This window comes from Spongiactinospora sp. 9N601, assembly GCF_044326295.1.
GTDB lineage: Bacteria > Actinomycetota > Actinomycetes > Streptosporangiales > Streptosporangiaceae > Spongiactinospora > Spongiactinospora gelatinilytica.
Window position 1 is genome coordinate 1 of sequence record NZ_JBIRBB010000012.1, and the last position, 57,671, is coordinate 57,671.

Consider the following 57,671-nt stretch of genomic DNA (forward strand, 5'->3'; position numbering starts at 1 on the left):
CCAGCCCGATGGGCGGGGTGACGGGGTCATACATGTTGTACATGCACTGGCTTTTAGCACACTGTTGAGTTCTCAAGAAACGGGCGCGTACACCGTCGAACCAGACCAGCCGAACCGATCCAGCCCTTCGGGGCTTGAAGACCATTTCTTTTTGCTTGCTTCAATCTTATGCGTTTTCCGATCAGCGTCAAATCCGCCGGACTCGCACAGGATTTTGCAAACGCCCCGACCCACAGGGCGACGCCCGCCTAGCTTGATCAGGTGGGGTGCCCCGAGGACCCTCGGGCTCCGTGAAGATTACGTGTGCCGCCACAGCGCGTCAAATCGACGCCAGGGCCGCGCGGATCCGGCTCTCCCAGTTCGGCAGACCGGCCCTGGTGCAGCGGTCGAGGGCGTCCCTGAGGAAGACGCGAGCCTCGTTGTCACGGCGGCATAGGAGGGCGAGCCGGCCCAGGTGGTAGCCGACCGGTCCGGCGGGGAGGAGGCCATGGCCGGTGGCGAGGCGGTCGGCGTACGGCACGAGGGTGGTCAAGGTGAGCGTGGCGGCCTCGGCGTCACCTGCGGCGACGTGGGACTGCGCTTCCAGGCAGGTCAGGCTCAGCCACGCCCAGCCGGTGGGGCGTGTGGAGGCGGGCGGCGGTTCAGGGTGATCGGCGAGGGCGTCGGCGAGTGGGGGCGCCTGCGGGAGTATCCGGCGGCGGATGCTCGCGAGCGCGGGATCGCTCCGGCCGTCGCGATGGTAGGCGGCGAGGTCCGCGTGCGCGCCTTCCAAATCGCCGAACACATCGCCGATCGTGTCGCCGATCGTGTCGCGATAGAGGTCACCACGAGGCTGGACCTCCCAGCCGTGGGTGCGACTATTCACGCTGCCCACCACGTCGGCGAGCACGTCGCCCACGGCGTACGCCCCACCCTCACGGCCCGCGCTGGGAGTCGGCGCGGGCCCAGCGGGTCGCCCGGACGTCGGTAGTGTGCGGTCTGCCAGGGCGCTGCCTGTGCGTGCCCGGCCGCCCTCATCCACCGGACGGCCCGCCAGCATCGCCCGGGTGGAGTGCCACAGCGCGTGGAGGCGGCCCGCGCCCGGGAGGGTGACCCGGGTGAGCAGCGCCTCGCATTCGGCGGCCACGCGATCGGCCTCGGCGAGTTCGTAGCGCTCGGCGAGCAGCGGTACGACCGCGAGGCGGGCGGCCAGGCCGTAGCCGAGCAGGCGCCCGGCGTCGGCGAGGCCGATCAGCTCGTGCGCCAGCCGTTCCGCCGTCACCGCGTCGCCGCTCTGGGCGGCCGAGTGCAGCCGGTCCTGGAGCACCGAGGCCGTCAGGCGGGGCCTGCCGATCCGGCGGGCCATCTCGGCCGCCTCGTGGGCGAGCGATTCGCAGCGGTCCGGCCGGGCCACGCCGTGCAGTTCCCTGGCCAGGCCGGAGTACATCCGGCAGCGGATCGGCGAGTCCCCGTACGGCAGCGCCGCCAGCGTCTGTTCCAGCCGGTTCACCAGCCTGGGCTCGACCTCCCGGTACGGCAGGCGCGTCCACACCGCCGGCGCGTCCAGCGCGGTGAGCAGCCGGGCCTTCAGCAGCGGATCGTCTCGCACCGAGGGGTCGCGTTCGATCCGGTCAAGCGCGTCGGCGCGGGTACGGCGGGCCCCTTCGACGTCGCCCGCGTCGAGCCGGGCCGCGATCTGGCCCAGCCACAGTCCGGTCAGCTCGCGCACCGGTCCGCGGTACGCGTCGGCGGCCCGCGACCACCAGCGCACCGCGTCATCGGACGCCAGCCGCGCCGAGGACTCCCTGGCCGCCGCAACCGCCCAGCGGACCGCCGCCGAGCGCGCGCCGGAGTCCACCACCGTGACGAACCGCCGGGAGTGCCTGGTGGTGCTCTCCAGCGCGGCGAACGCGTGCTGGGCCGCCACGGCCGAGCAGGTGCCGGGGCGGGCTGCCAGGGTGTTCAGGGCGCAGCGGTGCAGCCGGGCGCGTTCGGTGTCGGTGAGGCCGGCCCGCAGGACGTCGCGGACGATCTCGTGGGCGAACCGCAGCCCGAGGTCGGGCCCGCGGGTGAGTACGCCGAGCACGAAGGCGAGGTCCAGCGCCTCGTCCACCTGCTCCTGGGACCGGCCGCCGACCTCGGCGACCAGCCCGGGGTCGAGGTCGGCGCCGATGACCGCGGCGGCGGCCAGGGTGTCGCGGACCGGGGCGGGCAGGCGGGCCAGGCCGTGCCGTACCACTCCGGCCGTCCCGCCCTCCAGGGCGGCCCGCGCCGCCTCGGCCTCGTCCGGCGCGTACGCGGCGCAGCGCAGGACCTCCCTGGCGAAGTAGGGATTGCCGCCGGTGCCCTTGGCGATCTCTTTGACGGTCTCCCTGGCGACGGGGAGGCCGATGGCCAGGGCCATGGCCTCGATCTCGGCGGCGTCGAGGCCGTCGGGGGCGATCTGGGTCGTCCCGAACGCGCGGGAGGTCGAGGCGGCGGCCAGCACCACGGTGTGCGCGGGGCGCGCGGCGGGCAGCGCCGCGGCGACGTACGCGAGCAGGTCGAGGGTGGTCTGGTCGGCGTGCTGGAGGTCGTCGATGGCCAGCAGCAGCGGGCGTTCCTCGGCCAGGCCCGCGACGTGTTCGGTGACGGCGGCGAACATCGCGTGCCGCGCGTCGTCACATGGCCGGCCCGGTTCGGTGTCGGCCCCATCCCAGGGACCGGCCCCATCCCAGAGGCCGATGCCGTCCCAGGGGCCGGGCACGCCGCCGGGCGGCGGGGGTTCGGAGCCGTCCGCCGGGTACGGCGGCGCGGGGTGGGCCGCGGTGCCGGTGGTCATCGGGGTCGCGCCGTCGGCGAACAGCCGGCGGACGGCCTCGGGGAGCCGATCCGGCGTGTCGCGGGACAGGATCTGCCGCCAGGCGTGCAGCGCCGCGGTGCCGGGCGTGCAAGAGGTCTCCGCCACCGACCAGCCGCGCCGTCCGAGGGCGTCGCCGAACGCGCCGAGCAGGCGGGTCTTCCCGATGCCCGGCTCCCCCACGATCACCACGGGCCCCACGACGGCGGGCCCGGCGTCCGGTTCGGCAAGGCGCAGCAGGGCGGACAGGTGGCGTTCGCGTCCGATCAGCGGGTCGCGGGGTTCGGGCGCGCGGATGGTGGGGGTGAGTTCCATGCGCATCGCCGACTCGTCGATGCGCGGGGCGTCGATGCCGAGTTCGGCCTCCAGCCGGCGCAGTTCGTGGCCCGGTTCGACGCCGAGTTCGTCGCTGATGACGTCGCAGGCCAGCCGTACCGCGAACAGCGCGTCGGCGGAGCGCCCGGCGCGGTGCAGGGCGATGGCCAGCAGGCACCACAGGGACTCACGGTAGGGGTGGGCGGCGGTCAGCTCGCGAAGCTCGGTGACCGCCTCGGTGGCCGCGCCGTGCCCGAGGAGCAGGCCGAGCCGCTGTTCACGGGCCCGCAGGCGGAGTTCGGTGAGCCGGGCGATCTCGGCCGCCGCCCATGGCCGCGCGGCCAGGTCGGCGTACGGCGAGCCGCGCCAGAGCGCGAGCGCCCGGTCGAAGTCCGGTACCGCGCACGCGGTGCGGACCAGCCGCTCGAACTCCTCCGCGTCCACCGTCGCGGCGCGCAGCGCGTAGCCGGGCGGGAGACTGGCCAGCGTGTTGGGCTCAAGGACGCGGCGCAGCGCGGTGACGCACGACTGGAGCGCGGCCAGCGCGTCGCCCGCGGGCTCGCCGGGGAAGACGTCGGAGATCAGGAGCTGGGCGGGCACCACGGCGCCGCGTGCCGCGAGCAGGCGTGCCAGCACTTCGCGCTGGCGGGGATCATCGAATCGGAAAGGGCCGTTCTCTCCCCGGACCTCGATGGGGCCAAGGACTCCGAACTCCCACATAGGTGGGATTTCACTCGCTCCAGAGCCGCCCCGCAAGCGCCTCGACGAACTGCGGTGAATTATTCCTGAGGGGTAGTACTGCGGTGTGGCCGATCGAGCGGAAACCGGTGGGCGGGACGCACCGCTCACGCGCCCGCGTGCGCTGGTGGTGCTCGGCTGCGCCGCGGGGGCGGTGATCACGCTCGCCGGGATCAAGGCGGTGTCCTCCATCGCCGGGCCGGTATTGCTCGCGCTGGTGCTGGTGATCGCGGTGGCCCCGGTACGCGGGCGGCTGGCCGCCTGGGGCGCGCCGACGTGGGTGCAGGTGGCCGTGCCGCTGCTGGTGGTGCTGCTGGTCCTGCTCGGCATGCTGGCCGTGCTCACGGTGTCGGTGGCCCAGCTCGCGACCCTCATCCCGCAGTACTCCGACGAGTTCACCTCCCTCACCGAGGAGCTGAGACGCCTGGCGGCCCGGTTCGGGTACGGCAACCAGCAGCTCAACCAGGCCGTCCAGTCCTTCGATCCGAGCCAGGTGCTCGGGCTGGTGCAGGGGTTGTTCGCCGGGTTGGTCGGGGTGACGTCGAGCCTGTTCCTGATCGTGGTGCTGGTGCTGACCATGTGCCTGGACGCGGTGGCGTTCGCCCGGATCATGTCCACCGGCAGCGACCGGCTGCCCGGCCTGGCCAGGGCCCTTGCCACGTTCGCCCGCAGGACCCGGCGATATCTGGTGGTCTCCACGGTGTTCGGGCTGTTCAACGCGACGCTCAACGTGATCGCGCTCTCCCTGCTGGAGGTGCCGCTGCCGCTGCTGTGGGGCGTGCTGTCGCTCATCACGATCTACATTCCGAACATCGGGTTCGTCATCGGGCTGGTGCCTCCCGCCTTGCTCGCGCTGCTGGACGGCGGGGTGCGGACGATGCTGGGGGTGATCGTCACCTATGGGGCGATCAACGTGGTCACCCAGTCGTTCATCCTGCCGAAGTTCCTCGGCGACGCGGTGGAACTGTCCACCACGATGACGTTCCTTTCGCTGATCCTTTGGACGTTCGTGCTCGGCCCGCTGGGGGCGATCCTGGCGATTCCGCTGAGCCTGCTGGCCCGCGCGCTGCTGGTGGACAGCGACCCTTCGGCGACCTGGGCCGCCGCGTTCCTCTCCGGCCGGTCACCACCGGACCTCAGGACCAGGGACCCGGCATAACCTGGTGGGATGTACGAGGAACGGCCCCCGCACCCGGCGCTGGCCGGCCGGGTGGCCTGCCTGTGGTCGCGGGTGGCGACCGAGGAGGCGACCCAGCCGGTGGTGCCGGACGGCTGCGTCGACCTGATGTGGGGTCCTTCCGGCCCGCAGGTCGCCGGGCCGGACACGGGGCCGCATCCGGTACGGCTGACGCGCGGCGACGTCTACCACGGGCTGCGGTTCCTGCCCGGCGCGGTGGGCGAGGTGCTGGGCGTGCCCGTCGCCGAGCTGTGCGACCTGCGGGTGTCGCTCGCCGAGCTGCCCGATCTCGGCGTTCGCGGGCCCGGCGACCTGGTGCGGGCCACCGCGGTACGGCTGCGCGCCACGCCCCCGCCCGACCGCGCGGCGCGCCCGATCGCGCGGGCCCTGGCCGATGGCGGGCGCATCGGCGACGTGGCCCGCGAGCTGGGCCTGAGCGAGCGCCAGCTCCACCGGCGCACCCGCTCGGCGTTCGGCTACGGGCCGAAGACGCTCCAGCGCGTGGTGCGCTTCCAGCGCGCGCTGCGGATGGCCAGGGACGGCCGCGCCCTGGCGGAGGTGGCCGCCGCGAGCGGTTACGCCGACCAGGCGCACCTGTCCAACGAGGTGCGCCGGCTGGCCGGGATGCCGCTGGGTCAGTTGCTCAGCCGCCCGTAGGCGCGCAGGGTGGCCAGCCGGGCGACGGTGATGAAGCCGTTCCATTCGGGGCCGACCGCGGGTGTCCACTCCGGCCAGTTGAAGCCCCAGCCGCCGTCGGGCCGCTGCGCGTCGATGAGCGCGTCCAGGTGGCGGTCCAGCACGGCGTCGTCGAACAGCGGGAGCCGGCCGGGCCGGGGCGCGAAGTCGTACGGGAAGTGGACGTCGCCCTGGGCGTCGGGGTCGTAGGTGACGGTGGCCGAGATGGCCTCCCGCAGCCTGGCGAACTCGCGGTCGGCGCGCTCGCGGTCCGTGGCCCGCTCCAGGAAGGCGACGATGGCCCTGGCCTCGTAGGGGGTGGTCTCCGTCACCGCCGCCAGACGCTCCCAGCAGAACGCCGTGGCCGGGCCGAGCCAGGGGTGCTCGACGCCGTGCGCGGCCAGGACGCCCGCGATCGAGGCGGTCGGCACCAGTGAGCCCGGCGGGTCGTCGGGGGTCTGCCACCAGGGGGCGTGCGGCGTGTCGCGGACGCTGGGCAGCACGAACGGCACGCCGCCGTCCGGGGTGGTGACGCTGCTCAGGTAGTCGCAGGCGGCGGGCACCATCGGGTCGTCGAAGGCGTCCAGTTCGTCGAGCGTCCAGAAGGCGACCTCGACCGGCTCGGGCTGGCTGCCGGCGCCGCGCAGGTCGGGTTCGAGGGCGTTGCCGAAGCCTCCGTCGGGGTTTTGGTACAGGCGCAGCGCGGCGAGCACCGGCCCGGCCGTACCGTCACCGAACAGCGCGGCGAAGCGGAGCCGGTCGATGAGCCGCGCGTTGATCATGATGTGGCGCTCGGCCCGTGCGAACGCCTCCTTGGTCAGTACCTTCATACGGCCGACGTTAGCCTGTGCCCCTCCCCGCTCGTCTTGCAAGAATCGGACGCGTGGAACGCCGACGGTGGGACGCCGCCCGCCTAGGGTGTCGCGGCGGCCGACGTGTGCGGGCCTTCCGTCGCGCCGGCGGCCCGCCTGCGCCATGCGTGGCGGCGGGCCCAGGGCATCGCGGCGGCCAGGATCGGCAGCAGCACGATGGAGCTCATCGCCCACGGCGAGTGGCGCAGCGACCATTCGGCGGCGGTCCACTGGGTGAGCCAGGCATAGCCGATGGCCGCCCACAGCGACGCGCCGATGATCGCCGGCCACGCGAACCTCGTGGGCCGGGCGACCAGGAACGGCATGAACCACAGCAGGTACTGGGCGCCGAGCCGGGGGGTGACGACCATGAACGCCAGCAGGATCGCGGTGGTCAGGTCGACCGGGTCGGCCCTGCGCCACAGCAGGCAGACCAGCACCACGGTGACGTAGATCAGATACGTGCCGAACTTGGCGAGCGGCGGGTCGAGGGTCCAGAACCCCTCGTGGATGATCGCGCTGTAGCCCCATTCGCCGACGATCGGCCGGATGTCCTGGATGACGCGGATGACCTCGGGCAGTTGGCTCAGCGAGGTGCCCGCGAAGATCGGCAGAGTGACCAGGAAGAACAACGGCGGGATGCCGGTGCAGATCAGCGCGACGATGCGGGCGCGGACGCCGGGCAGGAGCAGCAGCATGCCGGGGATCAGCCAGATGGGCCAGCTCTTGGCGCACAGCGCCAGGCCCATCAGCAGGCCGGCGTAGACGGCCCTGCGGTTCGCGCCCGGATGCGGGGTCAGCACGATCCGGAGCGAGCCGCCGAGGCCCTTTTCGGCCAGCATGGCCCGGCCGCGGTGGTAGAAGTCGGTGAAGCTCGCGCTCAGGCCCTCGCGGTCGGGGTCGCCCGGCCCGCGGGCGACGACGAACGCGGCCACGCCGAACACCAGCGCGACCGGCTCCACCTGGCCGTGTACCGAGGCGACCAGGATGCCCAGCGGGTTACAGGCGTACTGGAACGCGCGCAGCGACGCCTTCTCCCCGCCCGCCAGCTTGCCCACCAGCGGGATCAGCACGATGTCGGCCACCACGGTGACCAGCCGCCCGGCGAACTCCCACGGGATGCCCAGCCACAGCAGCAGCCCGTAGACGTAGGGGATGGTGGGCAGGAAGTGCCAGCCACCGTTGCTGCCGAGCACCGGGTCCTGGCGGTTGAGCACGGCCTCGCCCGCCGGTTTGAAGCTGTTGACGAAGTCGACCGGCTGCCAGGTGTCGATGGCCGACGTCGCCATGATCAGCACGCGGAAGCCGATGCCGATGGCGAGCACGACGAGCAGCGAGGGCCGCCACTTGCGCCACTGGGCGACGATCGCGAGCACGACCCCGGTGACGAGGACCGCCCCCGTGAGAATTGCGTAGTCCATGACCCTCCATAGCCTGCCGGACCTGACCCCCTGGCAGCCACTTGAGTCGCGAAACAGCGTGGATCGGCGCCGAATTCACAGCCGATGAGCAGGTTCGCGGGTATGGAAGGCCACCCATGTATACGCGAGGGCGACCAGGGCCGTGATCGCCAGCAGCAGGTATCCGATGGTATACGCCCCGGTGGCCGCGAACACCGCTCCCATCACGATCGGCGGAAAGTATCCGCCGAGCCCGCCCGCCGCGCCGACCAGGCCGGTGACGGTGCCGACCTGGCCTGCTCGACGACCTTGGCGACGAGCGCGAAAACGCCGCCGGCGCCGAGCCCGAGGAAGAGCGCCATCAGCACGAAGCTCAGCCCCGCCGGGAACTCCGCGGGCGGCCGGAGGGCCAGCACCAGGGCGAGCACGACGACCCCGGCGAACGCGACGCCGAGCACCTTGACCGGCCCGATCCGGTCCGACAGCATGCCACCGGCCGGGCGGGCGAGCACCGCCGCGACGGAGAAGCCCGCCGTACGCAGTCCCGCGTCGGTCTGCGCGAAGTGGTAGGCGTTCTCCAGCAGCGTCGGCAGATAGGTGGAGAACGCCACGAAGCCGCCGAAGGCCACCGCGTACAGGGCGGCGCACTTCCAGGTCTCCTTGAGCCGGACGGCCTCGCGCAGCGCGGGCATCGCGGGGCCGCTGGACGGGTGCCAGGCCGGTGAGTCGCGGCTTGCGGCCAGCATCACCAGGCCCATCGCGGCCAGCGCGACGGCCATCAGCATGTGCGTCCAGCCGCGGCCGATCCACTCGGTCAGCCGCGGCGTGAGGAAGGCCGACAGCGCGGTGCCGCCCATGCCCGCGCCGAACACGCCGGTGGCGAAGCCGCGGCGCTCCGGGTGGTACCAGGCGTTGACGAAGGGGATGCCGACGGCGAACGACGTGCCGGCCACGCCGAGCAGGAACCCCCACACCAGCAGGGCCGGGAAGGACGCGGACCAGCCGACGAACAGCACGGGCACGATCGAGACGAAGCAGATGGCGGCGAACATCAGCCGCCCGCCGTACCTGTCGGTGAGCACCCCGGCAGGGATGCGGCCGAGCGAGCCGACCAGCACGGGGATGGCGACGAGCGCGGAGAGCTGGGTCGGGCTCAGGCCGAGCCGCCGGCCGTACCCGGCCGACAGCGGGCCGATGAGGTTCCATGCCCAGAAGGTCAGCGCGAAGGCCGCGGTGGCCAGCGCGAGGTTGCGCGCGGCGCCGCGCCGATCCGGCCGCTGCTGCATGGCGATCCCCCCGAAAGGCCCACAAAAGGCCCCTGGAAAGGGGCACTGAAAAGGCCACTGATGTTGCGACATGCCGTCACCCATTACAGCAGATCGTAACGCTATGTGATGAACTGATCGCGCAACGGGGCTATGGGAGGCATGTGTGGCGGATGTCGAGGGAGACCCGAAGGCCGGCCCGATCGAGGAGCTGCTGGTGCGTACCGGGCGGTTCTTCACCAGGGCCACGACGAGCCCCGACCTGCACACCGTCTTCAAGGCCGGCGGGCGGGAGGGCGATGCCTTCTACCGCGACCGGTGGAGCCACGACAAGGTGGTGCGTTCCACCCATGGGGTGAACTGCACCGGTTCGTGCTCGTGGAAGGTCTACGTCAAGGACGGCATCATCACCTGGGAGACCCAGGAGACCGACTATCCGAGCGTCGGCCCGGACCGGCCGGAGTACGAACCGCGCGGCTGCCCGCGCGGCGCGGCCTTCTCCTGGTACACCTACTCCCCCACGCGGGTCCGCTACCCCTACGCCAGGGGCGTGCTGGTGGAGATGTACCGCGAGGCCAAGGCCCGGCTGGGCGACCCCGTGGCGGCCTGGGCGGAGATCACCACAGATCCTGACAAACGCGCCCGATACCAGCGGGCCAGGGGCAAGGGCGGGCTGATCCGCGTCACCTGGGACGAGGCCGTCGAGATCATCGCCGCCGCGCACGTCCACACGATCGCCGCCTACGGCCCCGACCGGATCGCCGGGTTCTCCCCCATCCCCGCGATGTCCATGGTCTCCCAGGCGGTGGGCGCCCGGTTCGTCTCCCTGCTGGGCGGGGCGATGCTGTCCTTCTACGACTGGTACGCCGACCTGCCGGTGGCCTCCCCGCAGGTGTTCGGCGACCAGACCGACGTACCGGAGTCGGCCGACTGGTTCGACGCGGCCTATCTGATGCTGTGGGGCTCCAACGTCCCGGTCACCCGCACCCCCGACGCGCACTTCATGGCCGAGGCCCGCTACCGCGGCCAGAAGGTCGTGGTGATCAGCCCGGACTACTCCGACGCCGTCAAGTTCGCCGACGAGTGGCTGCCCGCGCGCCCGGGCACCGACGGGGCGCTGGGCATGGCGATGGGGCACGTGGTGCTGCGGGAGTTCTTCGTGGACCGGCCGACGCCGCGGTTCGTCGATTACGTCAAGCGGTTCACCGACCTGCCGTTCCTGGTCACGCTGCGCCGGGAGAGCGACGGCTACGTGCCCGGCCGGTTCCTCACCGCGGCCGATCTGGGCGACGGCGGGGAGGGCGCGGCGTGCAAGACGGTGCTGCTGGGCCGGGGCGGGCGGCCGGTGGTGCCGGGCGGCTCGGCCGGTTTCCGCTGGACCGAGTCCGGCAAGGGCCGCTGGAACCTCGACCTGCCCACCGATCCCGTCCTTTCCCTGTACGGCGAGCACGCCCGCACCGCCGAGGTGCTGCTGCCCCGCTTCGACGGCGAGCCCACCGCGCTGCGCCGCGGGATTCCGGTGACCCAGGTCGGCGCGCACACCGTCACCACGGTCTTCGACCTGCTCCTCGCGCAGTACGGCGTGTCCAGGCCGGGGCTTCCGGGGGTGTGGCCGGCGGGGTACGACGACCCCGGCCAGCCCTGCACCCCCGCGTGGCAGGAGGCGATCACCGGGGTGCCGGCCGCGCGGGCCGCGCGGATCGCCAGGGAGTTCGCCGAGACGGCCGAGCGGACCGGCGGTCGCTGCATGATCATTCTGGGCGCGGGGACGTGCCAGTGGTTCCACGGCGACACGATGTACCGGGCGTTCCTGGCGCTGACCATGCTCACCGGCTGCCAGGGCGTCAACGGCGGCGGCTGGGCGCACTACGTGGGGCAGGAGAAGTGCCGGCCGTTCGCGGGGTGGTCGCTGCTGGCGGGCGCACTGGACTGGGGCAGGCCGCCCCGGCAGATCCCCGCCACTCCCTACTTCTACCTGCACACCGACCAGTGGCGCTATGACCTGTTCGACGCCGGGCGGCTCGCCTCGCCGCTGGCGCGCGGGCTGTTCGCCGGGCGGCACACCGCCGAGCTGGTCGGGCGGGCGGTGCGCCGGTCGTGGATGCCGATGGCGCCGATGTTCGACCGCAACCCGCTCGACCTGGGGGCGGCCGACGATCCGGTGGGGTACACCCTGGCGGAGCTGGCCGCCGGGCGGCTGCGCTACGCGTGCGACGACCCCGACGACCCGCGCAACTGGCCGAGGGTGCTCACCGTGTGGCGGGCCAACGTGCTCGGCTCCTCGGGCAAGGGCAACGAGTACTTCCTTGAGCACCTGCTGGGGGCGGGCTCCGGCCTGCCCGAGCCCGACGAGACCGCGCCGCGCGGCAAGCTGGACCTGCTGCTGTCGCTGGACTTCCGGATGACCTCGACGACGCTCTACTCCGACGTCGTGCTGCCCGCCGCCACCTGGTACGAGAAGCACGACCTGTCCTCCACCGACATGCATCCGTTCGTGCACGCGTTCAATCCGGCGATCAGCCCGCCCTGGCAGGCGCGCACCGACTTCGCCGCCTTCCACGCCATCGCGGCGGCGTTCAGTGAGCTGGCCGCCGACCGGCTCGGGGTGCGCAGGGACGTGGTGGCGGTGCCGTACCAGCACGACACGCCCAGCGAACTGGGGGCCTTCAGCGACGGGGAGGAGGGCCGCGGGCGCGGCGGGTTCGCCATCGTGGAGCGCGACTACGGGGCGGTCGCGGCCAAGCTCGCCGCGCTCGGGCCGCTCACCGAGGGGGCCGGGATCCCGGTGAAGGGGGTGACGTTCCAGCCCGGTGAGGAGGTCGCCTGGCTGGGCCGCCGCAACGGGGTCGCGGCCGAGGGGGCGGCGCGCGGGCGTCCGCTGCTCGACACCGAAGCCGCGGCCTGCGAGACGATCCTCGCGCTGTCCGGCACCACCAACGGGCGGCTGGCCGCGCAGGGCTTCGCCCAGCTCAGCGAGCGCACCGGGGCCGACCTGCGCGGGCTGGCCTCCGGCGAGACGCGGGTGACCTTCGCCGACACGCAGGCGCGTCCCGCGCCCGTCGGGGCCAGCCCGGAGTGGTCGGGCAAGGAGGCGCACGACCGGCGGTACGCGCCGTTCACCGTCAACGTCGAGAACGGCAAGCCGTGGCACACGCTCACCGGCCGGATGCACTTCTTCCTCGACCACGAGTGGATGCGGGAGTACGGCGAGGCGCTGCCGGTCTACCGTCCGCCGCTCGACCTGGCCGCGCTCGGCGAGGCGGGCTCGGGCGACGGGCTGCTGGTGCGCTACCTGACCCCGCACTCCAAGTGGTCGATCCACTCCGAATACCAGGACAACCTGCTGATGCTCACGCTGTCCCGGGGCGGGCCGACGATCTGGATGTCACCGGGGGACGCGGCGGCGATCGGGGTGACCGACAACGAGTGGGTGGAGGCGGTCAACCGCAACGGCGTGGTGGTGGCCAGGGCGGTGGTGTCGCTGAAGATGCCGCGCGGCACGGTCTACATGTACCACGTGCAGGAACGCGTGGTGGACGTGCCGCTCAGCGAGACCAACGGCCGGCGCGGCGGCATCCACAACTCCCTGACCAGGCTGCTGGTCAAGCCCACCCACCTGATCGGCGGCCACGCCCAGCTCAGCTTCGGCTTCAACTACTTCGGCCCGACCGGCAACCAGCGCGACGAGATCACCCTGATCCGCCGCCGCTCACAGGAGGTGCGGTACCGATGAGGGTGATGGCGCAGGTCGCCATGGTGATGAACCTCGACAAGTGCATCGGTTGTCACACCTGTTCCGTCACCTGCAAACAGACCTGGACCAACCGGCCGGGGGTCGAGTACGTCTGGTTCAACAACGTGGAGACCCGCCCGGGGCAGGGCTACCCCCGGCGGTATGAGGACCAGCGGCGCTGGCGCGGGGGCTGGGAGCTGGACGCCAAGGGCCGGCTGCGGCCGAAGGCGGGCGGGCGGCTGCGCCGGATGCTGGGCATCTTCGCCAACCCGCTGATGCCCTCCATCCACGACTACTACGAGCCCTGGACCTACGATTACGAGACGCTGACCACCGCGCCGCTGTCGGAGCACAGCCCGGTGGCCGCCCCGCGCTCGCTGCTCACCGGCGAACCGACGCAGGTGCGGTGGGGCGCCAACTGGGACGACAGCCTGGGCGGCGACCCCTCGCCCGATCCGGTGCTCGCCGAGGTGTCGGACCAGGTCCGGCTCTCGTTCGAGCAGGCGTTCATGTTCTTCCTGCCGCGGATCTGCGAGCACTGCCTCAACCCGTCGTGCGTGGCCTCCTGCCCCTCGGGGGCGCTGTACAAGCGGTCGGAGGACGGGATCGTGCTGGTGGACCAGGACCGCTGCCGGGGGTGGCGGATGTGCGTGACCGGCTGCCCGTACAAAAAGATCTATTTCAACCACAAGACCGGCAAGGCGGAGAAGTGCACGTTCTGCTTCCCGCGGGTCGAGGTGGGGCTGCCGACCGTGTGCTCAGAGACGTGCGTGGGGCGGCTGCGCTACCTCGGGGTGCTGCTCTACGACGCCGACCGGGTGGCCGCGGCGGCTGCCGCGCCGCGCGAGCGCGACCTGTACCGGGCGCAGCTCTCGCTGTTCCTGGACCCTTCGGATCCGGAGGTCGCCGCGGCGGCGCGGGAGGCGGGCATCCCGGAGGCGTGGCTGGAGGCGGCGCGGCGGTCGCCGGTCCGCGAGCTGATCGTGCGCTGGAGACTGGCGCTGCCACTGCATCCGGAGTACCGGACGATGCCGATGGTCTGGTACATCCCGCCGCTTTCGCCCGTGGTGGACGCCGTGGCGGGCAGCGGGCACGACGGCGAGGACGGCGGCAACCTGTTCGGCGCGATCGAGGCCCTGCGCATCCCGGTCTCCTACCTGGCGGAGCTGTTCACGGCGGGCGATCCGGAGCCGGTACGGCTGGCGCTGCGCAGGCTGGCCGCGCTGCGCTCGCACATGCGGGCGGTCAACCTGGGCGAGGAGCCCGATCCGTCGATCGCCGCGGAGTGCGGGCTGACGGCGGGTGACATCGAGGGGATGTACCGGCTGCTGGCCCTGGCCCGCTACGACGAGCGTTACGTGATCCCGACCACCTACGAGGCGCGCGGGCCGGTGGAGGAGGCCGGGTGCAGCCTGGACTACGACGGCGGTCCGGGCATGGGGGCCGGGGCGTTCGGGGAGGCGTCCGGGCGGCCGGTGCCGGTCTCCATCGAGAGCTTCCACGGCCTGCGCCGCCGCCAGACCAGCGAGACCATCGGGCCCGACCCGCTCAACTGGGACGGCAAGGGGGCGGGGTGAGAGGCGAGGTGAACGCCCGGCTGGTGTGGCAGGCGTCGTCGGTGCTGCTCGGCTACCCCGGCGAGGGGTTCGCCGAGCGGGTGCGGGCGCTGCCGCCGCTGTGCCGCCCGCTGCGGCGCTTCGCCCGCCACGCCGCCGGACAACCGCCGCTGGCCCTGGCCGCGCACTACGTGGACACCTTCGACCTGCGCCGCCGCTGCTGCCTGTACCTGACCTACTACGCCGACGGCGACACCCGGCGGCGGGGGGCGTCGCTGGCCCGGCTGAAGGTCCGCTACCGCTCGCGCGGGTGGGAGCTGACCGGCGGCGAGCCGCCCGACTTCCTGCCGGTGGTGCTGGAGTTCGCGGCGCTGGATCCGGCGGGCGGCGAGCCGGTGCTGCGCGAGCACCGGGCGGGCCTGGAACTGCTGCGCACGGCGCTGCGGGACCGCGGCTCGCCGTACGCGTGGGTGGTGGACGCGGTGTGCGCGACCCTGCCGCAGATGACGAAACGCGAGCGGGAGCGGGCCGCGGAGCTGCGCGCGAGCGGCCCGCCCGCCGAGCGGGTGGGGGTGACGTCGTGAGCGGCTGGGCCGAGACGGCGCTGTGGATCGTGACGCCGTACTTGACGCTGCTGATCTTCGCGCTCGGGCTGGTGTGGCGGTTCCGCTATGACCGGTTCGGCTGGACCACGCGCTCGTCGCAGTTGTACGAGCACCAGTTGCTGCGCATCGCCAGCCCCGTGTTCCACTTCGGGCTGCTGTTCGTGATCGTGGGGCACGTGGTGGGGCTGCTGATCCCCGAGCACTGGACGCGCGCGATGGGGATCACCGAGTCGACGTACCACATGTCGGCCCTGGTGATCGGCGCGATCGCGGGCATCTGCACGCTGGCGGGCATCGCGCTGCTGATCTACCGCAGGCGGACGACCGGGCCGGTGTTCATGGCCACCACCGCCAACGACAAGGCGATGTACGTCGTGCTCACCGCCGCCATCCTGGCCGGGCTGCTCACCACGCTGCTGACCAGCGCATTCGGTGAGCACGACTATCGGCACACGGTCTCTCCGTGGTTTCGCGGGATCTTCGTGTTCCAGCCGGACGCGGCGGCGATCACGGCCGCGCCGTGGCCGTACCGGCTGCACACGGCGATCGGCATGCTGCTGTTCGCGATCTTCCCGTTCACCCGGCTGGTACACGCGTTCGCCGCGCCGCTGACCTATCCGTTCCGGCCCTACATCGTCTACCGCTCGCGTTCGGCGACGACGGCCGGGCCGCCGCTGACCCGGCGCGCGCCGCGCGGGTGGTAGCGCTCACGCGGCACCGGGCCGGGGCGGCCGGTGGTGCACCGACCGCGCGGCGGCCCGCTGGCCGGCGGCCTTGACCAGGCCGAAGATCGCCCCCTGGACGGCGGCGGCGATCATCACCTCGCGCCACCGCCGGTCCAGGTCGGCGGCCACCGGGGCGTCGGACTCACCGGCGGTCAGCTTCCACACCTGCTTGAACAGCAGGCCCGAGACCAGGCCGCCGGCCATTCCGGCGAGCGCGGAAAGCAGTCTGCCCATCATGGCGGTGGCCTTTCAGCCGACGGCGGGCGGCCGGCTCCACGGGCCGGTCGTCTGCTGTTCCGGTATCCGGCCGTGCCGGTGCCTGCGGCGGTGGCGTGCGGCGCGGTGCTCGTAGGCCGTCTCCTCGATCGCCGGACCGGCGTCGTACGCGTGACGGCGGCGGCGCAGGCGGCCGATGACGAGCAGCGCGAGCAGGGTCCCGGTGACCGCGGCCGGGAAGCCTCCCCCGCCGCTGCCGGCCCGCTTGCGGGCTTTCCGCCCGAAGGGCCCGGTTCTCCGGGTCCGCCCGAACGGGCTGGTACGGGCGGTCCGCCGCCTGGTCCTGGCCAGGTACCCCGCGCCTCTGGCACGTCCCTTGGCCCCGGCGCCCCTGACCCGTGACATGGTCCCGGTTCCCATCGCCCCCGCCTCCTTCGCGCGTTCCCAGGCGTCGATCCTCCGCGCCCGGCCTGCCTCTCCGGTCCCCTTCATCCGTCCGGTCATACCGGCGCCCTTGGCCTGCCCGACGGCCACGGCCTCCTGCGCGCGGTCCAGCATCCCCTCGCCTCGGGCACGGCCGACGGCGGCGGCCTCCTTGCCACGGCCGATCAGCCTGGCACCACGGGCACGGCCGATGGCGGCGGCCTCCTTGGCCCGGTCCGGCATTCCGGCGCCCCGGGCCCGCCCGAGCGCGCCCATGCCGGTCGCCCCGCCGATCATCGCGGCCTCTCTGGCCCGCCCCGGCATTCCGGTGCCGCGGGCGCGCCCGATGGCCGTGGCCTCCTTGGCGCGGTTCAGCATGCCGGTGCCTCGGGCGCGGCCGATCCCCGTGGCCTCCTTGGCGCGGGAGGCGAGGGTGTGCTTTCGCCCCGCCGTACGGCTCGCGGTGGCGGAAAGGCGGCGGAAGCCGGACAGGGCCCCGCCGCTCTGGCGGCCACGCCACCCGGACGCGCCGGACCCGCGGCGGCGGGCCCACACGATGGCGGCGGCCACCGCCGCGCCCGCCGTGAACGCCAGGATGGGCGTGGCCCGCCGCAGGGGCGTACGCGTGTCGTACGTGCCCGCGACCGGCTCGGTGAGCCCCGTGCCCGCGCCCTCCGACACCGTGTCCTCCGTGGGACGGATGTCCTCTGCGATCTGATCGGCCCGCTGCCGCGTCTTACCGCCCGTCTCCTCCGCGCGGTCCCTGGTGGCGTGCAGCACCCGCTGGGCCTTGGCCGCGGCTCCGGCCTTCACGCGTCCGGCCTTGTCCTTGGCCCTGGACTTGACGTCGGCCTTGGCGGCCAGCGCCGCCACGGTCTCTCCCAGGTTCTCCCGGGCGCGTGCGATCTCGGCGCGCAACTGTTCGGGCGTCTCCGTCCCGCGTGCGCGGTGCGACTTGTCTGAGGTCATCGGTGTGCCCTCGCTTTGATCTCCGCGACATCCTGCCTGGTGGTCCGCATCGCCTGGCTGGGCAGCGGCGGCGACGCCCGGTTCACCCGGTTTCGGCCGAGCAGTCCGAGCACGCCCGCGACGACGAACAGCACCACCGCCACGATCAGCGCCGCGACCCACACCGGCATCACCAGCGCGAGCGCGGCGATCACCGCGGCCAGCAGTGCCGCCCCGCCGTACAGGGCGGCCACGCCCGCGCCGCTGAGCAGCCCGGCGCCGATCCCGGCGCTGCGGCCCTTGTCCTTGATCTCGGCGACCGCCAGCCGCAGCTCCGCGCGCATCAGGTCGGAGACCTGCTGGGCGGCCTGCTTGACCAGCTCGCCGGTCGGCTGCTGCTGCTGCACCGTCGTCATGGCCGATCAACTCCCTGCCGATCCTCACCGGTGGCCCGGACGCCTGGTAACTGCCCGTTCCCCCAGCGTGCGGGCTAAACCCCGGCCCGCCCGCCGGGGGCTTCCTGCGGGCGGGGAGACGGCGGAGAGCCCGGCGAAAAGAAGCCCGCAAAACGAAGAACGCCGGCCCCGCGCCGGGAAGGGAGGCGGCGCGGGGACACGGCGGGACTTCGGCGGCGCGGTTCCACCGGGCCGTGCAGCCGTGGAAGCGCGCCAGGCAGGCCCTACGGGAGGGAGTCGAGGTGCCTGCGGTGGTTCTTGGAGAACTCGAAGTTGTTGTACTTGTCCCAGTTGATCGACCAGGTCATCAGGCCGCGCAGCCCGGGGTACACCCCGCGCGGGCGGTAGGGGCCGCAGTTGGTGCCGCGGGCCAGGCAGTCCACGGCCTTCTGCACCTCGGCGACGGTCGTGTAGCCGTTGCCCGCGTACTGCGCGGCGGGCAGGCCGAAGGCGACCTGGTCCTGACGCAGCGCCGGGAACGTGCCGCCACCACCGGCCACCGGGAACCCGGCGAGCAGCATGTCGGTCATCGCCACGTGGAAGTCGTGGGTGCCCATGGTGTGGTACTGGTTGTCCAGGCCCGTGATCGGCCCGGAGTTGTAGTCCTGGACGTGCAGCAGCGTGAGGGCGTCGCGCATGGCGTAGATGACCGGCAGGTACGACCCGGCCCGGTTGTCGGCGCCGGTCTGGCCGCCGCCGTAGAACTGGTAGCCGAGCTGCACGAAGAACGTCTCGGGGGCCATGGTGAGCACGAACTTCGCGCCGTAGCGGGCCTTGAGGGTCTTCAGCGCCGAGATCAGGTTGACGATCACCGGGGTGGTGGGGTTCTTGAAGTCGGTGTCGCCCCGGTTGAAGTAGAGGGAGTGGCCCTCGAAGTCGATGTCGAGCCCGTCCAGGCCGTACTTGTCGATGATGGCCGAGACCGACTCCACGAACTTGTCGCGGGCGGCGGCGCTGGTGAGCTGGACCTGCCCATTCTGGCCGCCGATGGAGATCAGCACCTTCTTGCCCGCGGCCTGCTTCTCGCGGATTCCCGCGATGAACTCCGCCTCGGGCTCGACGTTGGCGCACTCGGCGACGGGACACTGCCGGAAGCGGATGTCACCGGAGGTCACCGAGGTCGGCTCGCCGAAGGCGAGGTTGATGATGTCCCATTCGGCGGGGACGTCGCGCATGCGCAGGTATCCCGAGCCGTTGGCGAACGACGCGTGCAGGTAGCCGACCAGCACCCGCTTGGGGAGCTGCCCGTCGTTGCCGCCGCCCTCCTTGGTGGTGCCGCTCACCGAGGAGCCGTAGGCCGAGCAGTTGCCCGCGGCGTCGCAGGCACGCACGCGGAAGCCGTAGCTGGTCTTGGCGGCCAGGCCGGTCGCGGTGTAGGAGGTGCCCGCGCCCGCGTCGGCCGGGGCGCCGTTGTCCCGCGACACCTCGTAGCGGGCGACGGAGCCGGAGTTGTCGGTGGAGGCGGTCCAGCTCAGCGCCAGCGAACTCGCGGTCGCGCCGCCGACGCTCAGGCCGCCGGGAACGGTCGGGGGCTCGGTGTCCACCGGGCCGCCGTCGCCGGGCGGGCCGTCGAGCACGATGTCGTCGGCCTGGTAGGCGCCCTGGCCGTACCAGCTGTTGAGGTGGACGGTGACGGAGGTGGTCGAGGCGCCGGTGGTGAAGGTGCGGCTGAGCTGGGTGTAGGCCGAGGACGAGGAGGCCCAGGTGCTCACGTCCGTGGTGCCGGTACCGGTCGCGCCGAGGAAGACGTAACCGCCGCGCACCCATGCCGACAGCGTGTAGGACGAGGACGGCTTGACGCTGATCTTCTGCTCACAGCGGGCCAGGTCGGCTCCGGCGGCGGTGGCCTGAAGCGCCGCCGCGCCGCCGTGGACCGGGGAGGAGACGGCCTGGGCGCCCGAGCCGGCCGAGCAGGTCCAGCCCGCCAGCCCTGACTCGAAGCCGGGGTTGAAGACGATGTTGGCGGCGGCCTGGGCCTGGGCGGGGACGGACGCCACGCCGGCGCCGGCGGCCAGTACGGCGAGCGCGGCCAGGAGACGGGGGAAGCGGAGTCTCGGACTCGACCTCATCGGGAACCTCTTCGCGGGGGGAATGGGTACGGCCCGCGCCCGTTGGGGGGACCGGGCGCGAGCCGTACCGGCTTACGGAGGGCGGCGGAGGGCTACCGCCGCCGGTCGGGCAAGGTCAGACACGCCTCCACAGCGCGGGCACGTTCGGCGGCTCGAAGCCCGGCCACGCCGTGTGCTCCACCACGCACTCATATTCGACACCGCCGTAGACGATCCTGCAGAACGGCGGCTTGTAGTGCTTTCCGGGCGTCCATTCCTCGTAGGAGGCGTGGACCGCCGCGCCCGCGGGGGCGGCGGTCGCGACGTACGCGCCGCCCGCGAGGGCGAGACCCGTGAGCAACGAGATCGCCGTGTGCCGGATCTTCATGGGATGTCTCCTCTATCCCTAGGGCAGGGTTGCGAGGTGCGGCTTTACGGTCTTGGAGAAGTTCCAGTTGTGCGAGGCGTCCCAGTTGATGGACCAGGTCATCGCGCCGCGGATGCCCGGGTACGTGCGCGGCGGCACGAAGCTGCCGCAGTTGGTGCCGCGGGCCAGGCAGGTCAGGGCCTGGTTGACCATCGACGGCGGGACGACCCCGCCGCCGGCCGCGCCCGCGCCCGCCGGCAGGCCGAGGGCGACCTGGTCGGGCCGCAGGCCGTTCTCGAGCTGGATGCAGGCCAGCGCGGTCATGAAGTTGACGGTGCCCTGGCTGTAGGCCGCGTTCTTGTCGCAGCCGAGCATCGAGCCGGAGTTGTAGTACTGCATGTTGACGACCGTGAGGATGTCCTTGATGGACAGCGCGAGCTGGAAGTAGCCCATGCCGGTCGACTGCATGTCGATGGTCTGCGGGGCCATCGTGATGATCAGGTCGCTGCCCGCCTTGGCGTGGAGCTGGCGCAGGGCCTGGGCCATGTAGGTGGCGTTGAGGCCGTTCTCCAGGTCGATGTCCACGCCGTCGAAGCCGTACTCCTGCATCAGGGCGTACGCGCTGTCGGCGAACGCGGTGGCCGCCTGGCCGCTGCCGACCTGGACCCGGCCCAGTTCGCCGCCGACGGACAAGATGACCTTCTTGCCCCTGGCGTGCAGGGCCGCGATGTCGGACTTGAACTCGGCCTCGGTGTAGCCGCCGACCGCGGTGGCGAGCGCGGGGTCGAGCTTGAAGTCGAGCCGTCCCGGGGTCGAGGTCGCCTCGGCGAAGGCCACCGCGATCAGGTCGTACTCGTTGGGCGTGGCCCCGAGCTTCATCTCCACGGCCGGGTTGACGAAGTTGTGCCAGTAGCCGGTGAGGAAGTGCTTGGGCAGCGGGCCGGTGTCGCATCCGCCGGTGACCACGGAGGCGGGGTCGCTGGCCGGGCCTTCACCGCTGTCGTTGTAGGCCCTGACGGTGAAGGAGTGGGTGGCGCAGGCGGTGAGGCCGCTGACGGTGGCGGTGGTGGTGTTGACGGTGGCCTTGAGCGTGCCGCCCTGGTAGACGCGGTACCCGGTGACCGTGCCCGAGGCGGCGGGCCACTTCAGGGTCGCGCTGGTGGAGGTGACGTCGCTCGCGGTGACCGCGCCGACCTTGCCGGGCACGCCGCCGGTGCAGCCGGCGGTGGAGCCGGTGACCGGCTCGCTGGCCGGGGACTCGCCCGCGGAGTTGTACGCCTTGACGGTGTAGGTGTGCGTCTCGCAGGAGCCGAGCGAGCCGATGGTGGCGGTGGTGCCGCTGCCCGTCGCCCTGACCGCCGTGCCCTCATAGACGCGGTAGCCGGTCACGGTCCCGGAGGACGCGCTCCAGGAGAGGGAGATGGAGTCGCCGGTCACACCGCTCACCGTGGGCGCGCCGGGCTTGCCCGGCACGGGCACCTGGGCGTCGCCGCAGGGGTTGCCGTTGAGCGTGCAGTTGGACGGCTCGGCCGAGCCCGGTGTGCCGATGAAGCCGAAGTTGACCGTGGCGCCGGGGGCGAGGTTGCCGTTCCATCCGACGTTCTTGAACACGTACCGCTGCCCGTTCTTGGACATCAGCGTGTCCCAGGAGGAGCTGATCGCGGCGCCCGAGGGCATGTCCAGGGCGATCTCCCACCCGTTGAGGGGGGTGGTACCGCCGTTGGTGATCGTGAACCGGCCCTCGAACCCGGAGCCCCAGCTCGCCGCCTTGGTGAACGTGGCCGTGGCGGCAGCCGCCGCGGCGGCACCCGGCGTGAGCAGCAGGGAGGTCGCGGCCATGAGCACCGCGATGGCGACCGAAATGAGAGTGCGCGTGTTTCGCATGGAGCCTCAGCGTGTGTGTGGAGCGTGCTTGGGGGATGAAGGCAGCATGGTGGGGGGTGCGTGAATGCGCGTGGTGCGCGGAAGCGGGTCGCGTCGAACGGCTCTGTTCTCGCCGACTTCACTGGTCACGGGCTATCTTTTAGGAAAGTTTCCTAAGAGTTAGAGGGATCGTAGCTCTGACTCCCCCGCCTTACAAGGCCCAAAACGGAGCGGAACGCGCGGTGAGACCAGAGGTTACGGACAGTTGGCGCGGTCCACAGAAGCCGTAAATGCCGCGAAGGGTTTACCCTAATCTGGTGTTTCTCGGCATCACCGACATCTGGACCTACGTCGTCGGCGCGTTCCTGATCATCCTGCTTCCCGGCCCCAACTCGGTGTTCGTGCTCACCACCGCCGCCCAGCGCGGCGTGCGGGCCGGCTACCGGGCGGCGTTCGGGGTGTTCCTCGGTGACACGGTGCTGATGGTGCTGGCCGCGGCGGGGGTCGCCTCGCTGCTGAGGTCCAATCCGGTGCTGTTCGCGATCGTGAAGTACGCCGGGGCCGGCTACCTCGCGTGGATCGGGTTCGCGATGGTGCGCGCGGCGTGGGGCGCCTGGCGCGGCCGGCAGGACGACACGGCCTCGGAGCGGCCCGGCCGCGAACCGGCCCACCGGCCGTTCGCCAAGGCGTTCGCGATCAGCCTGCTCAACCCGAAGGCGATCTTGTTCTTCGTGTCGTTCTTCATCCAGTTCGTGGACCCGTCCTACGGCACACCCGCGCTGTCGTTCCTGGTCCTCGGCGCGATCTGCCAGTTCTTCAGCGCGCTCTACCTGTCCACGCTGATCTTCAGCGGGACCTTCCTGTCGGCGCAGTTCCGGCGCAGGCGCAGGCTGGCGGCCGGGCTCACGGCCGGGGTGGGCGCGGTGTTCGTCGCATTCGGCGCACGGCTCGCCACTTCGAGCCTCGGCTAGCCGCCGCGGGGCTCTTGAGCGTGGCCTTGAGCGCCACGCTGACCAGCGCCAGGAACAACTCCGCGTCGGTGCGGTTGGCGATGCGCACGGTGATCCAGCCGTCCCGCTCCCCGGTGCTCACCTGCTCGCATTCGGTGAGCACGGACTCCCAGCGGTCGATCACGGGGGCGGTCAGCCGTAACTCGGCGGTGCGGCCCTTGCTCATCCTGACGATCCGCCTGCCGTTCACCCGGAATTCGAGACCGCGCCAGGTGCGCTTCGGGGTGAGATCGGACCATGCGGTGAGCCGCGCGGCCACCAAGGCCGCGTACTCGGGCGGGGTGCCTTCGGCACGGGCGAGCACGGCCATGAACCGAATGTTCCCGGACTTGCGGCCATCCGGATAGCACCTGTTTCCGAACCGTTATACGGCCGGCGGCCCGGTGCTCTCCACGGACCCATGCGGGTTCGCCGGGACCGGGGGTGCGGCCGGTTCCGGTCAGGTACGGTTGGCCACCGGTGCACTTTTCGCGCAATAACGTTATCCTGCCGTAACCCCGGCGAGATCTTCCGGGGCGCCTGACCGCGGGCTCTCCGGGTAGTCCCCGGGCCCATGCCGCCGCCGCGCATGCCGACCTACGGAGCGACCCTTGACCCACCCCCACGTCACCCTGCCCCGCCTGACCTCCCTGGCGCGGCAGGCCGCGCCCCGGCTCCTGGAAGGCGTCGTCGCCCCGCTGGCCGTCTTCTACGCGGCGCTGGCGCTGCTGGGGTTCACCGGCGCGCTGGCCGCCGCCACGGCGTGGGTGTACGCGGGGGTGGTGTGGCGGCTGATCCGCCGCCGCCGGGTGCCCGCCACGATGATCGTGGCCGCCATCGCGATCACCGGCAGGGCGCTGCTCGCACTGTGGACCGGCAGCCCGGTCGTCTACTTCCTGCAACCCGAGGTCGGCACGATCTGCGTCAGCATGGTCTTCCTGGCCTCGGTCCGCCTGCGCAGGCCGCTGGTGCAGAAGCTCACGCTCGACTACATCCACCTGCCCTCCGCCGTGCTCAGGCACGAGCGGGTCAGGCGGTTCTTCGCCCGGATCACCCTGCTGTGGGCCTTCGTGCTGCTGGCCAACTCCGCCGTGAGCATCTGGCTGCTGGTCAGGGAGCAGTTGCCCGAGCATTCGGTGGCCGACTATCTGCTGGTGCGCACGGCCATCGTCGCGGCGATCAGCGGCACCGCCGTCTGGGTCTCGGTACACGCCTTCCGCCGCCTGCTGCGCCGGCTGCACCACGAGACGCCCGCCAAGGCCGCGATCACCGCCTGACGGGCCAGTTCCGCCACATCATCCAAAAGTCTTAGAGAAGCACGGAAAGCCGCAGACGAAGGGGCGATGCGCGGGCGGGCACGGTTACGTAGCGTCTTCATCGGGGATTCCCTGACCCGATGTCGGGGATGCGGCCCTGGCATTAGGGGGGCGATCCCTGATGCCCCCGGGCACCCCGCCGCGAGAAGGTTCTAGTGGCGCTCGATCCGCCCACGATCCGGAGACCTGCTGACCATGACTGATGCCATCCTCAACTTCCTCCACCAGGTGATGACCTCACCGTGGGTCTATGTCGCCCTGTTCGCCGTGGCGATGATCGACGGCTTCTTCCCCGTGGTGCCGAGTGAGACGGCGATCATCACCGCGGGCGTCTTCGCCGTCTCCGGGGAGCCCAACGTCTTCGGGGTGGCGGTGGCGGCCATGCTGGGCGCGTTCGCCGGAGACCACGTGTCCTACCTGATCGGACGTACCGGGGGCGTACGGCTACGGGCCCGGCTACGGCCGGGGACCGGGCGGGCCAAGGCGTTCGACTGGGCGGAACGGGCCCTGGCCGAGCGGGGCGGGCTGGTGCTCGTGGTGGCCCGCTACATCCCCGGCGGGCGTACCGCGACCACGATCAGCATGGGCACCGTCGGCTACCCGCTGCGCTCGTTCTCCTTCTTCGACACGCTGGCGGCCGGCTCCTGGGCGATCTACTCCGTGCTGATCGGCTACCTGGGCGGCATGGCCTTCGAGAACGACCCCTTCAAGGGCCTGCTGCTCGGCCTGGGGATCGCGCTCACCATCACCGTCGTGGTCGAGGTCACCCGTTACGTCCGCAAGCGCAAGAACTCCGGCAAGGACCTGAAGGGCGAGCCCGAGGCCGAGTTGACGAGGCGGCAGGGCTGATCGCTCCCCCGGCCGCCCGAGATCACCCCTGGGCGGCCCTCAGGGTTTTCCCAGAGGTTTCAGGGTTGTCCCCTATGGCTTGACGCGTGCCGATCCGCGACGCTGAGAGTGAGCGTTTCATCACGGGCGGTGGCGCGTGTGAGCCGGCACGGTGACGGCAAGTCTGCCAAATGTTCGTAACCGGACGCCCATGTGAGGCGTCCCGGCCATCTCGCCATGTCTTCATGCAGGTGAAAGGAGTGCGCATGACCGTGGTCGCCGCTGGCGTTGCCTTGCTCGGCGCCCTGTTCTTCGCACTCGGCGCCGCGCTTCAGCAGGTGGAGGCCGTTCGCACGGCCGACCACGCGCTGCTGCGGCTCGTCCGCCGTCCCCGGTGGCTGCTCGGCGGCCTGTCGATCGTCACCGGAGGCGCGCTGCACATCGTCGCCCTCAGCCTCGGGCCGCTCACCGTGGTCCAGCCGATGGGCGTGGCGAGCCTGCTGTTCGCGCTGCCCATCTCGGCCGCGATGATGGGCCGCAGGCCCGCGGGCGCCGAGATCCTGGCCGCCGCGACGGTGAGCGCCGGGCTGGTCGGCCTGGTGCTCATCGTGCCGCCGACCTGGAACGCCCCGACGCTCAACGGCAGCGAGACCGCGACCTTGCTGACGGTCACCGGGATCGCCGCGCTCCTGCTGTGGGCGGGTTCCAGGGTCGCCGCGCCGTCACTGCGCGCGGGCCTGCTCGCCGCCGGTTCGGGCGTCCTTTACGGCGCGACCGCCACGCTCACCCGGGTCCTGGTGAAGGGCACCTGGGAGATCTGGCTCATCCTGCTGATCCCGGTGCCCGCGCTCGTCGCGCTGATGCTGCTGCAACGCGCCTACGCGGCGGGCCACTTCGGAGTGTCGTTCGCCTCGCTCCAGGTGGCCGACCCGCTGACCGCCGTGGCGTTCGGCGCCCTGCTGCTCGGCGAACCCCTCCCGGTCGGGCCCGGCGGCGTGGCCGTCGCGGTCGGCGCGGCGGGGCTCGCCTGCGTGGGCACCGTCGCACTCGCACGTACCACCCCCCTGTCCCACTGACCTTGGAGAAATGAGATGGCCCTGCCCCTGCCCGCCGACATGAACGCACGGACCGCCGCCCAGTCCGCCTCGGCGCGGCCGCTGCGCGTGCTGATCGCCACCGACACCTACCCGCCCGATGTGAACGGCACCTCCTACTTCACCGGCCGGCTGGCGACCGGCCTGGCCGAGCGGGGCAACGAGGTGCACATCGCGTGCCCGTCCACGGAAGGCCCGGCGGCCAGGCTCGTCGTGGACGGCACCTGCGAGCACCGGCTGCGCTCGGCCCCGCTGCCGGTCCACCCCACGATGCGCGTGTCGCTGCCGCGCCGCCTGGACCGGCTGATCGCCGAACTTCGGCCCGACGTGGTACACGCCCAGGGCCACTTCGTGGTGGGCCGGGCGGCCATCGGGGCGGCCCGGCGCGCCGGGGTGCCCGTGGTCGCCACCAACCACTTCATGCCGGACAACCTCTTCCAGTTCGCGCACATCCCCACGAAGCTGCGCGGCCGGGTGGGCCGGATCGCCTGGCGCGACCTCAACCGGATCTTCTCCCGCGCCGACCGCGTCACCACCCCGACCCGGATCGCCGCCGAGCTGCTGTCCCGGCAGGGCTTTCCCGGGGAGGTGGAGCCGGTCTCCTGTGGCATCGACCTGACCAGGTTCCATCCGTTCGCCGAGCCCAAGTCCTGGGCGCGGAAGTCGATCAGCCTGCCGGAGCGCCCGACGATCCTGTTCGTGGGCCGCCTGGACGAGGAGAAGCGGCTGGACGACCTGGTGCGGGCGCTGCCGTTCGTGCTCAACGAGACCGACGCGCAGATCGCGTTCGTCGGCCGGGGCAACCGGCGCGAGCACCTGGAACGGCTGGCCGCCCGGATCGGGGTCGGCGACCGGGTGCGCTTCCTGGGCTTCGTACCGGACCAGGCGATGCCGCAGACGTTCGCGGCGGCCGACGTCTTCGCCATGCCGAGCATCGCCGAGCTGCAGAGCATCGCGACCCTGGAGGCGATGGCCACCGGGCTGCCGGTGGTGGCCGCCGACGCGATGGCCCTGCCGCACCTGGCGATCCCCGGCCAGAACGGCTTCCTGTTCCAGCCCGGCGACGTGCACGAGCTGGGCGCGCACCTGACCAGCCTGCTCACCGACGACGCGATGCGCGCGGAGATGGGCCGGGCCAGCCGGACGATCGCGATGACCCACGATCATCAGACCTCATTGGCAAGATTCGAGCAGATCTACGCGAGTGTGACCCGTTGAGCGCTTTGCCCACCTCATCCGCTTCTCCCGCACCGCGAAACGTGCGGGACACCCAGCCCACGTCGTCCGCCTCATCGGTCCGTCTGTGGTCGTGGCCGGCCGCCGCCGGACCGGTGCTGGCCCTGGTCGCGATGGTCTACACCCACCTCACGCCGTCGGTGGGCGTCAGCCCGCTCACCGGCCTGATCAGCGACTACGCGCTCAACGACGCCACCAGGGGCACGGTGCTGGCCGGCACCCTCCTGCTGGCGATGAGCTGCCTGTGGGCCACCTACGGGCTCGCCCAGACGGCTCCCGCGCGCAGCGCGGCGACCAGGGTCCTGCTCACGTTCGCCGCCCTCGGCCTGTTGCTCAGCGCCATCTTCCCCACCGACCCCACTCCGGGCGTCAGCTCCATGGCCGGGGAGATCCACCGCTGGTCCTCGGCCGTGGTCTTCACCGGCGTGCCGTGCGCGGCCTGGATGCTGGCCAGGGGCGTCGCGCGGCTGCGCCACCTGCGGGTGGCGGCCATCTGGTGCACCGCCCTGCTCGCGGCGTTCCTGGCCGCGCACCCCGGTTCGTTCGTGTCGGACCTGATCAACGGGCCGGCCTATTACGGCCTGCTCCAGCGGGTGCTGCTGGTCATCGCGATGGCGACCCTCTTCCTGATCGCCACGGCCATCCCGCATCTTGGTGAGCGTCGGTAAGCATCCGGACAGGAGGGGGCAAATCGGAGCCCGCAGAAAGCTACGCTAACGTAGGTTACGTTAGCGTAGATCGCCATAGGGAGCGGGTATGCGTCAGTGGACCCAGACCGAGTTGCTACATGAGCTGGAGCCGGTCGTGGCCGGGGAGCTGAACAGACATCTCAGCGTCGCCAAAGAGTGGTTCCCACACGAATACGTGCCGTGGAGCGAGGGGCGCACGTTCGACGGCGTCCTCGGCGGCGAGGCGTGGACCGAGGCCGACTCCAAACTGCCGGAGGCGGCCAGGATCTCGTTGATCGTCAATCTGCTCACCGAGGACAACCTGCCCAGCTACCACCACGAGATCGCCACCACCTTCGGCAGGGACGGCGCGTGGGGGACCTGGGTGCACCGATGGACGGCCGAGGAAGACCGGCACGGCACCGCGCTGCGCGACTATCTGACCGTCACCAGGGCGGTCGATCCGGTGGCCCTGGAGCGCGAGCGGATGGCGCACATGAACCACGGGTTCACCACCGCGTACGGCACGATGCTCCAGCAGCTCGCGTACGTGTCGTTCCAGGAGCTGGCCACGCGGATCTCGCACCGCAACACCGGCAAGGCGACCGGAGACCCCGTGTGCGAGCGGCTGCTCGCCCGGATCGCCGCCGACGAGAACCTGCACATGCTCTTCTACCGCAACCTGCTGGCCGCCGCGTTCGAGCTGGATCCCGACCAGACCATGCGGGCCGTCACCGACGTCGTCACCACCTTCCAGATGCCGGGCTCCGACCTTTCCGGCTTCGCCCGCAGGGCCATGGTGATCGCCCACGAGGGCATCTACGACCTGCGCCTGCACCACGACGACGTGCTGATGCCGGTGCTGCGCCAGTGGGCGGTGTTCGACAAGAGCGGGCTCGGCGCGGAGGGCGAGAAGGCCCGCGAGGAGCTGGCCGAGTTCCTGGACAAGCTCGACGCCACCGCCTCGCGCTTCGTGGAGCGCCGCGAGGCCAAGCGCGCCGCCGCGGCCGCCAGGGCCGCCGGCCGCCGCTGACCGGTCCCGCCCGGACGCCCATCGCGGCGGACGCCCCGGCACTGACGCCTCCCTTCTCCGAGGGTCACCCCCCACGTCCGCCGCAGCACCCCACCCCCGGCACCACAGGTGACGGTCGGGACCCTCCTGGTATGGGTCGTTGACCATCTCGCCGGCATGCGATCTGCTACCGATCACACCGCCCGTCCGGCGGTGCGACCGGTAGGAGGAACCCCCGTGCGCCTGCGTATCGCGTTGACGATGCTCGCGCTGGCCGGGACGTCGCTGGTGACACCCCCCGCCCTCGCGCACTCCGCTCCGGCATCCGGATGCGACCCCCTGGCGGGCACCGAGTGCCTGCTGCCCTTCCCCAACGACTGGTTCACCACCCCCGCCAAGACGCCGACCGGCCGCAGGGTGGCCTTCGACGCCGCGGCCATGCCGCGCAACACCGCGGGGACCCCGATCGACCCCGCGCTGTGGAACCTGGCCGACGGGTTCTCGCCCGGTTCCATGCTGCTGGCCCATGTGCCGGGGCTCGACCTCGCCGCGACGGGGGCCGCGCCGGTGACCGACGTGGGGCGCTCGCTGCGCCGGGACGCGCCGATCGTGCTCGTGGACACCCGCACCGGTGAGCGCCTGCCGTATTGGGCCGAACTCGACGCCCAGGCCCCAGGGCCGGACCGCCGGGCGCTGATCGTGCGGCCGGCCCGGAACCTGCGGGAGGGGCACCGTTACGCGGTGGCCCTGCGCGGCCTGAGAGACACGGAGGGCCGCGTTCTGCCCGCCCCCGAGGTGTTCACCCGGCTGGCCGGGCCCGGCCTGCCTGCGGGCGATCCGCTGGCCGCGCGGCAGCGGGCGCTGCACCGTACGCTCGCCGACCTGCGCGCGGCGGGCGTCTCCACCCGCGGCCTGTATCTGGCGTGGGACTTCACCGTGGCGAGCGAGCAGGGCGTCGCCGGCCCGGCGCTGCGGATGCGCGATGAGGCGCTGCGCGGGCTGGGCGGCCGGTCGCCGCGGTTCACGGTCACCTCGGTCACCGACCTCACCCCCGAGCAGGACCCGCAGGTGGCGCGTGAGGTCACCGGCGAGGTCCTGGTACCCAACTACCTCGACAAGCCGGGCGGCCCGCCCGGATCGAACCTCAACCGCGGCCCCGACGGACTGCCCCGCCCGCTCGGCGACTCCGTGCGCGCCGGCTTCACCTGCGTGATCCCGAGGTCGGCCGCCGCCCGCCGTCCGGCGCTGCCCGCCCTGTACGGCCACGGCCTGCTCGGCAGGGACGCCGAGGTCCGCGCGGGCCATGTCCGGGCGATGGCGGCCGAGCACCGCATGCTGTTCTGCGCCACCCGGTGGATCGGCATGTCGGAGGAGGACATCCCGCACGTGGCGGCGGTGTTCGGCGATCTCAGTACGTTCGGCACCGTGCCCGACCGGCTCCAGCAGAGCCTGCTCGGCTTCATCGCGCTGGGCAGGGCCATGGTCACCCCGGACGGCCTCGCCGGGCATCCCGCGTTCCAGGACGAGCGGGGCAGGCCGCTGATCGACCACGGGGCGGCGCTCGCCTACGACGGCAACAGCCAGGGCGGCATCGCCGGGGGCGCGCTGGTCGCGCTCTCCCCCGACGTGCGCAACGCGGTGCTCGGCGTGACCGGGATGAACTACTCCACGCTGCTCGACCGCAGCGTGGCCTTCGCGCCCTTCCGGCCGATGATGGACCGCTCCTACCCGGACCGGCTCACCCAGCAGGTCTGCTTCGCGCTGATGCAGATGCTGTGGGACCGCGCCGAGACCAACGGCTACGCCCACCACCTCGGCGGCGACCCGCTGCCCGGTACGCCCCGCCACCGGGTGCTCATGCACGTGGCCTTCGGCGACCACCAGGTCGCCACGGTGACCGCCGAGGTGGCGGCGCGGACGATGGGGGCCAAGATCCACCGGCCCGCCGTCGCCGCCGGACGCAGCCCGGACGTCGTGCCGTACTGGGGGATCGGGTCGCTGCCGCGCGGGCCGTACCGGGGCTCGGCCCTGGTCGTCTGGGACAGCGGCACCCCCGCGCCGCCGGCCACCAACACCCCGCCGAGCGGCCCCGAGTACGGCCGCGACCCCCATTCGGACCCGCGCAACGATCGCGAGGCGCGGGTCCAGAAGGGTCACTTCCTCAGGCTCGGGGCGGTCGTCGACGTCTGCGGCGGCGAGCCCTGCGCGGCGGACCCGCTCCCCTGATCGCGCCCCCGCTGGGGCAGGCGGTAGGCCCACTGCCAGACCAGCTCCAGCGGGCCCCGGCCCGCGAAGCGCAGCCACAGCGCGGACGAGACCATGAACAGCGCGCAGATCCCGGCCCACGCGCCGACCACCCACCACGGGCGCAGGTCGGCGAACCTGGCGGCCAGGCCGAGCCCCCAGCCGTAGCAGATCACCGAGGCCACCAGGTTCTGGAGCACGTAGCAGGACAGCGCGGTGCGGCCGACGCCGGTCAGGCCCCTCCTGAGCCGCCCGGCCGTACCGCGCATCCGGGAGACGATGGTGATGACCAGCCCGAGCAGCCCGAGGGCGACGAACGGCGGCAGCATGTAGCGGTCCACGAAGAACCAGGCGGGCCCGGCGAACGCGGTGACCGCGTTGAGCGGCAGCGCCACGCCAAGCCCGATGACCATGAGTCGGGCGCGCAGCCGCGAGCCGCGCGCCGAGGTCTCGAAGACGCCCGCCCGGGTGAGCCGCGAACCGGCCAGGAACAGCACCGTGGCCATCGGAATGATGAAGATCGACTCGCTCCGGTAGATCGGCATGAGCTGGAGCCGGGCGATGACCTGGTCGAGCCAGGACCCCTCGGTGTAGAGCGGCGTGACCGGCCCGCCGACCTGGATATCCACGGTGAGCAGGACGTACGTGATCAGCGCCGCCGCGACCGCGTGCAGGGCGCCCAGCGCGATCATCCAGGCTCGTACCGCCCGGTCGCTGCGCCCGATCAGGTAGGCCATCAGGATCGACGTCACCGCGTACCCCATCAGCACGTCGAACTCGAAGATCAGCACATAGTGCAGCAGCCCCTCGGCGAACAGCAACGCCGCCCGCCACAGGTACCAGCCGGGCCAGCGGACACCACGCCGCAGCGCGGAACGGTACTGAAGTTCCAGGCCCACGCCGAACAGCAGGGTGAGCAGCCCGAGGAACTTCCCGTTGGCCAGGAACCGCAGGAAGGTCTCCACGGGTTCCGTGCCGGCCCCGACACCCGCGCCGGGCCCGCCCGGGGCGGTGAACAACCAGATGTTGGTGCCCAGCGTGCCCATGATCGCCACGCCGCGCAGGACGTCGAGTGCCTCGATTCGCCTCATGCCCCAAGCGTCGCCGCGCCATCCGCCCGCCACATCGTCGCGCCGAGCCATTTACGGCCTACACAGATAGATGTACGCCGCGCATCCAAAGTCGGACCGCGCCCGCCACCGAAGTATGTACGACCCGGACGAGAGAAGGGCACCATAACGTTTCCGCTTCTTTCAACGACCCTTCTGGCATTACCGAAGCATCGTGCGATTGTGAGGTGATGAAACTTCCACCGGAGCCGCCCGCCCAGGCGGGGTCGCTGCTGCGGGCGCCGCTGGAGGTGATCCGGCACCTCAGGGGCGAGCCGGTGCTGCTCGCCGGGATGGGCACGGGCATCCTGCTGACGATCATCGCGCTCTTCGTTCCGGAACAGGGCAGGCCCTATGCCTGGACCATCGCGGGAATGATGTTCCTGCTCTGTGTCGTCCGCATGCTCTCCTCGGTGAAAAGGAGACCCCGCGATTCATCGCCGGCGAAATCGGAAAACTCCGGTAAGGGCCGCAACATCGTGGACCTGGGCGGCCGGACGACAATGCGCCGGGCGCGTCTTGAGGCGCTTCATCTCAACGTGCCGAGATCCAGGCGGAAAACCAGAATCGACGAGTTGCACATGGTGGCCGGGGACCTGCCGGATCGGCCGCGGCAGCTCCCTCCAGATGAGGAGACCGGCAAGGGGCGAGCGTCTTCGTCGGCCGCTCCCAGGAGGTCGGCGAGGCGCTGCGGCTGCTCCGATCGGCCGGTGATGGCGTCGTCCTCGATGTCGTCGGCGTGCACGGCAGCGGCAAGACCACGTTCATGGAACACCTCGCCGCCCTGGCCCGGGACGAGCCGGGCACCCAGGTCTTCTCCTTCGACATGGCGCGGTACGACCTGGGCGCCGGGTTCCGCGACGACCACGGGGCGGGCGCCTCCGCGGCCGTGCTGTGGGAGACCTTCATCCGGTCGCGGGAGGTGATGCGGCTGCTGGCCGGTCCGCCGTTCCCGGAGTTCCGGCACTTCACGGAGGTGTGCCGGTTTCAGAGCCAGCTGGCGGAGGAGTTCCTGCTGATCATCGCCGCGGTCCACGAGCCGCGGCTGCGCCAGGTCCTCGACGCCGTCGCCGTGACCAGCACGTTCGACACCCCGCTGCTCGCCACCCTGGTCCGGGCGGCGGGCGGCGCGCAGACCGAGGCGGGCGAGGCCATCGCCCGGCTGGTCGCGCTGCGGCTGCTGCGCAACGCGCCCGAGCGCAAGGCCGGGAGGTTTCGGATGCAGGAGTTCATCCGGCTCTCCCTGGCCGCCCGGCTGCGGACCTACCACCCGGACCGCTGGACGCGGCTGCACCGGGCGGCGGCCGACCACTACTTCGACCGGCTCCGGCGCTGGGAGGACGGCATCTACACGACGTACTCGTCGTGGTACCGCTTCGAGGACCCCGACCGGCAGGAGGACAAGCGCGAGTGGCTGCGCCACTCCGGCCTGCTGACCGATGACCACGCCATCGCTCGGGCGCGGATCACGCTGGTCTTCCTGGAGGCGTTCTGGTGGGCGGGCTGCTACGTCCCCTTCCCGTTCAACCGCAGGCTCCTTGAGGACTGGAGCCGTACCTCCGAGACCTGGGAGTGGACGCACACGGCCCACCAGCAGCGTATCGGCGAAAGCGCCTCGCCCGACGAGCAACTGCTGGACGCCCTGACCTACCTGCTGGACAACTACCCGGTCACCCACCTGAAGCCGCCCGGCGCGCCCTGGGACGGCATCCGCTCGCGGCTGCGGCTGATCCGCCGGATCTGCGGCATCGGCCAGCGGCACACCCGGCCGCTCTCGGCAGCGGAGAAGGAGGGCCTCAAGCGGGCCGACGCGTTCATCACCGTGTTCCTGGCGCACACCCGGCGCTTTCGCGACCCGTCCGACCGCCTGGCCGACGGCTACTACGCGCGGGCCGCCGCGTCGCTCGCGGAGCTGGGCGATGACTGGTCGGTGGCCTGGCTGTGCTTCGAGCGCGCGGACCTGGAACTGGAGCGGGAGGAGCCGGAGCAGGCCCTGGCCATGCTCACGGACGCCGCCCGCCGTACGCGGGAGCTGGCGCTGTCCACCGCCGCGGAGGGCGACGAGCCCGACTGGGACCATGAGCTGCTGGCCAACCTGCACCGGCTGCGCGGCGATCTGCACTGGCGCGCCGGGGAGCGGGAGGCCGCCGCCGCGCAGTACAGCAGGGCGCTCGCGCACGCCTACCTCTACCAGGGCGATCCCAACCCGCCCGACGCCTACTCCCAGCAGTTCTACCTGGAGATGGCCACCCGGGCCGCGGCGCGGATGGCGGAGCGGCCCGAGAGCGAGGCGGTGGCCCTTCTCGCGGTGCTGCGCCGGGCGGGCCAGGCGGGCCCGTCACGCGCGATGTGACGCTGATCCGGCAGCGCCATCTGGCCCGTGGTCCCGCGGCCGATGAACCGGGGTCGGAGGCGACCGCGTTCTTCGAGGAGTGGACCGAGTTCCAGGAGACGATGGCGCCGGACCCGATGGCCGGGCTGGACACGCTGAGCTGAGCCGCAGGCGTCAGCGGCGGTGTACTTCGGGCGCGCGGGACAGCGGCCACAGCGGGATGTCCGCGCCGAATGCCGTCGCCTGACCGCGCAGCGCCAGGAACTCCGGGTCCGTCCGCACGGTCTCCGCGCCCTCGCAGCCGGTCATGTAGGCGTCGAGGAACGCGGCGACGGCCGGGGCGGGGACGGTGCCCCCCGGTGGGGCGAGGCAGATCAGGAGCATCCCCCGCACCCGGGGCAGGCCGGGCGCGAGCGCCGGCTGGAAGTAGGCCAGCGGAAGCAGCGACCATCCGGTCCTTTCGTACATCCGCAGCCGGGCGACCGGGTCGCCGAACGGCGTCACCGGGTGCAGTCCAGGGTCCTCGACCTCGGCGAGCACGGCCACGGGCCGCTTCCTGGGGACCCAGTTCCGGCGGATGTGGGCGATCAGCGCGGAGCCCAGCCCCCTGCCCCGCGCCTGCGCGCGGGTGGCGAGGTAGTCCAGTAGCAAGATGCCGCTCGCTCGGTGGTGGCTGCCCAGCGCGCCGGCCGCGGGCTCGCCCTCCACCAGCGCGATGGTGCCGAGACCGCCGGAGGCGGGGGCGCGGTAGTAGGACAGAGCCGCGTCCAGGCCGACCAGCTCGGCGGGCGGGAACGACGGGGCCAGCACGGTCTCGTAGAAGCGGCGGAACAACTCCTCGCCGGTGTCCGCGCACTCCACCAGCACCGGCCCGTTCTCCACTGGCCCGCTCTCAGCGGTCATGCGGCCATCATCACGGCCCGGCCCCGCCCGCCACAAGCACCGCCGGGGGCGGGTCACTCCCCGATGAAGTGCATGACGTGCTTGACGCGGGTGTAGTCGTGCAGCCCGAAGACCGAAAGGTCCTTGCCGTAGCCGGAGTGCTTGAAGCCGCCGTGCGGCATCTCCGAGACGAACGAGATGTGCGTGTTGACCCAGACCACGCCGAAATCGAGGCGGTTGGACACCCGCATGGCGCGCCCGTGGTCGGACGTCCACACCGAACTGGCCAGGCCGTACCGGACGCCGTTGGCCTTGGCGAGGGCGTCGGCCTCGTCGGTGAAGGTCTGGACGGTGATGACCGGTCCGAAGATCTCGTTCTGGATCATCTCGTCGTCCTGGCGCAGGCCGTCCACGACGGTGGGGGCGAAGAAGTAGCCGGTGTCGCCGATCCGCTCGCCGCCGGCGACGACCTCGGCGTGCGCGGGGACCCGGCTGATGAAGCCCGTAACGCGGGCGAGCTGGCCGGCGTTGTTGAGCGGCCCGTACAGGGCGTCCTCGTCGGCGAGGTCGCCGGTACGGGTGGCCGCCGCGGCGGCGGCCAGCGCGGCGGTGAACTCCTCGTGGGCACTCTCCTGCACCAGCACCCGGCAGGCGGCCGTGCAGTCCTGGCCCGCGTTGTAGAAACCGGCCTCGGCGATGGCGGCGGCGGTGGCCTTGATGTCCTTGACGTCGTCGAACACGATCACCGGGGCCTTGCCGCCCAGTTCCAGGTGGACCCGCTTGAGGTCGTCGGCGGCGGACTTGGCCACCTGCACGCCCGCGCCCACCGACCCTGTGATGGCGACCATCTGCGCGGCCGGGTGCCCGACCACCAGCGCGCCGGTCTCCCGGTCGCCCGCGACCACGTTGAACACGCCGGGCGGCAGGATCTCGCCACAGATCCCGGCCAGCTTCAGCGTGGCGGCCGGGGTGGTGTCGGACGGCTTGAGCACGATCGTGTTGCCCGCGGCCAGCGCGGGCGCGATCTTCCACACCGCCATCATCAGCGGGTAGTTCCAGGGCGTCACCTGGCCGACGACGCCGATCGGCTCGTGCCGGACGATCGAGGTGTGGCCGGCCAGGAACTCCCCGGAGGTCGGGCCGGCGAGGGTCCGTGCGGCCCCGGCGAAGAAGCGGAAGTGATCGGCGGCCGGGGGGATCTCGTCCTCGGCCATCCGGGCGCGCGGCTTGCCGGTGTTGCGGCACTCGGCCTCCACCAGCTCATCGGCCCTGGCCTCGATCGCGTCGGCGATCCGCAGCAGCAGCGCGGCCCGCTCGCCGGGGGTGGTCCGGCCCCAGGTCTCGAACGCCGCGACGGCCGCCGCGTAGGCGGCGTCCACGTCGGCGGCCCCGGAGATCGGCGCCCTGAGGTAGACCTCGCCGGTGCAGGGGTCGATCACGTCGGAGTACCGGCCGCTCGCGGCCTCGACGAACACGCCGTCGATGAAGTTGTGCAGCGGCTGCGGGCGGATGGCCACGGGCCGACCTCCTCTGATCTGCGGTTTTGCCGGAAGGCTGTCCGAACAAAGGGTACTCGACGCGGGATTTCGTGGCGAAAACCGGCAACCGCCACGGATTCGCTTGACACGCCCGGCGTACCTGACAGCATGGCGCAGCAGGGGCGCGACGTTCCGCGCACCCGCAGGACCCACCCCCGCAGGAAGGGAGCAGGCCCCGCATGGCGACGCCGCCCAAGGCCATCGTCCTCGACGACATCTCCAAGCAGATCATCGAGGAGCTGCAGCGGGACGGCCGCAAGCCGTACGCGGCGATCGCCAAGGCGGTGGGCCTGTCGGAGGCCGCGGTACGCCAGCGCGTGCAGCGCCTCCTGGACGCGGGCGTGATGCAGATCGTCGCCGTCACCGACCCCCTCACCCTCGGCTTCCCCCGCCGCGCCATGATCGGCGTCAACTGCGAGGGCGACCTGACCGCCGTGGCCGACGAGCTGGCGGCCATCGAGGAGATCAACTATGTGGTGCTGACCGCGGGGTCGCTGGACCTGATGGCCGAGGTGGTCTGCGGCAGCGACCAGCACCTGCTGGACATTCTCGGCAAGATCAGGGCGATCACCGCGGTGCGCGCCACCGAGACCTTCGTCTACCTCAAGCTGCACAAGCAGACCTACTCCTGGGGCACGCACTGAGGAGTATCACCCGCGCGCCGCGGGGAACAGTCATGGGGTGACCAGCGACGGCGGCGAGACACGAGACCCCCGGGAGGGCCGCGAGCCACAGGACGCGGGCGGCGAGCCCGCCCGGCCCCCCAAGCCTCCGGCCGAGCCGGCCCCGGCCGTGCAGGCCACGCACGAGCCCGGCGACGGCGGCGGCCTGCGCAGGGCCGGGAGGGCCGCCTGGTACCTGGCCGGCCTGGGCCTGCTGGCCTGGGCGACCCTCTACATCGTCGGGCTGATCCGCACGGTCGTGCTGGCCGTGATCGTCGCGGTGTTCATCACCGCGCTGCTCTACCCGGCCGCGCAACGGCTCCGCAGGCACGGAATGAACCGCGCGGTGTCCACCACGGTGGTGTGGGTGGGCGGCCTGGCGCTGTTCGCCGCGCTGGTCGCGCTGCTCGTGCCGCCCACCGCCGACGGCCTCACCGAGCTGGGTTCGAGCTTCGGCAAGGTCGTCGACGACCTGCACCGCACGGCGGGCTCGCTCGGCCTGGACGACGCGCGCCTGAAGCAGTTGACCACCGAGGCGCAGCAGTACCTCAACGAGCAGTGGTCCCGGATCGCCACCGGCGCCATCGCCGGGGCGCGCACCCTCGGTGAGATCGTGGTCGGCCTGGTCCTGGCGATGATCCTGTCGATCTACTTCGTGCACGGCGGCGACCGGTTGTTCCGCTGGCTGGTGGACCTGTGCCCGTCGGGTGTGCGGGCCCGGGTGCTGGACACGGGCAACACGACGTTCGACGTCATCGGCCGCTATGTGCGGGGCATCGCGATCGTGGGCGCGGTGGACGCGTTCTTCATCGGCCTGGCGCTGTGGATTCTCGGCGTGCCGATCGCGCTGCCGCTGGCCGTGCTGACCTTCGTAGGCGCGTTCCTGCCGGTCGTCGGCGCGTTCGCGGCCGGGCTGCTGGCCGCCGTGGTGGCGTTCGTGGCCAAGGGCTGGCTGGTGGCGCTCATCGTGGTGGCCGTCACCGTGCTCGTCCAGCAGGTCGAGGGGCACGTACTGGCCCCGCAGATCTACGGCCGCGCCCTTGACCTGCCCGGCGCGATCATCCTGGTCGCCATCGCGATCGGCAGCGTGGTCGCCGGGATCGCCGGGGCGTTCCTCGCCGCCCCGGTGACCGCGGTCCTCGTCACGCTGATGCGCAGGCGGGCCGCCCGGCCACGGCCGGGCTGACCCCTCCCGCTCAGGTCTGGGCGGGGATCACCGCGCCGTCGCCGAAGGTGTCCTTGATGTACTTCGCGACCTCCGGCCCGGCCAGCAGCCCGGCGAGCTTCTTGAGGTCGGCGTCGTCCTTCTGGTCGGTGCGCACGACCAGGCCGTTGGCGTACGGGTTGCCCTCGGCCTTCTCCAGCGCGAGGCCGTCACCGGCCGGCTTCAGCCCGGCCTCCAGGGCGTAGTTGCCGTTGATCACCGCGGCGTCCACGTCCTGGAGCGAGCGCGGCAACTGGGCCGCCTCCAGCGGCTTGAACGTGAACTTCTTGGGGTTGCCCGCCACGTCGCGCTCGGTGGCCGCGGTGCCCGCGCCCTCCTTGAGCGTGATCAGCCCGTTGTCCTGGAGCAGCTTGAGCGCGCGGCCCAGGTTGGTGGCGTCGTTCGGCACGGCGATGCTCGCGCCGGCGGGCAGCGCGCCGAGCGACTTCACGCTGCGGGAGTACAGCCCGAGCGGCTCCAGGTGCACAGGCTGCAGGTACGTCAGCGCCGCGCCGCCCTTGGAGGCGACGAAGTCGTCGAGGTAGGGCTTGTGCTGGAAGTAGTTGGCGTCCAGCTTGCCCTCCTGCAACTGGGTGTTGGGCTGGACGTAGTCGGTGAACTCCACGATCTCCAGCTTGAGCCCGGCGGCGGTGGCCAGCTTGTCGCGCACGAACGTGAGGATCTGCGCATGCGGCGTGGGACTGGCCCCGATCTTGACGGTGCCGTCGGCCGCCGGAGCCGCGGGCTCCCCCGATCCGCCCCCGCACGCGGCGAGCACCAGTGTCAGTACCGCGACCGCCGCGCCCCCGAGAAACCTACGCACGCCGATTACTCCTTTGCCGATCTCCGATGGCCGGGCCTGTCCCGGCCACCGGTCATTTCCTGTCGAGCCTGCGGGCGACGAGGTCACCCAGGCTCTGGACGAACTGCACGATCACGATGAGCAGCACCACCGTGATGATCATGACGGCGGTGTCGAACCGCTGGTAGCCGTACCGCACCGCCAGGTCGCCGAGCCCGCCCCCGCCGATCGCCCCGGCCATCGCCGAGTAGCCGATCAGCGCCACGATGGTCACGGTCAGCCCGGCGACCAGGCCGGGCAGCGACTCCGGCAGCAGCACCTTGCCCACGATGGCGAGCCGCCGCGCGCCCATCGCCTGGGCCGCCTCGACGACCTCGCGGTCCACACCGCGCAGCGCGGTCTCCACCAGCCGGGCGAAGAACGGCACCGCGCCCAGCGTGAGCGGGACGACCGCGGCGACGGTGCCGATGGTGGTGCCGGTGACCAGCCGGGTGAACGGGATGACCGCGACCATCAGCACGATGAACGGCAGGGACCTGCCGATGTTCACCACCGCGCCGAGCACCGCCTTGAACCCCGGCGCCGGGGTCAGCCCGCCCCGGTCTGCGGTGACCAGCAGCACGCCGAGCGGCAGCCCGAACACCGCGGTGAGCAGCGTGGCCATGGCGACCATCTGGAGGGTCTCGCCGGTGGACTGCACCAGGATGGGAAGCAGTTCCTCGAAGTTCACGCCACCTCCACGAGCAGGCCGAGTCCGGTGAGGTAGCCGAGCGCGTCCGCCGCGCCCTTGCCCTCGATGCGCACCCGAAGGCGCCCGACCGGCGCGCCGCGCAGTTCCTCCAGGGAGCCGCCGAGCACGTTGACGTCGACGTCGAACTTCCGCACCAGCGATGACATGACCGGCTCGTCCGCCTGCCCGGCGAACGTGACGGTCACGGTGCCGGGCGGGGCGGGCTCGGGCAGCGGGAAGATCTCCCTGGTGAGCGCCGCGCCGGGGGTGGCGATCAGGTCGGTGATCCGGCCCGCCTCCTCGATCCGGCCGTCGCTCATGATCGCGACGGAGTCGCAGATGCTCTTGACCACCTGCATCTCGTGCGTGATGAGCAGGATGGTGAGGCCCAGTTCGGTGTTCAGCTCGCGCAGCAGGGCGAGGATCGACTGGGTGGTGGCCGGGTCGAGTGCGCTGGTGGCCTCGTCGGACAGCAGCACGCTGGGGCCGGCGGCCAGGGCGCGGGCGATGCCGACGCGCTGCTTCTGCCCGCCGGAAAGCTGGGCCGGTACGGCGGCGGCCTTGTCGGCCAGTCCCACCAGTTCAAGGAGCTCGCGCACCCGCGCCGCGCGCTGGTCGCGCGGCACTCCGGCGATCTCCAGCGGGAAGGCCACGTTGCCCGAGACCGTGCGGGAGGACAGCAGCGCGAAGTGCTGGTGGATCATCCCGATCCGCTGCCTGGCCGCGCGCAGCTCGCCGCGCCCGAGGGCGGACAGCTCGCGGCCGTCCACGGTGACGGTGCCCGAGGTGGGCCGCTCCAGCAGGTTCACGCAGCGCAGCAGCGTGCTCTTGCCCGCGCCGCTGCGGCCGAGCACGCCGAAGATCTCGCCTTCGCGCACGCTCAGATCGACGCCGTCGAGGGCGACGACGCCATTGGCGTACACCTTGCGCAGTTGGCGAAGCTCGATCACGGGACCTCATCGCGGGGGGATTTCCGAACTTGTGGCTGAACCAGCCGACGCGGTCGAGAATTCCCGATCGGCATTGTGAGATATGCCACTGCCGATCAGTTGAGATAGGTTTCCGCGAGCATGCGTCCGTCTGCCCAGCGGCGGGATCGCCCTGGTGTCGGTACTGCTGTGCGCGCAGGCGTTCGCCGACCTGCGCTCGGCCGCCCCGCAACAGGGCATGTACGGCGCGAACGCCGCGGTCAGCGGGTCCGTCGTACCCCGCCTGGTGCCCGCCGAACTGCTGACCGCCGCCCACGCCCTTGGACGCCATGCGGGGCCGGTTGCAGGGCGCGGACATCGTGGTGGCCGCAGCTGGCCAGCTTCGCCCACGGTACGGTGGGCGCCGTCGCCTGCGCCACCTGGACGATCACGGGCGGCGGCCTGCTGGCGATGATCGTCACGCTGGTCACCGTGACGGCCTTCCCGGTGCTGTGGCGCTACCGCGCGGGCGAGCCCACGGCTGAGGAGATCACAGACCCACCGCGGCGGCCAGCAGATCCACCTGGGCCGGATCGGGATCGTTGCCCATGAAGATCAGCTCATCGCAGCCGATCCGGGCGAATTCGGCCACCGCCGCGGCGATGTCCTCCTCGCGGGTGTAGGCGATGGACACCCCGTACCGGGCGTACTCCTCGCCGGCGAAGGCGTAGTACGAGCCGATGGCCCGCTCCACCGCGTCGTGCGCGCCGGGGCCGAGGGCGTACATCACCGAGGCGATGACGGTGGGCGAGCCTGGTCTGCCCGACTCCTCCCACGCGGCGCGCAGGCGCGGGGCGAAGCCCTGGACGTCCTCGACGGTGGCGTCACCGGCGATCCAGCCGGTGCCGTGCGTCGTGATCCGGCGCAGTGCCGCCGCCGACCCGCCGCCGAACAGCAGCGGGGGGCCGCCGGCGGTGGCGGGCGGCGGGCCGACCGGATCGCCTCCCGAGACCACGGCGGCCAGCCGGTCCAGCAGCCGGTCGAACTCCCTCCCCCGGGCCTGGTAGTCCACCTCGCCGTGGGCGAAGTCGTCGTCGCGCAGGCCGGGGGCCAGCCCGAGGCGCAGCCGGCCAGGCCCGGCGAGCTGGTCGAGGGTGGTGACCGCCTTGGCGAACAGCGCGTGATTCGCCCGCAGCGGCCCGATCAGCACGCTGGTGAGGAGCCGGATGCGGGAGGTCGCGCCCGCCGCCGCGGCCAGTGCGATCAAAGGTTCCGGCGTGTTCCACACGAGCCGGTCGCTGACGCTGAGCGTCGAGAAGCCGCGCGCCTCCGCGCGCCGCGCCCACTCGACCAGTGTCCTGCCGTCGGTCCAGGGAGCGTGGCCGGGCAGGCCGATCCCGATATCCATGATCGCCGCCGATCTGTTGAGGTGACGTGCAGGCCCATGCTGCAACCTCAAGCGCGCTTGAGGGCAACTGCGCGGCCTGCTTCGTGACCTACAGCCGGGCGACCGCCCGGATCGGCGCGCCGTCGGCGCCCGCGATGCGGATCGGCAGCAGGGACACCTCGATCGGGCGGACCGGGCGGGCGTCCAGCAGCACGTCGAGGTTGCGCAGGTTCTCCGCGATCACCGCGTGCGCCCCGCACAGCACGCGGTGCGCGGGCAGCGGATCGGCCGAATCGGTCTCGGGCATCGGCGTGGGATCGACGCTGAGGGCGTCGATGGCGACCGTGCGGACGCCCGAGTCGACGATGAGCGCGGCGGCGTCCGGGGTCAGGTAGGGGTGGGCCAGGTAGCGCTCGGTGCCCCAGTGGGCCGCCCAGCCGGTGGCGATGAGCAGGATGAGGCCGGGGCGCAGCGCCGGGGCCAGCGCGTCGGGGCCGATCGGCGCGCGCGGCGGCAGGCCGCGCACGTCGGCGATGGTGGCCCGGCCCATGAACCGATCCAGCGGCAGCACATCGAGGTCGGGCAGCGCGTCGTCGATGTGGTAGGGCGCGTCGACATGGGTGCCGGACTGCGAGCCGAGATGCAGCCCGAGGACGTTGACGCCCTCCTCTCCCACGGTGAGCGCCGGGGAGACCTTGACCTCCGGGTCGCCCGGATAGACCGGCATGCCGGTATGAATCGGCACCGAGAGATCAACGATCATACGGTCGTCCTCACACGGGGGCGGGCTGCTCCGCTGTCGCGGTTCCGGGCCCGATGATAGGCGGTACCGGGGTGTCCGCGGCACGTACGAATCGCGGACCCTCCGGCCCGTACACGGCGCGCGGCTCCGGGAAGACGGTGAGCAGCAGCAGATAGAGCACCGCGGCGACGCCGAGGCCGAGCGGCAGCGAGATGTCCACGCCCCCGGCGAGGCCGCCGAGCGGCCCGACGAACTGGCCGGGGATGTTGGTGAAGGCGATGGCCAGGGCGGCCGAGACCATCCAGGCGGCCATGCCGCGCCAGTTCCAGCCGTGGGTGAACCAGTAGCGCCCGCCGCGCTGGCGCCGGTTGAAGACCTGCAACGCCTCGGGGTCGTACCAGCCCCTGCGGGTCAGGTAGCCGGTCATCATGATGACCATCCAGGGCGCGGTGCAGGTGATGATCAGTGTGGCGAACGTCGAGATGCTCTGGGTGAGGTTCAGGGCGAAGCGGCCCAGGAAGATGAAGACGATCGACAGCGCCCCGATCAGCACGGTGGCCTGGACGCGGCTGAAGCGCGGGAAGACGCTGGAGAAGTCCAGGCCGGTGCCGTACAGCGAGGTAGTGCCGGTGGACATGCCACCGATCAGCGCGATCAGGCAGACCGGCAGGAAGTACCAGCCGGGCGAGACGGCCAGCAGCCCGCCGACGTAGTTGGGCGCGGCCACGTCCATGTACGGCGCGGCCTTGACCGCGATCACCGACGCCGTGGCCAGGCCGAACCCGAACGGCAGGATCGTCGCCGCCTGGGCCAGGAAGGCCGCGCCCATGACCCGGCGGCGCGGCGTGTCCGCGGGAATGTACCTGGACCAGTCGCCCAGGAACGCCCCGAACGACACCGGGTTGGACAGCACGATCAGGGCCGCCCCGATGAAGGACGGCCAGAACAGCGGATCGCCCGCGGATGCGAATGTGCCCGGATAGGCCGCGTCGAAGTCGCCCGCGAAGGCGAAGACGCCGAGCACGAACAGCAGCGAGGCCCCGGCCACCGCGATCTTGTTCACGAACAGCATGAAGCGGAAGCCGTACACGCACACGACCAGCACCAGCCCGGCGAAGAGCGCGTAGGCGATCCCGTACGCCAGGGCGGTCCGGGGCAGGCCCGCGAGCCGGGCGGCCCCGCCGACCAGGGCGTCGCCGGACGACCACACCGAGATCGAGAAGAACGCGATCGCGGTGAGCAGCGACAGGAACGAGCCGACCACGCGCCCGTGGACGCCCAGGTGGGCCGAGGAGGACACCGCGTTGTTGGTGCCGTTGAGCGGGCCGAACACGGCCAGCGGCGCAAGGATCAGCGCCCCGGTGACCAGGCCGAGCACGGTCGCCGCGAGCCCCTGCCAGAACGACAGCCCGAACAGGATGGGAAAGGCGCCGAGCACGCAGGTGGCGAAGGTGTTGGCGCCGCCGAAGGAGACCCGGAAGAGGTCGAACGGGCGAGCCGTGCGGTCCGCGTCGGGGATGCGTTCGACCCCGAAGGTCTCTATCTCCGTTATGGGCGGCGGCGCAGTCGTCATGGTCATTCCCGGTAGGCGAGGAGACTGATCAGGTCGTAGGCGACGTGGGAGGCGGCGATCGAGGTGATCTCCGCATGGTCGTACGCGGGAGCGACCTCCACCACGTCCGCGCCGACCAGCCGGCAGCCGGCCAGCCCGCGCAGGATCTCCAGAAGCTCCCTGCTGGTCATCCCGCCGGCCTCCGGGGTGCCGGTGCCGGGGGCGTGAGCCGGGTCGAGGACGTCGATGTCCACCGACACGTAGAGCGGACGGTCGCCGATCCGCTGCCGCAGCGCGTCGACCGTCTCGTCGATTCCGCGCCGCATCACGTCGGCGCTGGTGACCACGCCGAAACCGAGGCGCTTGTCATCGTCGAGGTCGCTCTTGCCGTACAGCGGGCCGCGCGTGCCCACATGACCGAGCGCCTCGGTGTCGAGGATACCTTCCTCGACCGCGCGGCGGAATGGAGTGCCGTGGGTGTACTCGGCCCCGAAGTAGGTGTCCCAGGTGTCCAGATGCGCGTCGAAGTGGAGCAGGGCCAGCGGGCCGTGCCGCCGGGCGGCGGCGCGCAGCAGCGGCAGCGCGATCGTGTGGTCCCCGCCCACGGTGACCAGGCGGGCGCCGTCGGCGGTCAACGCGTCGGCGGCCTCCTCGATGGTCTCCACGGCCTGGCCGATGTCGAAGGGGTTGCAGGCGATGTCGCCGGCGTCGGCGACCTGCCGCGCGCTGAACGGCGAGATGTCCAGCCCGGGGTGGTAGGGCCGGAGCAGCCGGCTCGCCTCGCGCACCGCGGCCGGTCCGAACCGCGCCCCCGGCCGGTAGGAGACGCCGGTGTCGAACGGCACTCCCACGACCGCGATGTCGGCGCGGCCCACCTCGTCCAGGCGAGGCAGCCGGGCGAACGTCGCCGGTCCGGCGAAACGCGGCACTCGGGAGGAATCGACTGGCCCTCGGGGCACGGTCATCGGGAGGTGTTCCTTCCGCTCAGGGTCGGGGGGCGTACGGGGGGCGTGGCGTCCGCCAGGGACAGGTGACCATGTGGTCGCGCCGCACCCGGGCAGGAAACCGCGCGACCACATGCCCATTTGGGGGATTGTTAGGGGAATCGGGGGGTCGTGCGGTTCGACCTGCAGAGGGACCAGCTCGCCGCCGCACCTGTTTGTCAGTTTCGGCAATGGTGGCGGGGCGCGGCAATTGGTGTGCTCACAAAGAGTTACGGTGGGTCTTGTGGCGGATCACAAGCCCGACCGGGGCGGGCTGACCGTTGAGGAGCTGGTCCGGTTCCCGCAGTTGCGGCTGCGCGTGGTGGCCGGCGAGTCCGGTTTGTCCAGGTCGGTGTCCTGGGCGCACGTCAGCGAGCTGGAGGACCCGACGCCCTGGCTGCTGGGCGCCGAGCTGATCATGACGACCGGGATGGCGATCCCCCGCCAGGCCGCCGGGCAGGGGGCCTACCTGCGGCGGCTCGACGACGCGGGGGTCTCCGCCCTCGCCCTGTCGGAGCAGTTGCACGTGCCGCCGCTGCACCAGGAGTTCTTCGCGACCGCCGAGGCGCGCGGGATGCCGGTGCTGGAGGTGCCGCTCGCCGTGCCGTTCATCGCGATCGCGCAGGAGGTGGCCGCCGCCGTACAGGAGGACCCGCGCCAGCGCCTCGGCGCGCAGCTCCAGGTCTTCGGCGCGCTGCGCTGGATGGCCTCGGAAGACCTCGACACGGCGACGCTGTTTCGCAGGCTGGAGCGGCTGTCGGGCTACCAGGTGCATCTCTGCACGCCGCAGGGCCGTCCGCTGCTGCCCGGCGTGCCCGTGCCGCCCGATCCGGCGGTGCTGCCCGCCTCGCCGGACGCGCCGCCGACCATCCCGGGCGGCTTCGTGCTGCCGGTGCCCGCGCCGGGCGGGCCCGCCGGGTTCCTGGTCGCGTTCGAGCGCGAGGGCGCGCGGCCGGCCGGGCTGGCGGTGGTCCAGCACATCGCGACCGTCGCCGCGCTGCGGCTGGCCATGGCCCGCCACGAGCACGAGGCGCAGCGCCGCGAGGGCGCGGAGACCCTGGCCGAGATGCTCCAGGACGTGCTCGATCCCTCGGCCGTACGACGGCGCCTGCGCCGGCTCGGCCTGCCCGCCGACCCCGACGACGAGCACGGGATGCTGCTCTTGCTGGTCGTGCGCCAGGCCCGCGACGACACACTGGACCGGGCGCTGGCCGACCACCCGCGGCTGATCCTGCGCCGCCTCGACGACCTGTACGTGCTGGCCGCCGACTCCCCCGCGGTGCGCGAGACGCTGGGCGCGCTGCCAGGGGCCGCGACCGGGGCCAGCCGGCCGTTCCCGCCGGGCGCCTCGCTCAAGGTGCCGCAGCGCGAGGCGGCCTGGGCGGCGGCGCGGGCCGCCGAGTCCGGGCAGGGCTTCGTGCCCTACGGCGACGACACGGCCGGGCGCTGGCTGCCCGACGACCCCGCGGTGCTGGCCGGGCTGGTGGATCACGTGCTCGGCGAGGTGCTGCGGTACGACGCGGGCCACGAGACCCGGCTGCTGGACTCGGTCCGCACCTGGATGGAACGCGACCGCAGGCTCGACGACGCCGCCAAGGCGCTGCACGTCCACCAGAACACGCTGTCCTACCGGCTGCGCAGGTTCGCCGAGCTGACCGGGCGCGACCTCACGGCGAGCGCCGACTTCGCCGAGGTGTGGCTGGCGATCAGGGCGGCGCGGCAGATCGGCGTGATCGACTGAGGGGGGCATCGGCCGTTTTGTCCGGGTAGCTAGTGATCTATCGGATACCCTTTGGGGTCTATGCGCCTCTCCACCGTCTCCTTTCGGTACACCCGGCGCGGGCCCTGGATTCTTCGCGACGTGGACCTCGACGTCCAGCCCGGTGAAGTGCTGGAGGTGACCGGGCGCAACGGCGCGGGCAAGTCCACGTTCCTGCGGCTGCTGGCCGGAGTGCTGCGGCCAACCGCGGGCTCGATCACCGGCCGTCCCGCGCGGGTCGGCTTCGCGCCGGAGACCTTCCCCGCCGGCCAGCCGTTCACGGCCGCGGCCTACCTTGCCGCGATGGCACGCGTACGCCGGGTCTCCGGGCACGGCGACTGGGCGGACCGGCTGGGCCTCACCCCGCTGCTGGACCGGCCGCTCGGCGAGCTGTCCAAGGGCAGCGCGCACAAGGTCGGGCTCCTCCAGGCGCTGCTCGGCCCGGCGGAGGACCGGCTGCTGATCCTCGACGAGCCGTTCGCCGGGCTGGACGAGCGGGCCAGGGGCGAGCTGGCGATGATCGTCGCCGAGGTGGCGGCGGCCGGGGGCGTCGTGGTGGTCAGCGACCACCAGGGCGACCTGCGCGAGGTGACCGCCCGCCGTACGCTCACCGTGGCCGACACGATGGTCACCGCGGGAGCGGCGGGCGAGCCGGAGGAACCGCTCGCGGTGGTGGAGGTGGTCGCCGCGGCCACGGCCGCCGCCGAACTGGCGGCCCGGCTGCGCGCCGACGGTCACCAGGTCCGCGTGCGGCCCGCGACCGCGGCCCTTCCCGAGGCGGCCGAGACCAAGGAGGGCCCGCGGGTATGACGGTCGCGCTGATCCGGTTCAAGCTGGCCGCCTACACGCGCTCGCACCGGCTGCTGCAGCCCCTCTTCGTCCTCGTCCTGATGCTGATGATCTTCTACGCGGTACGCGCGCCCGCCGACGATGCGGCCGGCAGCTACGCCAACTCCGCCGGGCTGCTGATCGTGGTGTTCGCCTGGGCCGCGCGTGGACTGCTGGACACCGAACCGGACGCACAGCGGGTCGTCTCGATGGCCGCGGCGGGCGGTCCCCGGCGGGAGATCGCCGCCGGGCTCGGCGCGTGCGCCGCGGTGAACGCCGGCCTGGCCGCGCTCGCCATGATCGTCCCGCTGCTGATCGGCTTCCAGGGCGTCCCGCCGGCCGCCATGATCGCGCAGGGCGTGCTGCTGCACCTGCTCGCCGTCGCCACCGGCATCGCCCTCGGCGCGCTGACCAGCCGGCCGATCATGCCGTCGCCCGCCGCGTCGATGCTGGCGCTGTTCGGCGGGTTCGCCGGGCTGCTGCTGGTGAGCTACACCCCGGTGGGGGCCGTGCTCATACCGATCATGCGCTGGATGCGCGCCGCCAACGACGGCACGCTCGGCGCGGACCTGCCGTTGCTCGCGCTGCCCACGCTGCTGTGGTCGGCCGCCGGGCTGGTCGCGTACGCGCTGCTGCGCCGTACCCGGCCCTAGCCGGCGTCTACTCGGCGGGGGTCGCGGCGGCGAGCTGGCCGCAGGCCCCGTCGATCTCCCTGCCCCGGGTGTCGCGCACGGTCACCGGGACGCCGTGCTCTTCCAGGCGGCGGACGAACGCCCGCTCGTCCTGCGGGCGCGAGGCCGTCCACTTCGACCCCGGCGTGGGGTTGAGCGGGATCAGGTTGACGTGCACCAGGTGGTTCTTGATCAGCCGGCCCAGCAGGTCGGCCCGCCACTCCTGGTCGTTGACGTCCTTGATCAGCGCGTACTCGATGGAGACCCGCCGCTTGGTCACCCTGGCGTACTCCCAGGCCGCCTCCAGCACCTCGGCGACCTTCCAGCGGGTGTTGATCGGGACCAGCGTGTCGCGCAGCTCGTCGTCCGGGGCGTGCAGGGACAGCGCGAGCGTGAGCGGCAGCCCCTCGGCCGCCAGCTTGGCGATCGCGGGCACCAGGCCGACCGTGGAGACCGTGATGTTGCGCGCCGAGATGCCGAGGCCGTGCGGGGAGGGATCGGTCATCCGGCGTACCGCCCCGATCACCGCCTTGTAGTTGGCCATCGGCTCGCCCATGCCCATGAACACGATGTTGCTGACCCTGCCGGGACCGCCGGGGACCTCCCCCGCGGCCAGCGCCCGCGCCCCCGCCACGACCTGCTCCACGATCTCGGCGGTGGACATGTTGCGGGTCAGCCCCGCCTGGCCGGTGGCGCAGAACGGGCAGTTCATCCCGCAGCCCGCCTGCGAGGACACGCACATGGTGACCCGCTCGGGGTAGCGCATCAGCACCGACTCGACCATCGCGCCGTCGAACAGCCGCCACAGGGTCTTCCTGGTCATGCCGTCGTCGCAGGTGATCTCCCTGACCGAGGTGAGCAGCGTCGGCAGCAGCTCGGTGGCCAGCCGTTCGCGCGCGGCGGCGGGCAGGTCGGTCATCGCGGCGGGGTCGTGCGTGAGCCGCTCGAAGTAGTGCCGGGAGAGCTGGTCCGCCCGAAACGCCTGCTCGCCCAGCTCGGCCACCGCCGTACGCCGCTCGGCCATCGACAGGTCGGCCAGATGACGGGCGGGCTTGGCGCGGCGCGGGGCGACGAAGGTCAGCCGGGGACGCTCCGGGCTCGCCGTGGCGGATTCGTGCTGCTTTGACGACGTGGATGACGTGGACGACGTGGAGGGCACCGTCTGGACGCTCGCTTTCGACACTGAATTGTCCCGACTTTGTGCCGACATCCCGTGGCCCGGGGCCGGCGTTGATCTAAAGTGCGGTTGTATGGCGACATCCCGTCCGGCAGGCTCCGCGGGCGACCACGGCGGCAGCCGGCGCCGCGCCGTACCGGACGGCGCGGAGGTCCTGCTCACCGACGCCAACCCGTACGGCAGCCGCACGCTGGTGGTCGAACGCGACGAGATCTCCTCAGTAGCTTACCTGTGCGCCCCGGGCGGCGAGGTCCACGGAGCCGTCTGGCTGGCCAACCACCTGCCCGCCCCCGCCGCCGTGGACGCCTCCCGGCTCGACGCGGGCCTGCCGCCGCTGATGCCGCGGGCCAACACCCGCCACCCGGCGGGGCGCCGGCCGCTCGGCGAGTTGTCCGTGCTGTGGTTCGAGGAGGGCGACGGGGCCGCGCTCTACGAGGACGGCGAGCTGCTGGCCGTCATCCCCGGGTGGGCCGACATGGCGCGCGGCATGCCGGGCTACTCGCGTGAGGCCCTCGGCGAGACCTCGTTCGCCTGGGCGCTGGAGGAGGCGATGGAGGGCCTTGCCCCGCGGGTCGCCAAGGCGGCCTCGTACTGGGAGTGGCGCAGGTCGGAGGGCGCGTGGCCGTCGTTCCAGCAGTTCGTGCTCGGACACCTGGACGGACGGGCCGGTACGGCGGGGCGCTACTGGGACGCGAGCGGCGGGCGCCTGCCCACGGTGGGCATCAGCGAACGCCCTCCGGAGCACGGGCGCGACCACACGATCCTGTCCACCGTGGGGATGAGCTGCCAGCGGATGCCCACGGTCGAGCAGTACATCGACCATCCGGAGACCTACGCCCGGATCGAGCTGGCCCTTGCCACCAGGGGCGATCCCAGGGAGGCGGCCAGGCTCTTCCTGTGGCTCGGGCAGTACCCCTGGCACTCGGTCACCTGGCTGGGCCACGGGCACACCGCCAGGTGGTACCACGAACCGGCCACGTTCCCGCTCGGGTCGGACTATCGCGGGGTGATCATGCGTGCTGATCCGCCGGGGATGCCCGATCTGTCGGGGTTCGCCTTCGGTGGCGAGGCCGTGCGCTGGCTCTGGCTCGCCCCGGTGACCGAGGCCGAACTCCACGAGGACGTACGGCTGCCGCCGTCCCGCTTCATCGCTGGATGAACAGCTCCAGCAGCACCCATACCGGGATGAGCGTGACCACCAGCGAGTCGAGGCGGTCCATCATCCCGCCGTGGCCGGGCAGCAGCCTGCCGAGGTCCTTGAGCTGAAGGTCGCGCTTGATGACGGATTCCACCAGATCGCCCGCCGTGGCGAACACGACCACCACCGCGCCGAGCAGCGCGCCCTGCCAGATCGCGCCGGAAAGCAGCCACGACACCAGCCACGCGCCGACGAGCACACAGGCCAGCGCCGAACCGGCGAAGCCCTCCCAGGTCTTCTTCGGGCTGATCTCGGGGGCCATCTTGTGCCGCCCGAACAGCACCCCGGCCGCATAGCCGCCGATGTCGCTGGCGACCGTCACCGCCACGAAGACGACCACGCGGTGCGCGCCGTCCGGGGGTTCCAGCAGGAGTCCCACGAAGCCGGCGAGGAACGCCGGGTAGGCGGCGATGAGGACGCTCGCGGACGCGTCTCTGACGTAGCCGTCGCTCGCGTGCTCGGTGCCGGCGTTCTTGCGGATCATCCGCCAGGCGAGCAACGCGAAGATCGTCACCGCGTAGGCGCCGACCAGGTACGCGGGGCCGCCCCAGTACGCGCCCGCGACCATCGCGGCCAGGCCCGTGAGCACCGGCACCAGCGGCACCTGAATGCCGCGCGTCGCGAACGCCCTTACCAGCTCGATGACCCCGATGCCGACCGCCACGCCGGCGACGAGCAGGAACAACGCCTTGATCGTATAGAGCGAGCCGATGACCAGTGCGGCGAGGACCAGCCCTACGGCGATCGCCGCCGGCAGGTCGCGCCCGCTTCGCCCGGTCACCCTGCCTGCCGTCTCCCCCGCGGCCTGACCGGCCTCCCCGTGGGGTCGCCCCGTCTCGGCGCGGGCATCGGCGGACAGGTCGGCGGGCCGGGTCGCGTCGCCGGAGTCGCCGGCGGGCCGGGTCGCCTTGTCGCCGTCGGCGGCGCCGGGGGTTCTGGAGCCGTCGGCGGCAGATTCCACGCGCGTCTCACTCTCTTACGCACTTCTTCATGGCAGCACCCGGGCCAGGCCGGACCACCGGCGGCCTGCCGGTGTCCGGATCGAGCCGACCGCGTCCGGGCCGGATTCCCCCATCCGGACCAGGCCGTCCGCATCCAAGCCCGGTCAAGGCCGGACATCCGGGCCGGGCCAGGTCATCCACAGCAGACCTGCCCACCGGCCAGATGTCCGTATTGCAGGTTATTGTCCATCCACCAGCCTAGTGTCTGGACAATGCCGGATATCCCGGGGCACCGCCCCCGGCTCCTCCGGCCGTGCATTCACCTCAACAGCCACGAACAACCCGAATGCGTCGTTTCGCCAGAATCGCCACTCCACACCACTGGAACCCCACCGCTCGGCATGCGAAGCCGCCTCACCCGCACCTGCCCAGGCGGGCTGTTCAGCGGGCTCGCCGCTCAGACTATGAGCAGTTCGGATTCCTTGTGCTTGAGCAGCTCGTCGATCTGCGCGACGTGCTTCTGGGTGAGGTCGTCGAGCTCCTTCTCCGCACGCCGTACCTCGTCCTCCCCGGTCTCGCCGTCCTTGACGAGCTTGTCCAGGGCCTCCTTGGCGTGCCGGCGGATGTTGCGCACCGCGACCCGCGCCGCCTCGGCCTTCGACCGGGCGACCTTGATGTACTCCTTGCGGCGCTCCTCGGACAACTCGGGGAAGACCACGCGAATGATCTGTCCGTCGTTGCCCGGGTTCACCCCGAGGTCACTGTCCCGGATCGCCTTCTCGATCGCGCTCATCGCGCCCTTGTCGTAAGGCTGGATGATGACCATCCGGGCCTCCGGCACGTGGAACGACGCCAACTGCTGGACCGGGGTCGGCGTGCCATAGTAGTCGGCGTTGATCTTGTTGAACATCGAGGGCGCGACCCGGCCGGTACGGATGCTCGCGAAGTCCTCCTTCGCGACGGTCACGGCCTTGTCCATTTTTTCCTCGGCTTCGAGGAGAGATTCGTCGATCACAGCGGCTCCCTATTTCGCTGCCCACGAGGGGTGTCGTCCCCGTCTGCGAAGAACCGACCTCCGCGGACCGCGGGCTTGACTTACCTTGCCGGACTCACCAGCGTGCCGATCTTCTCACCGCGGACCGCCCGGAGCACGTTGCCATCCCCCAGCAGGTCGAAGACGACGATGGGCAGTCCGTTGTCCATGCACAGGCTGATCGCGGTGGCGTCCATGACCCCGAGCCCTCTGGTGAGGACCTCCCCGTACTCCAGGTGGTCGAAGCGTACGGCATCGGGATTCTTCCGCGGGTCGGAGTCGTAGACGCCGTCGACCTGCGTGCCCTTCAGCAGCGCCTCGGCCCCGATCTCCAGCGCGCGCTGCGCGGCGCAGGTGTCGGTCGAGAAGAACGGCGAGCCCAGACCCGCACCGAAGATCACCACTCGGCCCTTCTCCAGGTGGCGGATCGCCCTCCTGGGCAGGAAGGGCTCGGCGACCTGCTGCATGGTGATGGCGGTCTGCACGCGGGTCTCCACCCCGCGCTTCTCCAGGAAGTCCTGTAGGGCGAGGCAGTTGATGACCGTGCCCAGCATGCCCATGTAGTCGGCACGGGCACGGTCCATCCCCTGCTGGGAGAGCGTGGCGCCGCGGAACATGTTGCCGCCGCCGACCACCACGGACACCTGTACGCCCTCGCGCACCACCTCGGCGATCGCGTCGGCCAGATGGCCGACCACCACCCCGTCGATGCCCAGCGGCTCCCGGCCGGCGAACGCCTCGCCGGAAAGTTTGAGCATCACACGCTTCCAGCGCAATGGCCCGGAATGCGATGAAACCGCCGACGTAGCGGGTTCGGGGTTCTCCTGCACGACGGCGGCCTCCTCGACTGGGCTGTTCGGGCTGCTAGTAAGACTAAGCCTGTCCCACCTTGTACCGGACGAAGCTCAGCACCTTCACGCCCGCCTCTTCGGCGATCTTGCCGACGCTCTTCTTGCCGTCCTTGACGAACACCTGCTGGAGCAGGGTGAAGTCGCGGTACCAGCCGTTGATCCGGCCGTCCACGATCTTGGGCAGCGCCGCCTCCGGCTTGCCCTCCTCGCGGGTCATCTGCTCGAAGACCGCGCGCTCCTTCTCGATGACGTCGGCCGGCACGCTCTCGGCGTCCAGGTACTTCGGCGCCATCGCCGCGGTGTGCTGCGCGATCTCCTTGGCGACCTCGGCGTTCTGCACGTCGAGCTGGACCAGCACGCCGAGGGTCGGCGGGAGCTGGGGGTCGGTCTTGTGCATGTAGCTGCCGACGTAACCGCCTTCGAGCACGGCGAAGCGGCGGATCTCGATCTTCTCGCCGAGCGCGGCGTTGGTCTCGTCCAGCAGTTCCTTGACCGACTTGCCGCCGACCTGAGAGTCGAGCAGGGCCGGTACGTCGGCCGGCTTGGCGTTGGCGATGTGGTCGACGACCGTGGCCGCGACCTCCTGGAACCGCTCGGACTTGGCCACGAAGTCGGTCTCGCAGTTGAGCTCCAGCAGCGCGGCCAGCGAGTCGCCGACGTGCTTGACGGCGATCAGGCCGTTGGAGGCGGTACGCGCCTCGCGCTTGCCGACGTCCTTGGCGCCCTTGATGCGCAGCAGGTCGACGGCCTTGTCGAAGTCGCCGCCGGCCTCCTCCAGCGCCTTCTTACAGGCCATCATGCCGGCGGCGGTCGCGTCACGGAGCCGCTTGACGTCGGCCATGTTCACAGAAGCCATTGTCTTTCCCTCGTGGGAGTCGTCTGGGAGTCGTCGTGGGACCGGGTGGGCGGCCCCGGCGGCCCGCCCACCCGGGGAGATCCGTTGCCCGGTACGGCCCCGTGCGGGCCGTACCGGAGGGCTCAGCGGAAGGCTCAGCCCTGCTGCTGCTCGGCCTCGCCGGACTCGGCCTGCGCCTCGGTCTGCGGGGCCTCGGCCTGCACTTCGGCCTGCGGAGCCTCGGCCTGCGGGGCCTCGGCCTCGGCGGCGGGAGCCTCCTCCGCGGGGACCTCCTCCGCGGGGGCCTCGGCCTGCGGGGCCGCCTCCGCGCCCTCGGCGGTCGCCGGGGCCTCGTCCTTGGCGGCTTCGCCCTCGGCGCGCTCCAGCAGTTCCCGCTCCCACTCGGCCAGCGGCTCGGCCTGGGCCTGACCGGCCGGCTTCTCGTCGCCGCGACCGGCGCCCGCGCGGGCCATGAGCCCGTCGGCGACGGCGTCGGCGATCACGCGGGTGAGCAGGCTCACCGAGCGGATGGCGTCGTCGTTGCCCGGGATCGGGTAGTCGACCTCATCGGGGTCGCAGTTGGTGTCAAGGATCGCGACGACCGGGATGTTCAGCTTGCGCGCCTCGTTGACGCCGATGTGCTCTTTCTTGGTGTCGACGATCCACACCGCGCTCGGCACCCTGGCCATGTCCCTGATGCCGCCGAGCGTGCGCTCGAGCTTCTCCTTCTCGCGGCGGCGCATCAGGAGCTCCTTCTTGGTGAGGCCGGAACCGGCCACATTGTCGAAGTCGAGCTCCTCCAGCTCCTTGAGGCGCTGGAGCCGCTTGTGCACGGTGGAGAAGTTGGTGAGCATGCCGCCCAGCCAGCGCTGGTTCACGTACGGCATGCCGACGCGCGTGGACTGCTCGGCGATGGCCTCCTGGGCCTGCTTCTTGGTGCCGACGAACAGAATGGTGCCGCCGTGCGCGACCGTCTCCTTGACGAAGTCGTACGCGCGGTCGATGAAGGACAGCGACTTCTGCAGGTCGATGATGTAGATGCCATTGCGCTCGGTGAAGATGAAGCGCTTCATCTTGGGGTTCCAGCGGCGGGTCTGGTGACCGAAGTGAACGCCGCTTTCGAGAAGCTGTCGCATGGTGACGACGGGAGCCATGGTGCCTCCTGGTCGGGGCGCCCATCACTGGGCGCGGTCTCGGTTTCGCGGCAGCCGTACGGCTACCGCCCTGGCGGCCCCGCGCCGTTCCAACCGGACTCACATCCGGACCGAGAGAACGGCGTCGCTGCTGGGCGCGCGTAGTCGGCCTGCGGGCACAGGCCACGCAAAGTGTACCTGACCACACCGCGTCAGCCGGTCTTACCGCCACACCGCACCCCGCCCCCTCCCCGGACCGCTCAGCGGGACCGCACGTCGTACCACCGGCACGCGCCGTCAGGCCACCGACCGACCCGCTCACCAAGACGGCAGGTCAAAACTCCCGCCACCCCCACAAACCACCACCCCGCCAGACCGCCGTTCGAGCCACCGACGAACCTTCCGATCACCCCACCGCACCACCGAACCGCCCCGCCAGACCGCCCGAACCAACCATCTGGCCGGCCCCCTATCGGGGCCGCAAACCAGCAGCCAGCCCAACACGACCACTTGAGTCACACCCCTGGCCAAACCACCGAACAGACCCACCAGCCGACCAGATCACCCACCCGAACCGCCTACCGGGACCGCACATCACCCCCAGCCACCATCAGCACCCCACCGACCGACCCAACAGCACGACCCGGCAACCCCCGCAACAGACCACCAACCAGCCCAACCAGGCCAACCAGGCCACCAGACCCGACCAGCGGATCACGCCCCCGGCCAAACCGCTGAACAGACCCACCAGCCCGCCAGATCACCCAGCCGAACCGCCTAGCGGGACCGCACATCACCCCCCAGCCACCACCGGCACCCCACCGACCGACCCACCCAACAAAACGACCC

The 57,671-nt window shown here is 71.8% G+C and carries 48 protein-coding genes and 1 pseudogene; 22 read left to right on the plus strand and 27 right to left on the minus strand.

What is annotated here, in order from left to right; translation table 11 throughout:
• Positions 1-319: 319 nt before the first annotated feature.
• Entirely contained in the window at positions 320-3,853 is a 3,534-nt protein-coding gene (locus tag ACH34R_RS27175) for a BTAD domain-containing putative transcriptional regulator (RefSeq protein WP_397564355.1), read from the minus strand.
• 85 nt (positions 3,854-3,938) lie between these two features.
• Here ACH34R_RS27175 and ACH34R_RS27180 point away from each other — a divergent pair, with 85 nt between their 5' ends.
• Positions 3,939-5,030 (plus strand): AI-2E family transporter, encoded by a 1,092-nt coding sequence (locus ACH34R_RS27180; protein ID WP_397564356.1) that lies wholly within the window; start codon positions 3,939-3,941, stop codon positions 5,028-5,030.
• A gap of 9 nt (positions 5,031-5,039) precedes the next feature.
• A complete protein-coding gene (locus tag ACH34R_RS27185) occupies positions 5,040-5,705 on the plus strand; it encodes a helix-turn-helix domain-containing protein (RefSeq protein ID WP_397564357.1) in 666 nt (221 codons plus the stop codon).
• Here ACH34R_RS27185 and ACH34R_RS27190 read toward each other — a convergent pair.
• The 3 genes and pseudogenes from ACH34R_RS27190 to ACH34R_RS27200 all read right to left on the minus strand — a co-directional run bounded on the left by ACH34R_RS27190 (position 5,684) and on the right by ACH34R_RS27200 (position 9,260).
• Entirely contained in the window at positions 5,684-6,553 is an 870-nt protein-coding gene (locus ACH34R_RS27190; protein WP_397564358.1) for a hypothetical protein, read from the minus strand. The two genes, ACH34R_RS27185 and ACH34R_RS27190, sit on opposite strands and share 22 nt — an antisense overlap.
• 83 nt (positions 6,554-6,636) lie before the next feature.
• Positions 6,637-7,995 carry a hypothetical protein gene (locus ACH34R_RS27195; protein ID WP_397564359.1) on the minus strand — a complete coding sequence of 453 codons (1,359 nt, stop codon included), beginning with the start codon at positions 7,993-7,995 and terminating at the stop codon, positions 6,637-6,639.
• 75 nt (positions 7,996-8,070) lie between these two features.
• Positions 8,071-9,260 (minus strand): annotated as a pseudogene (locus tag ACH34R_RS27200) (nitrate/nitrite transporter).
• A 145-nt stretch (positions 9,261-9,405) separates the two neighbouring features.
• Between ACH34R_RS27200 and ACH34R_RS27205 the strand changes: the two are divergent.
• From ACH34R_RS27205 to narI, 4 genes are read left to right on the plus strand one after another with little or no spacing between them, the layout of a single operon-like run.
• Positions 9,406-12,972, plus strand: a complete 3,567-nt coding sequence (locus tag ACH34R_RS27205; protein ID WP_397564360.1) for a nitrate reductase subunit alpha — start codon at positions 9,406-9,408, stop codon at positions 12,970-12,972.
• Positions 12,969-14,549: a nitrate reductase subunit beta gene (narH, locus tag ACH34R_RS27210; protein ID WP_397564361.1), complete on the plus strand. Its 1,581-nt coding sequence runs from the start codon at positions 12,969-12,971 to the stop codon at positions 14,547-14,549. The genes ACH34R_RS27205 and narH overlap by 4 nt, the downstream gene beginning before the upstream one ends.
• The gene (gene narJ, locus ACH34R_RS27215) at positions 14,546-15,112 is read left to right on the plus strand and encodes a nitrate reductase molybdenum cofactor assembly chaperone (protein WP_397564362.1); all 567 of its coding nucleotides are present in this window, start codon (positions 14,546-14,548) and stop codon (positions 15,110-15,112) included. Before narH ends, narJ begins: the two co-directional genes overlap by 4 nt.
• Positions 15,109-15,837: a respiratory nitrate reductase subunit gamma gene (gene narI / locus ACH34R_RS27220; RefSeq protein WP_397564363.1), complete on the plus strand. Its 729-nt coding sequence runs from the start codon at positions 15,109-15,111 to the stop codon at positions 15,835-15,837. The genes narJ and narI overlap by 4 nt, the downstream gene beginning before the upstream one ends.
• Before the next feature lie 3 nt (positions 15,838-15,840).
• On the opposite strand, the gene ACH34R_RS27225 is transcribed toward narI, so the two are convergent.
• From ACH34R_RS27225 to ACH34R_RS27250, 6 genes are all read right to left on the minus strand, one after another.
• On the minus strand, positions 15,841-16,095 hold the full coding sequence (locus ACH34R_RS27225) for a DUF4235 domain-containing protein (protein WP_397564364.1): 255 nt from the start codon (positions 16,093-16,095) through the stop codon (positions 15,841-15,843).
• A gap of 12 nt (positions 16,096-16,107) precedes the next feature.
• On the minus strand, positions 16,108-17,466 hold the full coding sequence (locus tag ACH34R_RS27230) for a DUF3618 domain-containing protein (RefSeq protein ID WP_397564365.1): 1,359 nt from the start codon (positions 17,464-17,466) through the stop codon (positions 16,108-16,110).
• Complete coding sequence (locus ACH34R_RS27235; protein ID WP_397564366.1) at positions 17,463-17,861, minus strand: phage holin family protein; 399 nt, start codon at positions 17,859-17,861, stop codon at positions 17,463-17,465. Before ACH34R_RS27235 ends, ACH34R_RS27230 begins: the two co-directional genes overlap by 4 nt.
• 263 nt (positions 17,862-18,124) lie before the next feature.
• The gene (locus ACH34R_RS27240; RefSeq protein WP_397564367.1) at positions 18,125-19,969 is read right to left on the minus strand and encodes a chitinase; all 1,845 of its coding nucleotides are present in this window, start codon (positions 19,967-19,969) and stop codon (positions 18,125-18,127) included.
• 115 nt (positions 19,970-20,084) lie between these two features.
• Positions 20,085-20,336 (minus strand): carbohydrate-binding protein, encoded by a 252-nt coding sequence (locus ACH34R_RS27245; protein ID WP_397564368.1) that lies wholly within the window; start codon positions 20,334-20,336, stop codon positions 20,085-20,087.
• An 18-nt stretch (positions 20,337-20,354) separates the two neighbouring features.
• Positions 20,355-22,199 carry a cellulose binding domain-containing protein gene (locus ACH34R_RS27250; RefSeq protein WP_397564369.1) on the minus strand — a complete coding sequence of 615 codons (1,845 nt, stop codon included), beginning with the start codon at positions 22,197-22,199 and terminating at the stop codon, positions 20,355-20,357.
• A 296-nt stretch (positions 22,200-22,495) separates the two neighbouring features.
• On the opposite strand from ACH34R_RS27250, the gene leuE reads away from it, so the two are divergent.
• Positions 22,496-23,149: a leucine efflux protein LeuE gene (gene leuE / locus ACH34R_RS27255; RefSeq protein ID WP_397564370.1), complete on the plus strand. Its 654-nt coding sequence runs from the start codon at positions 22,496-22,498 to the stop codon at positions 23,147-23,149.
• Here the strand turns inward: leuE and ACH34R_RS27260 are convergent.
• Positions 23,082-23,498, minus strand: a complete 417-nt coding sequence (locus tag ACH34R_RS27260; protein WP_397564372.1) for a luciferase family protein — start codon at positions 23,496-23,498, stop codon at positions 23,082-23,084. The genes leuE and ACH34R_RS27260 overlap by 68 nt on opposite strands.
• Positions 23,499-23,778: 280 nt before the next feature.
• Between ACH34R_RS27260 and ACH34R_RS27265 the strand changes: the two genes are divergently transcribed.
• The 7 genes from ACH34R_RS27265 to ACH34R_RS27295 all read left to right on the plus strand — a co-directional run bounded on the left by ACH34R_RS27265 (position 23,779) and on the right by ACH34R_RS27295 (position 31,547).
• Positions 23,779-24,444, plus strand: coding sequence for a VC0807 family protein (locus tag ACH34R_RS27265; protein WP_397564373.1), 666 nt, complete (start codon positions 23,779-23,781; stop codon positions 24,442-24,444).
• Positions 24,445-24,678: 234 nt separating this feature from the next.
• Positions 24,679-25,332, plus strand: coding sequence for a DedA family protein (locus ACH34R_RS27270; protein WP_397564374.1), 654 nt, complete (start codon positions 24,679-24,681; stop codon positions 25,330-25,332).
• A 245-nt stretch (positions 25,333-25,577) separates the two neighbouring features.
• Positions 25,578-26,387 carry a DMT family transporter gene (locus tag ACH34R_RS27275; RefSeq protein ID WP_397564375.1) on the plus strand — a complete coding sequence of 270 codons (810 nt, stop codon included), beginning with the start codon at positions 25,578-25,580 and terminating at the stop codon, positions 26,385-26,387.
• A 15-nt stretch (positions 26,388-26,402) separates the two neighbouring features.
• The gene (locus ACH34R_RS27280) at positions 26,403-27,623 is read left to right on the plus strand and encodes a glycosyltransferase (RefSeq protein ID WP_397564376.1); all 1,221 of its coding nucleotides are present in this window, start codon (positions 26,403-26,405) and stop codon (positions 27,621-27,623) included.
• Positions 27,624-27,664: 41 nt separating this feature from the next.
• A complete protein-coding gene (locus tag ACH34R_RS27285; protein ID WP_397564377.1) occupies positions 27,665-28,309 on the plus strand; it encodes a DUF998 domain-containing protein in 645 nt (214 codons plus the stop codon).
• Between the two features lie 88 nt (positions 28,310-28,397).
• Positions 28,398-29,342 (plus strand): acyl-ACP desaturase, encoded by a 945-nt coding sequence (locus tag ACH34R_RS27290; RefSeq protein WP_397564378.1) that lies wholly within the window; start codon positions 28,398-28,400, stop codon positions 29,340-29,342.
• Positions 29,343-29,558: 216 nt separating this feature from the next.
• Positions 29,559-31,547: a hypothetical protein gene (locus tag ACH34R_RS27295; RefSeq protein WP_397564379.1), complete on the plus strand. Its 1,989-nt coding sequence runs from the start codon at positions 29,559-29,561 to the stop codon at positions 31,545-31,547.
• Here ACH34R_RS27295 and ACH34R_RS27300 read toward each other — a convergent pair.
• The gene (locus ACH34R_RS27300) at positions 31,475-32,656 is read right to left on the minus strand and encodes a DUF418 domain-containing protein (protein ID WP_397564380.1); all 1,182 of its coding nucleotides are present in this window, start codon (positions 32,654-32,656) and stop codon (positions 31,475-31,477) included. The two genes, ACH34R_RS27295 and ACH34R_RS27300, sit on opposite strands and share 73 nt — an antisense overlap.
• A 757-nt stretch (positions 32,657-33,413) precedes the next feature.
• On the opposite strand from ACH34R_RS27300, the gene ACH34R_RS27305 reads away from it, so the two are divergent.
• Both ACH34R_RS27305 and ACH34R_RS27310 read left to right on the plus strand, forming a co-directional pair.
• Positions 33,414-35,027, plus strand: coding sequence for a hypothetical protein (locus tag ACH34R_RS27305; RefSeq protein WP_397564382.1), 1,614 nt, complete (start codon positions 33,414-33,416; stop codon positions 35,025-35,027).
• The gene (locus tag ACH34R_RS27310) at positions 35,024-35,170 is read left to right on the plus strand and encodes a hypothetical protein (RefSeq protein WP_397564383.1); all 147 of its coding nucleotides are present in this window, start codon (positions 35,024-35,026) and stop codon (positions 35,168-35,170) included. Before ACH34R_RS27305 ends, ACH34R_RS27310 begins: the two co-directional genes overlap by 4 nt.
• Before the next feature lie 10 nt (positions 35,171-35,180).
• Here ACH34R_RS27310 and ACH34R_RS27315 read toward each other — a convergent pair whose 3' ends face one another.
• Together ACH34R_RS27315 and ACH34R_RS27320 are read right to left on the minus strand one after the other, a co-directional pair.
• Positions 35,181-35,909 carry a GNAT family N-acetyltransferase gene (locus ACH34R_RS27315; RefSeq protein WP_397564384.1) on the minus strand — a complete coding sequence of 243 codons (729 nt, stop codon included), beginning with the start codon at positions 35,907-35,909 and terminating at the stop codon, positions 35,181-35,183.
• 53 nt (positions 35,910-35,962) lie between these two features.
• On the minus strand, positions 35,963-37,405 hold the full coding sequence (locus ACH34R_RS27320; protein WP_397564385.1) for a gamma-aminobutyraldehyde dehydrogenase: 1,443 nt from the start codon (positions 37,403-37,405) through the stop codon (positions 35,963-35,965).
• Positions 37,406-37,605: 200 nt separating this feature from the next.
• Here ACH34R_RS27320 and ACH34R_RS27325 point away from each other — a divergent pair, with 200 nt between their 5' ends.
• Together ACH34R_RS27325 and ACH34R_RS27330 are read left to right on the plus strand one after the other, a co-directional pair.
• On the plus strand, positions 37,606-38,070 hold the full coding sequence (locus ACH34R_RS27325; RefSeq protein ID WP_397564387.1) for an Lrp/AsnC family transcriptional regulator: 465 nt from the start codon (positions 37,606-37,608) through the stop codon (positions 38,068-38,070).
• Between the two features lie 37 nt (positions 38,071-38,107).
• Positions 38,108-39,274 (plus strand): AI-2E family transporter, encoded by a 1,167-nt coding sequence (locus ACH34R_RS27330; protein ID WP_397564388.1) that lies wholly within the window; start codon positions 38,108-38,110, stop codon positions 39,272-39,274.
• 10 nt (positions 39,275-39,284) lie between these two features.
• Here the strand turns inward: ACH34R_RS27330 and ACH34R_RS27335 are convergent, their stop codons facing one another.
• From ACH34R_RS27335 to speB, 7 genes are all read right to left on the minus strand, one after another.
• Complete coding sequence (locus ACH34R_RS27335) at positions 39,285-40,115, minus strand: MetQ/NlpA family ABC transporter substrate-binding protein (protein WP_397564389.1); 831 nt, start codon at positions 40,113-40,115, stop codon at positions 39,285-39,287.
• 52 nt (positions 40,116-40,167) lie between these two features.
• Complete coding sequence (locus ACH34R_RS27340) at positions 40,168-40,767, minus strand: methionine ABC transporter permease (protein ID WP_397564611.1); 600 nt, start codon at positions 40,765-40,767, stop codon at positions 40,168-40,170.
• A 53-nt stretch (positions 40,768-40,820) separates the two neighbouring features.
• Complete coding sequence (locus ACH34R_RS27345) at positions 40,821-41,774, minus strand: methionine ABC transporter ATP-binding protein (protein WP_397564391.1); 954 nt, start codon at positions 41,772-41,774, stop codon at positions 40,821-40,823.
• 508 nt (positions 41,775-42,282) lie between these two features.
• Complete coding sequence (locus ACH34R_RS27350; RefSeq protein WP_397564393.1) at positions 42,283-43,140, minus strand: LLM class flavin-dependent oxidoreductase; 858 nt, start codon at positions 43,138-43,140, stop codon at positions 42,283-42,285.
• 88 nt (positions 43,141-43,228) lie between these two features.
• Positions 43,229-43,882 carry a cyclase family protein gene (locus ACH34R_RS27355; protein WP_397564394.1) on the minus strand — a complete coding sequence of 218 codons (654 nt, stop codon included), beginning with the start codon at positions 43,880-43,882 and terminating at the stop codon, positions 43,229-43,231.
• 10 nt (positions 43,883-43,892) lie between these two features.
• Positions 43,893-45,440 (minus strand): purine-cytosine permease family protein, encoded by a 1,548-nt coding sequence (locus ACH34R_RS27360; protein ID WP_397564395.1) that lies wholly within the window; start codon positions 45,438-45,440, stop codon positions 43,893-43,895.
• Positions 45,437-46,378, minus strand: a complete 942-nt coding sequence (gene speB / locus ACH34R_RS27365; RefSeq protein ID WP_397564396.1) for an agmatinase — start codon at positions 46,376-46,378, stop codon at positions 45,437-45,439. The genes ACH34R_RS27360 and speB overlap by 4 nt, the downstream gene beginning before the upstream one ends.
• Before the next feature lie 262 nt (positions 46,379-46,640).
• Between speB and ACH34R_RS27370 the strand changes: the two genes are divergently transcribed.
• Genes ACH34R_RS27370 through ACH34R_RS27380 form a run of 3 tightly spaced genes read left to right on the plus strand, consistent with a single transcriptional unit; the run spans position 46,641 to position 49,636 of the window.
• On the plus strand, positions 46,641-48,137 hold the full coding sequence (locus ACH34R_RS27370) for a PucR family transcriptional regulator (protein WP_397564397.1): 1,497 nt from the start codon (positions 46,641-46,643) through the stop codon (positions 48,135-48,137).
• Positions 48,138-48,197: 60 nt separating this feature from the next.
• Positions 48,198-48,965 carry an ATP-binding cassette domain-containing protein gene (locus ACH34R_RS27375; RefSeq protein ID WP_397564399.1) on the plus strand — a complete coding sequence of 256 codons (768 nt, stop codon included), beginning with the start codon at positions 48,198-48,200 and terminating at the stop codon, positions 48,963-48,965.
• Complete coding sequence (locus ACH34R_RS27380) at positions 48,962-49,636, plus strand: hypothetical protein (RefSeq protein ID WP_397564400.1); 675 nt, start codon at positions 48,962-48,964, stop codon at positions 49,634-49,636. The genes ACH34R_RS27375 and ACH34R_RS27380 overlap by 4 nt, the downstream gene beginning before the upstream one ends.
• Positions 49,637-49,643: 7 nt before the next feature.
• Here ACH34R_RS27380 and rlmN read toward each other — a convergent pair whose 3' ends face one another.
• A complete protein-coding gene (gene rlmN / locus ACH34R_RS27385) occupies positions 49,644-50,735 on the minus strand; it encodes a 23S rRNA (adenine(2503)-C(2))-methyltransferase RlmN (RefSeq protein ID WP_397564612.1) in 1,092 nt (363 codons plus the stop codon).
• 169 nt (positions 50,736-50,904) lie between these two features.
• Here rlmN and ACH34R_RS27390 point away from each other — a divergent pair, with 169 nt between their 5' ends.
• Positions 50,905-51,990 carry a suppressor of fused domain protein gene (locus tag ACH34R_RS27390; protein ID WP_397564401.1) on the plus strand — a complete coding sequence of 362 codons (1,086 nt, stop codon included), beginning with the start codon at positions 50,905-50,907 and terminating at the stop codon, positions 51,988-51,990.
• Here ACH34R_RS27390 and ACH34R_RS27395 read toward each other — a convergent pair.
• The 5 genes from ACH34R_RS27395 to rpsB form a co-directional block, all read right to left on the minus strand.
• Positions 51,977-52,990 carry a phosphatidate cytidylyltransferase gene (locus tag ACH34R_RS27395; RefSeq protein WP_397564402.1) on the minus strand — a complete coding sequence of 338 codons (1,014 nt, stop codon included), beginning with the start codon at positions 52,988-52,990 and terminating at the stop codon, positions 51,977-51,979. The two genes, ACH34R_RS27390 and ACH34R_RS27395, sit on opposite strands and share 14 nt — an antisense overlap.
• Before the next feature lie 437 nt (positions 52,991-53,427).
• Positions 53,428-53,985, minus strand: coding sequence for a ribosome recycling factor (gene frr / locus ACH34R_RS27400; protein ID WP_397564403.1), 558 nt, complete (start codon positions 53,983-53,985; stop codon positions 53,428-53,430).
• Between the two features lie 80 nt (positions 53,986-54,065).
• Entirely contained in the window at positions 54,066-54,761 is a 696-nt protein-coding gene (pyrH, locus tag ACH34R_RS27405; protein ID WP_225878719.1) for a UMP kinase, read from the minus strand.
• Positions 54,762-54,876: 115 nt separating this feature from the next.
• On the minus strand, positions 54,877-55,710 hold the full coding sequence (gene tsf / locus ACH34R_RS27410) for a translation elongation factor Ts (protein ID WP_397564404.1): 834 nt from the start codon (positions 55,708-55,710) through the stop codon (positions 54,877-54,879).
• Between the two features lie 134 nt (positions 55,711-55,844).
• A complete protein-coding gene (gene rpsB / locus ACH34R_RS27415) occupies positions 55,845-56,843 on the minus strand; it encodes a 30S ribosomal protein S2 (RefSeq protein ID WP_397564406.1) in 999 nt (332 codons plus the stop codon).
• Positions 56,844-57,671 lie beyond the last annotated feature (828 nt).

Excerpts from the sequence above, each read along its gene's own strand:
- ACH34R_RS27175 (WP_397564355.1), bottom strand. The coding sequence starts at position 3,853 with ATGTGGGAGTTCGGAGTCCTTGGCCCCATCGAGGTCCGGGGAGAGAAC.
- ACH34R_RS27185 (WP_397564357.1), top strand. The coding sequence starts at position 5,040 with ATGTACGAGGAACGGCCCCCGCACCCGGCGCTGGCCGGCCGGGTGGCC.
- ACH34R_RS27190 (WP_397564358.1), bottom strand. The coding sequence starts at position 6,553 with ATGAAGGTACTGACCAAGGAGGCGTTCGCACGGGCCGAGCGCCACATC.
- ACH34R_RS27195 (WP_397564359.1), bottom strand. The coding sequence starts at position 7,995 with ATGGACTACGCAATTCTCACGGGGGCGGTCCTCGTCACCGGGGTCGTG.
- narH (WP_397564361.1), top strand. The coding sequence starts at position 12,969 with ATGAGGGTGATGGCGCAGGTCGCCATGGTGATGAACCTCGACAAGTGC.
- ACH34R_RS27225 (WP_397564364.1), bottom strand. The coding sequence starts at position 16,095 with ATGATGGGCAGACTGCTTTCCGCGCTCGCCGGAATGGCCGGCGGCCTG.
- ACH34R_RS27230 (WP_397564365.1), bottom strand. The coding sequence starts at position 17,466 with ATGACCTCAGACAAGTCGCACCGCGCACGCGGGACGGAGACGCCCGAA.
- ACH34R_RS27235 (WP_397564366.1), bottom strand. The coding sequence starts at position 17,861 with ATGACGACGGTGCAGCAGCAGCAGCCGACCGGCGAGCTGGTCAAGCAG.
- ACH34R_RS27240 (WP_397564367.1), bottom strand. The coding sequence starts at position 19,969 with ATGAGGTCGAGTCCGAGACTCCGCTTCCCCCGTCTCCTGGCCGCGCTC.
- ACH34R_RS27245 (WP_397564368.1), bottom strand. The coding sequence starts at position 20,336 with ATGAAGATCCGGCACACGGCGATCTCGTTGCTCACGGGTCTCGCCCTC.
- ACH34R_RS27250 (WP_397564369.1), bottom strand. The coding sequence starts at position 22,199 with ATGCGAAACACGCGCACTCTCATTTCGGTCGCCATCGCGGTGCTCATG.
- ACH34R_RS27260 (WP_397564372.1), bottom strand. The coding sequence starts at position 23,498 with ATGGCCGTGCTCGCCCGTGCCGAAGGCACCCCGCCCGAGTACGCGGCC.
- ACH34R_RS27270 (WP_397564374.1), top strand. The coding sequence starts at position 24,679 with ATGACTGATGCCATCCTCAACTTCCTCCACCAGGTGATGACCTCACCG.
- ACH34R_RS27275 (WP_397564375.1), top strand. The coding sequence starts at position 25,578 with ATGACCGTGGTCGCCGCTGGCGTTGCCTTGCTCGGCGCCCTGTTCTTC.
- ACH34R_RS27280 (WP_397564376.1), top strand. The coding sequence starts at position 26,403 with ATGGCCCTGCCCCTGCCCGCCGACATGAACGCACGGACCGCCGCCCAG.
- ACH34R_RS27290 (WP_397564378.1), top strand. The coding sequence starts at position 28,398 with ATGCGTCAGTGGACCCAGACCGAGTTGCTACATGAGCTGGAGCCGGTC.
- ACH34R_RS27300 (WP_397564380.1), bottom strand. The coding sequence starts at position 32,656 with ATGAGGCGAATCGAGGCACTCGACGTCCTGCGCGGCGTGGCGATCATG.
- ACH34R_RS27315 (WP_397564384.1), bottom strand. The coding sequence starts at position 35,909 with ATGACCGCTGAGAGCGGGCCAGTGGAGAACGGGCCGGTGCTGGTGGAG.
- ACH34R_RS27325 (WP_397564387.1), top strand. The coding sequence starts at position 37,606 with ATGGCGACGCCGCCCAAGGCCATCGTCCTCGACGACATCTCCAAGCAG.
- ACH34R_RS27340 (WP_397564611.1), bottom strand. The coding sequence starts at position 40,767 with ATGGTCGCCATGGCCACGCTGCTCACCGCGGTGTTCGGGCTGCCGCTC.
- ACH34R_RS27350 (WP_397564393.1), bottom strand. The coding sequence starts at position 43,140 with ATGGATATCGGGATCGGCCTGCCCGGCCACGCTCCCTGGACCGACGGC.
- ACH34R_RS27355 (WP_397564394.1), bottom strand. The coding sequence starts at position 43,882 with ATGATCGTTGATCTCTCGGTGCCGATTCATACCGGCATGCCGGTCTAT.
- ACH34R_RS27360 (WP_397564395.1), bottom strand. The coding sequence starts at position 45,440 with ATGACCATGACGACTGCGCCGCCGCCCATAACGGAGATAGAGACCTTC.
- speB (WP_397564396.1), bottom strand. The coding sequence starts at position 46,378 with ATGACCGTGCCCCGAGGGCCAGTCGATTCCTCCCGAGTGCCGCGTTTC.
- ACH34R_RS27375 (WP_397564399.1), top strand. The coding sequence starts at position 48,198 with ATGCGCCTCTCCACCGTCTCCTTTCGGTACACCCGGCGCGGGCCCTGG.
- ACH34R_RS27380 (WP_397564400.1), top strand. The coding sequence starts at position 48,962 with ATGACGGTCGCGCTGATCCGGTTCAAGCTGGCCGCCTACACGCGCTCG.
- ACH34R_RS27390 (WP_397564401.1), top strand. The coding sequence starts at position 50,905 with ATGGCGACATCCCGTCCGGCAGGCTCCGCGGGCGACCACGGCGGCAGC.
- pyrH (WP_225878719.1), bottom strand. The coding sequence starts at position 54,761 with ATGCTCAAACTTTCCGGCGAGGCGTTCGCCGGCCGGGAGCCGCTGGGC.
- tsf (WP_397564404.1), bottom strand. The coding sequence starts at position 55,710 with ATGGCTTCTGTGAACATGGCCGACGTCAAGCGGCTCCGTGACGCGACC.
- rpsB (WP_397564406.1), bottom strand. The coding sequence starts at position 56,843 with ATGGCTCCCGTCGTCACCATGCGACAGCTTCTCGAAAGCGGCGTTCAC.